Source organism: Ralstonia pickettii (genome assembly GCF_000607165.1).
Classification (GTDB): domain Bacteria; phylum Pseudomonadota; class Gammaproteobacteria; order Burkholderiales; family Burkholderiaceae; genus Ralstonia; species Ralstonia holmesii.
On record NZ_JFZG01000004.1, the window covers coordinates 456,931 to 511,239 of the forward strand.

Annotated in this window: 59 protein-coding genes and 1 pseudogene (2 of these 60 cut by a window edge); 25 read left to right on the forward strand and 35 right to left on the reverse strand. The window is 63.9% G+C overall.

Translation table 11 applies throughout. The annotated features are described in order from the left end of the window. The 6 genes from ldcA to BG83_RS0105225 all read right to left on the reverse strand — a co-directional run. Positions 1-508, reverse strand: the 5' portion of a protein-coding gene (gene ldcA / locus BG83_RS0105200; protein WP_024975725.1) for a muramoyltetrapeptide carboxypeptidase. The gene continues 419 nt to the left of window position 1, outside the view; only the first 508 of its 927 coding nucleotides appear in the window; its start codon is at positions 506-508; its stop codon lies off the left edge, out of view. Next, the gene (gene tadA, locus BG83_RS0105205; RefSeq protein ID WP_024975726.1) at positions 505-1,053 is read right to left on the reverse strand and encodes a tRNA adenosine(34) deaminase TadA; all 549 of its coding nucleotides are present in this window, start codon (positions 1,051-1,053) and stop codon (positions 505-507) included. Before tadA ends, ldcA begins: the two co-directional genes overlap by 4 nt. A 17-nt stretch (positions 1,054-1,070) precedes the next feature. After that, entirely contained in the window at positions 1,071-1,547 is a 477-nt protein-coding gene (queD, locus tag BG83_RS0105210; RefSeq protein ID WP_024975727.1) for a 6-carboxytetrahydropterin synthase QueD, read from the reverse strand. A gap of 78 nt (positions 1,548-1,625) precedes the next feature. Next, positions 1,626-2,264 carry a 7-carboxy-7-deazaguanine synthase gene (gene queE, locus BG83_RS0105215; RefSeq protein ID WP_024975728.1) on the reverse strand — a complete coding sequence of 213 codons (639 nt, stop codon included), beginning with the start codon at positions 2,262-2,264 and terminating at the stop codon, positions 1,626-1,628. Positions 2,265-2,385: 121 nt separating this feature from the next. Beyond that, the gene (locus BG83_RS30030) at positions 2,386-2,514 is read right to left on the reverse strand and encodes a hypothetical protein (RefSeq protein WP_268747331.1); all 129 of its coding nucleotides are present in this window, start codon (positions 2,512-2,514) and stop codon (positions 2,386-2,388) included. Then, entirely contained in the window at positions 2,511-3,728 is a 1,218-nt protein-coding gene (locus tag BG83_RS0105225; protein ID WP_024975729.1) for an MFS transporter, read from the reverse strand. The genes BG83_RS30030 and BG83_RS0105225 overlap by 4 nt, the downstream gene beginning before the upstream one ends. Before the next feature lie 149 nt (positions 3,729-3,877). Here BG83_RS0105225 and BG83_RS0105230 point away from each other — a divergent pair, with 149 nt between their 5' ends. The 4 genes and pseudogenes from BG83_RS0105230 (at position 3,878) to BG83_RS0105245 (ending at position 7,186) form a co-directional block, all read left to right on the forward strand. After that, the gene (locus BG83_RS0105230; RefSeq protein WP_024975730.1) at positions 3,878-4,822 is read left to right on the forward strand and encodes a LysR substrate-binding domain-containing protein; all 945 of its coding nucleotides are present in this window, start codon (positions 3,878-3,880) and stop codon (positions 4,820-4,822) included. A 7-nt stretch (positions 4,823-4,829) separates the two neighbouring features. Further along, positions 4,830-5,111, forward strand: a pseudogene (locus BG83_RS0105235) (DsbA family protein); the annotation flags it as partial. Between the two features lie 3 nt (positions 5,112-5,114). Continuing rightward, positions 5,115-5,942: an isocitrate lyase/PEP mutase family protein gene (locus BG83_RS0105240; protein WP_024975732.1), complete on the forward strand. Its 828-nt coding sequence runs from the start codon at positions 5,115-5,117 to the stop codon at positions 5,940-5,942. Between the two features lie 29 nt (positions 5,943-5,971). Next, positions 5,972-7,186, forward strand: a complete 1,215-nt coding sequence (locus BG83_RS0105245) for an MFS transporter (protein ID WP_024975733.1) — start codon at positions 5,972-5,974, stop codon at positions 7,184-7,186. On the opposite strand, the gene BG83_RS0105250 is transcribed toward BG83_RS0105245, so the two are convergent. Continuing rightward, positions 7,179-8,081, reverse strand: coding sequence for a LysR family transcriptional regulator (locus tag BG83_RS0105250; protein ID WP_024975734.1), 903 nt, complete (start codon positions 8,079-8,081; stop codon positions 7,179-7,181). The two genes, BG83_RS0105245 and BG83_RS0105250, sit on opposite strands and share 8 nt — an antisense overlap. 109 nt (positions 8,082-8,190) lie before the next feature. On the opposite strand from BG83_RS0105250, the gene BG83_RS0105255 reads away from it, so the two are divergent. Together BG83_RS0105255 and BG83_RS0105260 are read left to right on the forward strand one after the other, a co-directional pair. Continuing rightward, the gene (locus tag BG83_RS0105255) at positions 8,191-9,072 is read left to right on the forward strand and encodes an MBL fold metallo-hydrolase (RefSeq protein ID WP_024975735.1); all 882 of its coding nucleotides are present in this window, start codon (positions 8,191-8,193) and stop codon (positions 9,070-9,072) included. Between the two features lie 25 nt (positions 9,073-9,097). Further along, positions 9,098-9,793, forward strand: a complete 696-nt coding sequence (locus BG83_RS0105260; RefSeq protein WP_024975736.1) for a DsbA family protein — start codon at positions 9,098-9,100, stop codon at positions 9,791-9,793. 12 nt (positions 9,794-9,805) lie between these two features. Here BG83_RS0105260 and thpR read toward each other — a convergent pair whose 3' ends face one another. The 3 genes from thpR to pcaH all read right to left on the reverse strand — a co-directional run bounded on the left by thpR (position 9,806) and on the right by pcaH (position 11,980). After that, positions 9,806-10,390 carry an RNA 2',3'-cyclic phosphodiesterase gene (thpR, locus tag BG83_RS0105265; RefSeq protein WP_024975737.1) on the reverse strand — a complete coding sequence of 195 codons (585 nt, stop codon included), beginning with the start codon at positions 10,388-10,390 and terminating at the stop codon, positions 9,806-9,808. 145 nt (positions 10,391-10,535) lie between these two features. After that, a complete protein-coding gene (gene pcaG / locus BG83_RS0105270; RefSeq protein WP_024975738.1) occupies positions 10,536-11,231 on the reverse strand; it encodes a protocatechuate 3,4-dioxygenase subunit alpha in 696 nt (231 codons plus the stop codon). After that, positions 11,231-11,980: a protocatechuate 3,4-dioxygenase subunit beta gene (gene pcaH, locus BG83_RS0105275; RefSeq protein WP_024975739.1), complete on the reverse strand. Its 750-nt coding sequence runs from the start codon at positions 11,978-11,980 to the stop codon at positions 11,231-11,233. Before pcaH ends, pcaG begins: the two co-directional genes overlap by 1 nt. 102 nt (positions 11,981-12,082) lie before the next feature. Between pcaH and pcaQ the strand changes: the two genes are divergently transcribed. Next, positions 12,083-13,027 (forward strand): pca operon transcription factor PcaQ, encoded by a 945-nt coding sequence (pcaQ, locus tag BG83_RS0105280; protein WP_024975740.1) that lies wholly within the window; start codon positions 12,083-12,085, stop codon positions 13,025-13,027. Positions 13,028-13,090: 63 nt separating this feature from the next. Here the strand turns inward: pcaQ and BG83_RS0105285 are convergent, their stop codons facing one another. From BG83_RS0105285 to BG83_RS0105335, 11 genes are all read right to left on the reverse strand, one after another. After that, positions 13,091-14,479 (reverse strand): L-cystine transporter, encoded by a 1,389-nt coding sequence (locus BG83_RS0105285; RefSeq protein ID WP_024975741.1) that lies wholly within the window; start codon positions 14,477-14,479, stop codon positions 13,091-13,093. A gap of 289 nt (positions 14,480-14,768) precedes the next feature. Continuing rightward, positions 14,769-15,824, reverse strand: coding sequence for a porin (locus tag BG83_RS0105290; protein WP_024975742.1), 1,056 nt, complete (start codon positions 15,822-15,824; stop codon positions 14,769-14,771). Between the two features lie 48 nt (positions 15,825-15,872). After that, a complete protein-coding gene (locus tag BG83_RS0105295; protein WP_024975743.1) occupies positions 15,873-16,217 on the reverse strand; it encodes an L-rhamnose mutarotase in 345 nt (114 codons plus the stop codon). A gap of 7 nt (positions 16,218-16,224) precedes the next feature. Then, on the reverse strand, positions 16,225-17,001 hold the full coding sequence (locus tag BG83_RS29650; RefSeq protein WP_024975744.1) for an SDR family oxidoreductase: 777 nt from the start codon (positions 16,999-17,001) through the stop codon (positions 16,225-16,227). A 3-nt stretch (positions 17,002-17,004) separates the two neighbouring features. After that, positions 17,005-17,901 carry an amidohydrolase family protein gene (locus BG83_RS29655; protein WP_024975745.1) on the reverse strand — a complete coding sequence of 299 codons (897 nt, stop codon included), beginning with the start codon at positions 17,899-17,901 and terminating at the stop codon, positions 17,005-17,007. A 4-nt stretch (positions 17,902-17,905) separates the two neighbouring features. Then, positions 17,906-19,183 (reverse strand): L-fuconate dehydratase, encoded by a 1,278-nt coding sequence (locus BG83_RS0105310; protein WP_024975746.1) that lies wholly within the window; start codon positions 19,181-19,183, stop codon positions 17,906-17,908. Positions 19,184-19,218: 35 nt separating this feature from the next. Then, on the reverse strand, positions 19,219-20,079 hold the full coding sequence (locus BG83_RS0105315; protein WP_024975747.1) for a fumarylacetoacetate hydrolase family protein: 861 nt from the start codon (positions 20,077-20,079) through the stop codon (positions 19,219-19,221). Positions 20,080-20,115: 36 nt separating this feature from the next. Further along, a complete protein-coding gene (locus tag BG83_RS0105320) occupies positions 20,116-20,865 on the reverse strand; it encodes an SDR family oxidoreductase (protein WP_024975748.1) in 750 nt (249 codons plus the stop codon). Between the two features lie 140 nt (positions 20,866-21,005). Then, positions 21,006-21,953: an ABC transporter substrate-binding protein gene (locus tag BG83_RS0105325; protein ID WP_024975749.1), complete on the reverse strand. Its 948-nt coding sequence runs from the start codon at positions 21,951-21,953 to the stop codon at positions 21,006-21,008. Between the two features lie 35 nt (positions 21,954-21,988). Continuing rightward, entirely contained in the window at positions 21,989-23,020 is a 1,032-nt protein-coding gene (locus BG83_RS0105330; protein WP_024975750.1) for an ABC transporter permease, read from the reverse strand. Beyond that, positions 23,013-24,509: a sugar ABC transporter ATP-binding protein gene (locus tag BG83_RS0105335; protein ID WP_235193160.1), complete on the reverse strand. Its 1,497-nt coding sequence runs from the start codon at positions 24,507-24,509 to the stop codon at positions 23,013-23,015. Before BG83_RS0105335 ends, BG83_RS0105330 begins: the two co-directional genes overlap by 8 nt. 297 nt (positions 24,510-24,806) lie before the next feature. On the opposite strand from BG83_RS0105335, the gene BG83_RS0105340 reads away from it, so the two are divergent. The 4 genes from BG83_RS0105340 to BG83_RS0105355 all read left to right on the forward strand — a co-directional run bounded on the left by BG83_RS0105340 (position 24,807) and on the right by BG83_RS0105355 (position 29,586). Further along, the gene (locus tag BG83_RS0105340; protein ID WP_024975752.1) at positions 24,807-25,514 is read left to right on the forward strand and encodes a FadR/GntR family transcriptional regulator; all 708 of its coding nucleotides are present in this window, start codon (positions 24,807-24,809) and stop codon (positions 25,512-25,514) included. A gap of 406 nt (positions 25,515-25,920) precedes the next feature. Next, entirely contained in the window at positions 25,921-26,928 is a 1,008-nt protein-coding gene (locus BG83_RS0105345; RefSeq protein ID WP_024975753.1) for a zinc-binding alcohol dehydrogenase family protein, read from the forward strand. A 4-nt stretch (positions 26,929-26,932) separates the two neighbouring features. Continuing rightward, positions 26,933-28,060 (forward strand): D-mannonate oxidoreductase, encoded by a 1,128-nt coding sequence (locus BG83_RS0105350; protein WP_024975754.1) that lies wholly within the window; start codon positions 26,933-26,935, stop codon positions 28,058-28,060. A 14-nt stretch (positions 28,061-28,074) separates the two neighbouring features. Continuing rightward, positions 28,075-29,586, forward strand: coding sequence for a UxaA family hydrolase (locus BG83_RS0105355; protein ID WP_037031598.1), 1,512 nt, complete (start codon positions 28,075-28,077; stop codon positions 29,584-29,586). Positions 29,587-29,631: 45 nt separating this feature from the next. On the opposite strand, the gene BG83_RS0105360 is transcribed toward BG83_RS0105355, so the two are convergent. Further along, positions 29,632-30,405, reverse strand: a complete 774-nt coding sequence (locus tag BG83_RS0105360; RefSeq protein WP_024975756.1) for a DUF2182 domain-containing protein — start codon at positions 30,403-30,405, stop codon at positions 29,632-29,634. Then, positions 30,380-31,150, reverse strand: a complete 771-nt coding sequence (locus BG83_RS0105365) for a DUF899 domain-containing protein (RefSeq protein ID WP_024975757.1) — start codon at positions 31,148-31,150, stop codon at positions 30,380-30,382. Before BG83_RS0105365 ends, BG83_RS0105360 begins: the two co-directional genes overlap by 26 nt. Before the next feature lie 86 nt (positions 31,151-31,236). Between BG83_RS0105365 and BG83_RS0105370 the strand changes: the two genes are divergently transcribed. The 5 genes from BG83_RS0105370 (at position 31,237) to BG83_RS0105390 (ending at position 35,355) form a co-directional block, all read left to right on the forward strand. Continuing rightward, positions 31,237-32,457, forward strand: a complete 1,221-nt coding sequence (locus BG83_RS0105370) for a hypothetical protein (protein WP_024975758.1) — start codon at positions 31,237-31,239, stop codon at positions 32,455-32,457. 36 nt (positions 32,458-32,493) lie between these two features. Continuing rightward, entirely contained in the window at positions 32,494-33,138 is a 645-nt protein-coding gene (locus BG83_RS0105375) for a DUF5074 domain-containing protein (protein ID WP_024975759.1), read from the forward strand. A 123-nt stretch (positions 33,139-33,261) separates the two neighbouring features. After that, entirely contained in the window at positions 33,262-33,714 is a 453-nt protein-coding gene (locus BG83_RS0105380; protein ID WP_024975760.1) for a MarR family winged helix-turn-helix transcriptional regulator, read from the forward strand. A 34-nt stretch (positions 33,715-33,748) separates the two neighbouring features. Beyond that, the gene (locus BG83_RS0105385) at positions 33,749-34,090 is read left to right on the forward strand and encodes a hypothetical protein (RefSeq protein WP_024975761.1); all 342 of its coding nucleotides are present in this window, start codon (positions 33,749-33,751) and stop codon (positions 34,088-34,090) included. Further along, the gene (locus BG83_RS0105390) at positions 34,087-35,355 is read left to right on the forward strand and encodes an MFS transporter (RefSeq protein ID WP_024975762.1); all 1,269 of its coding nucleotides are present in this window, start codon (positions 34,087-34,089) and stop codon (positions 35,353-35,355) included. Before BG83_RS0105385 ends, BG83_RS0105390 begins: the two co-directional genes overlap by 4 nt. Positions 35,356-35,420: 65 nt before the next feature. Here the strand turns inward: BG83_RS0105390 and BG83_RS0105395 are convergent, their stop codons facing one another. After that, positions 35,421-35,624 carry a cold-shock protein gene (locus BG83_RS0105395; RefSeq protein WP_004626726.1) on the reverse strand — a complete coding sequence of 68 codons (204 nt, stop codon included), beginning with the start codon at positions 35,622-35,624 and terminating at the stop codon, positions 35,421-35,423. A gap of 267 nt (positions 35,625-35,891) precedes the next feature. Here BG83_RS0105395 and BG83_RS29805 point away from each other — a divergent pair, with 267 nt between their 5' ends. Beyond that, positions 35,892-36,104, forward strand: coding sequence for a hypothetical protein (locus BG83_RS29805; RefSeq protein ID WP_024975763.1), 213 nt, complete (start codon positions 35,892-35,894; stop codon positions 36,102-36,104). A gap of 32 nt (positions 36,105-36,136) precedes the next feature. Here BG83_RS29805 and BG83_RS0105405 read toward each other — a convergent pair whose 3' ends face one another. Both BG83_RS0105405 and BG83_RS29235 read right to left on the reverse strand, forming a co-directional pair. Continuing rightward, positions 36,137-37,099 (reverse strand): 2-hydroxyacid dehydrogenase, encoded by a 963-nt coding sequence (locus BG83_RS0105405; protein ID WP_024975764.1) that lies wholly within the window; start codon positions 37,097-37,099, stop codon positions 36,137-36,139. A 76-nt stretch (positions 37,100-37,175) separates the two neighbouring features. Beyond that, positions 37,176-37,382, reverse strand: a complete 207-nt coding sequence (locus BG83_RS29235; protein WP_152543668.1) for a hypothetical protein — start codon at positions 37,380-37,382, stop codon at positions 37,176-37,178. A gap of 33 nt (positions 37,383-37,415) precedes the next feature. Between BG83_RS29235 and BG83_RS0105410 the strand changes: the two genes are divergently transcribed. The 4 genes from BG83_RS0105410 to BG83_RS0105425 all read left to right on the forward strand — a co-directional run bounded on the left by BG83_RS0105410 (position 37,416) and on the right by BG83_RS0105425 (position 41,317). Next, the gene (locus BG83_RS0105410) at positions 37,416-38,174 is read left to right on the forward strand and encodes an SDR family oxidoreductase (RefSeq protein WP_024975765.1); all 759 of its coding nucleotides are present in this window, start codon (positions 37,416-37,418) and stop codon (positions 38,172-38,174) included. A 97-nt stretch (positions 38,175-38,271) separates the two neighbouring features. Then, positions 38,272-39,558, forward strand: a complete 1,287-nt coding sequence (locus tag BG83_RS0105415; RefSeq protein WP_037031599.1) for an MFS transporter — start codon at positions 38,272-38,274, stop codon at positions 39,556-39,558. A 58-nt stretch (positions 39,559-39,616) separates the two neighbouring features. Further along, the gene (locus BG83_RS0105420) at positions 39,617-40,009 is read left to right on the forward strand and encodes a VOC family protein (protein ID WP_024975767.1); all 393 of its coding nucleotides are present in this window, start codon (positions 39,617-39,619) and stop codon (positions 40,007-40,009) included. Positions 40,010-40,069: 60 nt separating this feature from the next. Next, positions 40,070-41,317 (forward strand): citrate/2-methylcitrate synthase, encoded by a 1,248-nt coding sequence (locus tag BG83_RS0105425; protein WP_024975768.1) that lies wholly within the window; start codon positions 40,070-40,072, stop codon positions 41,315-41,317. A 275-nt stretch (positions 41,318-41,592) separates the two neighbouring features. Here the strand turns inward: BG83_RS0105425 and guaA are convergent, their stop codons facing one another. The 3 genes from guaA to guaB form a co-directional block, all read right to left on the reverse strand. Further along, a complete protein-coding gene (gene guaA, locus BG83_RS0105430; RefSeq protein ID WP_024975769.1) occupies positions 41,593-43,212 on the reverse strand; it encodes a glutamine-hydrolyzing GMP synthase in 1,620 nt (539 codons plus the stop codon). Further along, entirely contained in the window at positions 43,187-43,765 is a 579-nt protein-coding gene (locus BG83_RS0105435; protein WP_024975770.1) for a hypothetical protein, read from the reverse strand. Before BG83_RS0105435 ends, guaA begins: the two co-directional genes overlap by 26 nt. 123 nt (positions 43,766-43,888) lie before the next feature. After that, complete coding sequence (guaB, locus tag BG83_RS0105440; RefSeq protein WP_024975771.1) at positions 43,889-45,352, reverse strand: IMP dehydrogenase; 1,464 nt, start codon at positions 45,350-45,352, stop codon at positions 43,889-43,891. Between the two features lie 154 nt (positions 45,353-45,506). Here guaB and BG83_RS0105445 point away from each other — a divergent pair, with 154 nt between their 5' ends. Further along, complete coding sequence (locus BG83_RS0105445) at positions 45,507-46,451, forward strand: DMT family transporter (protein WP_024975772.1); 945 nt, start codon at positions 45,507-45,509, stop codon at positions 46,449-46,451. A gap of 154 nt (positions 46,452-46,605) precedes the next feature. Further along, positions 46,606-47,145 carry a DUF4124 domain-containing protein gene (locus BG83_RS0105450; protein WP_024975773.1) on the forward strand — a complete coding sequence of 180 codons (540 nt, stop codon included), beginning with the start codon at positions 46,606-46,608 and terminating at the stop codon, positions 47,143-47,145. 7 nt (positions 47,146-47,152) lie between these two features. Here BG83_RS0105450 and BG83_RS0105455 read toward each other — a convergent pair whose 3' ends face one another. Then, the gene (locus BG83_RS0105455) at positions 47,153-47,518 is read right to left on the reverse strand and encodes an RnfH family protein (protein ID WP_024975774.1); all 366 of its coding nucleotides are present in this window, start codon (positions 47,516-47,518) and stop codon (positions 47,153-47,155) included. Then, the gene (locus BG83_RS0105460; protein WP_024975775.1) at positions 47,505-47,942 is read right to left on the reverse strand and encodes a type II toxin-antitoxin system RatA family toxin; all 438 of its coding nucleotides are present in this window, start codon (positions 47,940-47,942) and stop codon (positions 47,505-47,507) included. Before BG83_RS0105460 ends, BG83_RS0105455 begins: the two co-directional genes overlap by 14 nt. 125 nt (positions 47,943-48,067) lie before the next feature. On the opposite strand from BG83_RS0105460, the gene smpB reads away from it, so the two are divergent. After that, positions 48,068-48,514 carry an SsrA-binding protein SmpB gene (gene smpB, locus BG83_RS0105465; protein ID WP_004626709.1) on the forward strand — a complete coding sequence of 149 codons (447 nt, stop codon included), beginning with the start codon at positions 48,068-48,070 and terminating at the stop codon, positions 48,512-48,514. Between the two features lie 23 nt (positions 48,515-48,537). Here the strand turns inward: smpB and BG83_RS0105470 are convergent, their stop codons facing one another. The 3 genes from BG83_RS0105470 to ppsA form a co-directional block, all read right to left on the reverse strand. Further along, the gene (locus BG83_RS0105470) at positions 48,538-49,464 is read right to left on the reverse strand and encodes an SPFH domain-containing protein (protein ID WP_004626708.1); all 927 of its coding nucleotides are present in this window, start codon (positions 49,462-49,464) and stop codon (positions 48,538-48,540) included. Positions 49,465-49,503: 39 nt separating this feature from the next. Then, positions 49,504-49,929 carry an NfeD family protein gene (locus BG83_RS0105475; protein WP_024975776.1) on the reverse strand — a complete coding sequence of 142 codons (426 nt, stop codon included), beginning with the start codon at positions 49,927-49,929 and terminating at the stop codon, positions 49,504-49,506. Positions 49,930-50,094: 165 nt separating this feature from the next. After that, positions 50,095-52,482 (reverse strand): phosphoenolpyruvate synthase, encoded by a 2,388-nt coding sequence (ppsA, locus tag BG83_RS0105480; RefSeq protein ID WP_024975777.1) that lies wholly within the window; start codon positions 52,480-52,482, stop codon positions 50,095-50,097. Between the two features lie 230 nt (positions 52,483-52,712). Between ppsA and BG83_RS0105485 the strand changes: the two genes are divergently transcribed. After that, positions 52,713-53,564: a pyruvate, water dikinase regulatory protein gene (locus BG83_RS0105485; RefSeq protein ID WP_024975778.1), complete on the forward strand. Its 852-nt coding sequence runs from the start codon at positions 52,713-52,715 to the stop codon at positions 53,562-53,564. Positions 53,565-53,633: 69 nt separating this feature from the next. Here BG83_RS0105485 and BG83_RS0105490 read toward each other — a convergent pair whose 3' ends face one another. Next, on the reverse strand, positions 53,634-54,309 hold the 3' portion of the coding sequence (locus BG83_RS0105490; protein WP_024975779.1) for a metal-dependent hydrolase. The gene runs 221 nt beyond the window's last position; the window shows 676 of its 897 coding nt (coding positions 222-897); its start codon lies off the right edge, out of view — the gene reads right to left on this strand; the stop codon is at positions 53,634-53,636.

A 54,309-nucleotide genomic window follows, 5' to 3' on the forward strand; every position in this document is an offset into this window, starting at 1 on the left:
CGGGCCGCGCGCAGCCACTGGGTTGAGGCACATCCACGCGCAACGCATAGGTGGGGCTGCGCAAAATGCCCCAGAAGTGCTCGACCATGAACGGGTCGACCTTCTCCAGTCCGAAGTCCGAACACAGGTGCGGGCCGGCAAACGTCACGCCGCCCGTGGCCGCCAGGTACGCCAATGAGAACACGGTGAAATCGCTGTGGCCAACGATGATGGCGTCAGTGGCCTGCGCGCGACGACCGATGTCGATGAAGTCGATATGGTCCAGCAGGCGCGTGAGGCCGTAACCGCCGCGGATCGCCATGGCGATTTCCTGACCGCTGCCCGCGCCGATCTGGTTCAGGTCAGCCAACCGTGCGAGTTCACCACCGGCAAAACGCTGATGCTGCCGGCTCAGGCACTCTCGGTTGACGACCGTGCAGCCCTGCGCTTCCAGCGCCGCCACACCGCGCTCGGCGATGGCCGCATCGTTCGGATAACCGGAAGGCGCAATCAGGCGGACAGTGGTCATGTGGCGGATTCGTCAGGTTCGGTGGGAGCCAGGCGCGCCGCACGTTGACTGGCTCGGCGCTCGGCGAAGAAGGCGCGCAGCATATCGCCGCATTCCTGCGCGAGCACGCTGCCGGTGATGGCGGTCTGGTGGTTCAGCCGCGTTTCTGCAAACAGGTCGAGGATGCTGCCGGCGGCGCCCGTCTTGGGGTCCGGCGCGCCATACACGACGCGCGCCACGCGAGCATGCAGCATGGCGCCGGCGCACATCACGCAGGGCTCCAGCGTCACGAAGACTTCGCAGTCGGGCAGGCGGTAGTTGCCGAGATGTTCAGCGGCTTGGCGCAGGGCGCGCATCTCGGCATGCGCAGAGGGGTCATGCGTGCCGATCGGGGCGTTGTAACCGACCCCAACGATCTCATTGCCGCGCACGACCACAGCACCCACCGGTACTTCGCCCTGCCCCCACGCGAACTTGGCCTGCACGAGGGCCTGCTGCATCCAGTAGCCGTCACGCTCGTGGGCGGACATGTCGGCAGGCGGCGCGAGAACGTGGGACGTCGTCATGCGTGCGGGGAAGATCGTCAATCCTGCTCGTGCGGGCGCGCGAGTTTCACGTCGGCCCAGCAGTTCGGGGTTTCGTACAGCACGAGCTTGGACAGGCGCAGATGGTGCCCGAACGTGTTGCGGAACACGGGCTCTAGAATGTCGAACGCAACCTGTGCGAGGTTCTCGACGGTGGGCACGTCATTCAGCACGACGGTCTTGTGACCGCCTTCCATATCGTTCAGGAATTCGACCAGCTTGGTATCGCCGCGATAGACGAGGAAAGCGTGGTCCCACAGGTCGACGAGATGCTTGTTGGCGAGCTGTTTGACGTCGCCGAAGTCGAGGATCATGCCGTCGTCGGCAGCCTTGTCGTTGTGCAGGACTTCGCCGGTGAGCGTGAGTTCGAGCTGGTAGCGATGCCCGTGCAGGTTGCGGCACTGGCCGACATGGCCTGGGATGCGGTGGCCGGCGTCGAATTCGAGCCGGCGCGTGATGGAAACGGTCTTGGTCATGGAGCAAGGTGGCGGCAGCAGGCGCCGCGAAACGGCTGGAACCGGCAGAAAACCGGGGACAAAGTGCTGCGGCCCGCCTTAGCGGATGCCCAGCATCTTATGGGTTTGCAGCGACAGGCGCCAGCGCGGCCGGCGCTGGCACAGCTCAACGGCGAGCGCCGTATTCTGCCGGGCAAGCGGGCCGTCCATGGCCTGCAGGAAGAAATGCTGGAAATCCAGCCGTTCGTATGCGTCGAGGTCCTGTCCGTCTTGCGGAATCACCACTTTCAGCTCGTCGCCGCGCGTGACGACGAGTTCAGAGCCCATCTTGGGGCTCACGCACACCCAGTCGATGCCTTCCGGCACGGCGATGGTGCCGTTGGTCTCGATGGCGATTTCGAAGCCGCGTGCGTGCAGCGCGTCGATCAGAGGTTTGTCGAGTTGCAGCAGCGGCTCGCCGCCGGTGCAGATGACGAGCGGCTTGCCGCCCGCGGCGTTGGCTGGCCATTCGGCGGCAACGGTATCGGCAAGTGCATCGGCAGTGGTGTATTTGCCGCCTTGTGTGCCGTCCGTGCCGACGAAATCGGTGTCACAGAATTGGCAGACGGCAGTGGCGCGATCGGCTTCGCGCCCACTCCAGAGATTGCAGCCGGCAAAGCGGCAGAAGACAGCTGCACGGCCGGTGTTGGCACCTTCGCCTTGCAGCGTGTAGAAAATTTCCTTAACGGCGTAAGTCATGTCTGAACGGTGGCATTCACAGGAGAACGCCGCAAAATCGACGCCATTCCCGCGCAAACCGTACCAGTGCCCACTAGTGATTAACCCGATATTGTTTCACAAATCGGGCTGTTACGCCGCCCTACCCGCAGAAGGACGTCAGCGTCACAAAGGAAAAAGCGCCCTCTGGCGTGAGCCATGCCGCAAAAATGAAGGCGGCGCCGGCCGCCGCCAGTGCCCACGCCGTCCATCGTTTGAGCTGCGCGTTCATGCCGGTTGCGCCACCGGCGTGCGCGCGAGTTGGCGATCGTCGATCGGCCAGTGCAGCAGCGCGGCCACCACGCCGAGCGCCATCGCGCCAAACCAAATCGCGTCGTAGGAATGCAGGTGGTCGTACACCACGCCGCCCAACCATACGCCCAGGAACGCGCCGATCTGGTGGCCAAGGAACACGAAACCGAACAGCGTGCCGATATAGCGCACCCCGAACACCTGCGACAGCAGCCCGTTTGTCAGCGGCACCGTGCCCAACCATAGCAGGCCCATCACGATGGCAAACGCATACAGGGTTGCCGGCGACAGCGGCAGCAGGATGAACAGCGCAATCGCCGCCGTGCGAATCAGGTACAGGAGCGAGAGCAGATACTTGCGCCGGAACAGCCCGCCCAGCGCGCCGCAATAATACGTGCCGACGATGTTGGCGGCGGCAATCAGCGCCAGTGCGACCATGCCGTGTCGGCCGGTGAGCCCTTTGTCGAGCAGGTACGCCGGCATGTGCGCACCGATGAAGGCGAGCTGGAAGCCGCACGTCAGAAAACCGAGATTCAGCAGCCAGAAACCGCGGTGAGAAAAGGCCTCGCAAATGGCCGCGCCCATGCTCTGGTGCGCTTCCTGTGCGGCGGCAGTCGAGATTTTTTCGCGCAACGGCGTGGCCAGCGGCACGAACATCGCCATGACCACAGCCATGACCACCAGCGCCGTCACCCAGCCGACCGTGCTCAGCAAGCCCTGTGCGGTCGGCACCATCACGAACTGGCCGACACCGCCCACCGCACCGGCCACGCCCAGCGCCCAACTGCGCCGCTCAGGGGGCGTCAATCGGCTGATTGCGCCATACACAACGCCGAACGACGTGCCTGACAGCCCCAACCCGATCAGCCCGCCCGCCGACAGCGTGAAACCCAGCGGCGTGCCGGCATGTGCCATCAGCAGCAAACCGAGCGCATACGCCACGATGCCCGCAACGACCACTTTGGCTGCCCCGTAGCGGTCAGCCAGCATGCCCGCAAATGGCTGGGCTGCACCCCAGATGAGGTTCTGCAACGCGATCGCCAGGCCGAAGGTTTCGCGTGTCCAGCCGTGATCCATGGTGACCGGCACGAGGAAGAGGCCTTGCACGTGGCGAATGCCCAGCGCAAGGCCGATCACCGCCCCGCCGGCCAGTACCGGCAACCAGGGCGATTGGGTGAGAGATTTCGATGTCATGAGCGTTTTTTCTCCGATGTGACTGACATTCCCGCTTTGCAAGCGTGCTCAATGTGCATTTGGCTGGAATGTCGCCTGATGGCTTATTAAATTTCGCCATATCCTGCTTCTCAACTGACCTTTGAGAACGCCTTGCATGAGGAAAACGCATGTCGACTCCCCTGGTTAGGTTGGCCTCCCTGGACTTGCTGCGCGGTTTCGTGGCGGTGGGCCGGCGCATGAGCATCACGCTCGCGGCCGATGACCTGTGCCTGACGCAATCCGCCGTGAGCCGGCAGGTGTCGGCGCTGGAAGAGGCGTTGGGCGTGAAGCTGCTGGTGCGCGGGCACCGTTCGATCGCGTTCACGCCCGAGGGTGAACGCCTGTTCCGCAGCGCCGACAGCGCCGTGCAGCAGTTGCAGGACGCCATTGGCGCCCTCCGCGTGGCGGCCGAACGCCGGCCGGTCACGATCACGGCCAGCATCGGCGTCACAGGCTTGTGGCTGCTGCCGCGCTTGGCGCGCTTCCAACAGCAGTACCCCGACATCGACGTGCGCGTGGCCACCAACAACCGCCTCGTCGACCTGAAGAACGAAGGCATCGAGCTTGCCATCCGGTATTGCCCACCGGGCGATGCACCGCCCGGCGCAATCCGGCTGTTTGGGGAAACCGTTGCGCCGGTCGCGCATCCGTCGCTGGGGCTGCGCTCGCTGGATTCCGCCGAGGCGCTTGCCGGCCTGACGCTGCTCGATTTTGACGACCGAGACCTGCGCCGCCCGTGGCTCCAGTGGACCGACTGGCTGGCCGCCGCCGGCTGGAGTCACGCCAAACCGCGCACCGTGCTGCGCTTCAACCAGCACGACCAGATCATCCATGCGACGGTGGCCGGTCGGGGCATCGCCCTCGGGCGCCTGGAACTGATCGCCCCGCTGTTGGCCGACGGCCGTCTGGTCACCATACCGACTATCGCGCCTGGGGTGCGCAACACGCATGCGTACTGGCTGATCCAGTCCGAGCCGAACCCGCGCCGCGATGTGCGCGATGTGGCCGCCTGGATTTGCTCGGAGGCAGCCACCCAGGCTACACATGCGTCTGGCGCATCCGAACTTGCGTGACACGCCGCGCAACTTCGCCCAGGACCGCGACATTTACACGCCCGAGGCCGCGGCCAAAGAACTGACGGCGCTCGGCTTGCCTGCCGACGCCATCCTGACGCAGGCGCAGTCCGACACCAGCAAGCCCCGCCTGCGCGAACAAACGCACATCGCGCAGATTCGTGGCATCTTTGGCGCTCCCACGTTCTTTGTTGGCGACGCGATGTTCTGGCGCAATGACCGCCTGGACGATGCGCTCGCCTGTGCCGCAGCATTGCAGTCCAGCCCCCATCCACTTCACACCGGATAGACCATGGCAACCCAGATCGAAAAAGCTCACGCCTTCCGCGCGCTGCACGAGCGCAGCGGCACCTTCGTGATCCCCAACCCGTGGGACCGGGGCTCGGCCCGGCTGCTGGCGTCGCTCGGCTTCGAAGCATTGACCAGCACCAGCGCGGGCTTCGCGTTCTCGCGCGGGCAGCCGGACTATGGCGTCGGCCGCGACACCATCCTCGCGCATGTGGCCGACCTGGCTGCTGCCACGGATGTGCCCATGGCTGCCGATCTGGAAAACGGTTTTGCCGATGAGCCGGAAACGGTAGCAGAGACGATCCGCCTGGCAGGCGCCACCGGCATCGTCGGCGGCTCGATTGAGGACGCCACGGGCCGCGCAGATGCGCCGATCTATTCGCTAGAGGCATCGGTGGAACGCGTGCGCGCTGCGGTGGAGGCTGCGCGCTCGCTGCCGTTTCCGTTCACGCTCACTGCGCGCGCCGAAAACTTCCTGCACGGCCGCAACGACCTTGCCGACACGATCCGCCGCCTGCAAGCCTTCCAGGACGCCGGCGCCGACGTGCTCTACGCTCCGGGCCTGAAAACGCGCGACGAGATCGCCACGGTGCTGCGCGAGATCGATCGCCCACTCAATGTGCTGATGGGCTTTGCCGACGGCAACCTGAGCGTGGCCGAACTGGCCGAACTGGGCGTCAAGCGCATCAGTGTGGGCGCCACGCTGGCACGGGTGGCCATGGGTGCGTTCCAGCGTGCGGCGGAAGAACTGCGCACCGCCGGCACGTTCAACTTTGCGCACGATGCCGCCAGCGGGGCCAAGCTCAACGGCCTCTTTGCGCAGTTCGCCTGACGCTCGCCGCTAAACAAAAGCAATCAACCATGGTGCCCTCCCCAACCCACGCCAAACCGCCCGGCGGCCTGCGCCAGATTCCCGCCGGCATCTGGGTGCTCGGCTGCGTTAGCCTGCTGATGGACATCGCCTCCGAGATGATCCACAGCCTGCTGCCGCTGTTCATGGTGTCGGTGCTGGGGGCAAGTGCCTTGTCGGTCGGACTGATCGAGGGCTTGGGCGAATCGACCGCGCTCATCGTCAAGATATTCTCCGGCACGCTGAGCGACTACCTCGGCAAGCGCAAGGGCTTGGCGGTCTTCGGCTATGCGCTCGGCGCACTGTCCAAGCCGTTGTTCGCCATGGCGCCCACGGCGGGCATTGTATTGACAGCACGCCTGCTGGACCGTGTCGGCAAGGGTATCCGCGGTGCGCCGCGCGATGCGCTGGTCGCCGACATTGCTCCGCCTGCGCTGCGCGGCGCGGCCTTCGGGCTGCGGCAGGCGCTCGATACCGTGGGCGCGTTTCTGGGGCCGCTTCTGGCCGTCGGGCTGATGCTGCTGTGGGCCGATGATTTCCGCGCCGTGTTCTGGGTGGCCGTGGTGCCTGGGCTGTTATCCGTAGCGCTGCTGATGTTTGGCCTGCGCGAGCCAGAGACCCACAACGGCGCCCGCCGCACCAATCCGATCCGCCGTGCCAACCTCCAGCGGCTGAACAGCGCGTACTGGTGGGTGGTGATGATCGGCGCGGTCTTCACCCTGGCACGCTTTTCAGAGGCCTTCCTGGTCCTGCGTGCCCAGCAGGGCGGCATTCCGGTCGCACTGGTGCCGCTGGTCATGGTGGCGATGAACGTCGTCTATGCGCTGGCGGCGTATCCGTTCGGCAAGCTCTCAGACCGCATGAGCCATACAAAGCTCCTGGCGCTCGGGCTGGTGGTCTTGATTGCCGCCGATGTGGTGCTTGGTCTGTCCGCCCATTGGAGCGTGGTCGTCGTGGGCGTGGCGTTGTGGGGCGTGCACATGGGCATCACGCAGGGCTTGCTGGCAACCATGGTCGCCGATACTGCACCGGCCGATTTGCGCGGCACCGCATACGGCATGTTCAACCTGGTAAGCGGACTGGCCATGTTGGGCGCCAGCGTTCTGGCCGGGCTGCTGTGGGACAAGCTGGGCGCAGCCGCAACGTTCCACGCGGGGGCGTTATTCTGCGTGCTGGCGTTGGGGCTGCTGGCGATACGAGGGAAGTCTTCGGGGCCGATCACGTAACGTTCGGCTGCACCCTGAACCAGTCCACCAGAAAATCCAACATCGCCCGCAGCGCCGCCGGCATCTGCCTGCGCGAGCTGTACACGCCATGAATGCCCAGCGCCTGCGGCGCGTGCTCAGGCAACAAGCGCACGAGTTGCCCGCTGGCGATCAGCGGTGCGGCCGCAAACACCGGCTGTAACGCAATGCCCGCGCCCTCTCGTGCCGCTGTCAGTAACACCATCGACTCATTCGCACTCAGATTGCCGCCCACCGGCACATCCGACGGGGCACCCGTCTTCGCATCCGTGAACTTCCACAGGCTTTTGCCGAAGTACGAATACGTCAGGCAGTTGTGAACGGCCAAGTCCTCCACGCGCCGCGGTGTGCCATGCGCGGCCAGGTACGACGGTGCCGCTACCACGACCGATTCGCACACGCCCAGCGGGCGCGCAATCAGGTTCGGGTCAAGGTCATTGGTAATGCGCACGGCCAGGTCGATGCGCTCTTCCACAAGGTTGATGGTGCGATTGTCGACCACCAGATCGACCGCCGTTTGCGGATAGCGCCGCAGGTAACCTGTCACCGCTGCACTCAAGATCTGCTGCGCCAGGGATTGCGCACAGGCAATGCGCAGGAGCCCGCGCGGCGAATCGGCTTCGGGGCCATCCGCCACGGCCATCTGTGAAGCGATTTCCAGCATCTGGCGGCAGCGCGCGAGCGTGGCTTCACCGGCCGGCGTCAGGCCGATGCGGCGCGTGGTCCGATGCAGCAGCCGCGCGCCGGACCAGGCCTCCATCTGCGCCAGATAACGCGTGACCATCGCGCGAGACATGTCGAGCCCTTCGGCGGCGCCGCTCAGACTGCCGCGCTCGACGATCGCCACAAACACTTCGGCAGACGTAATGCGATCCATATTTGATCGATTGGCGAAACAAATATGCGCATCTTAGGTGGTTTTTTGATCGAATCAAGCAACCTACAGTAGCGGCATCGCACTCACCACATCCAACTGGAGAAACTCGATGCCCCTGCTCCGCACCCTGCTTGCCGCCGCCCTTGCCACAGCCGGCCTGATTGCCCACGCCGGCGCACCGGCGCCACTGCACCTTGATGTCTACAACCCTGGCGACAAGGGCATCTTCCCCGTGTCGTCGGAAATCATCGCCGGCGCACACGAGGCCATCCTGATCGACGCGCAATTCCAGCGCAGCGACGCGCAAGCGCTCGTGCAGAAACTCAAGGCCAGCGGCAAGACGCTTACCACCGTCTACATCAGCCATAGCGATCCGGATTATTACTTCGGGCTGGATGTCATCCGCGCGGCATTCCCGAAGGCGAAGATCGTGGCCACGCCGCAAACGGTGGCCGCCATCAAGGCATCGATGGACGGCAAGCTGGCCTACTGGGGCCCGATCCTGAAAGACAATGCGCCCAAGGCGCTCGTGCTGCCCGAAGTGCTGCACGCCAACCACCTGACGCTGGAAGGCCGCGCCATCGAGATCAAAGGCCTGAACGGCCCGAACCCGGCACGCACGTATCTGTGGATTCCCTCCATCGAGACCGTGGCCGGCGGCGTGGTGGTCTTCAACGGCGATCACGTATGGGTGGCCGACACGCAGACGCGCGAATCGCGCCTGGGCTGGCTGCAGACGCTCGACAGCATCGAGGCGCTCCACCCGACGACGGTGGTGCCCGGGCACTTCACCGGGGCAATGCCCAAGGGGCTGGAGGCAGTGCGCTTTACGGCGGATTACCTGAAGACCTTCGAGGTACAGGCCGCGAAGGCCGACAATTCGGCAGCGCTGGTCAAGGCGATGAAGGCTGCGTACCCGACGCTGGCCGGCGATGCATCGCTGGACTTGAGCGCCAAGGTCATCAAGGGCGAAATGAAGTGGCCGCAGTAAGCTGGCCCGTCACATGGAAAACAACATGACGACGTTGCATTACATCTACGACCCGTTGTGCGGCTGGTGCTACGGCGCCGCGCCGCTGGTGGAAGCCGCACGGACCGTGCCCGGCCTGACGATCGCATTCCACGGCGGTGGGATGCTCGCCGGCCCGAATCGCCGCGCAGTCACGCCGCAGTGGCGCGACTACGTGATGCCGCACGACCACCGCATCGCAGAATTGACCGGCCAACCCTTTGGCCAGCCCTACTTTGAAGGCCTGTTGCGCGACACGACGGCCGTGATGGATTCGGAGCCGCCCATTACCGCCGTGCTCGCGGCGCAAGCGCTTGGCGGCTGCGGGCTGGACATGATCCACCGCATCCAGCGCGCGCATTACGAAGAAGGCCGACGCATTGCCGACGTGCCTGTACTGCGCGAGCTGGCCGCGGAGATCGGCCTATCGCCCGAAGCATTCGATGCGGGATACGCGCAGCAAGCCGGCAGCCCGACGCAGAAGCACATCGCGCAAAGCCGGCAGTGGCTCGATCGTGTCGGTGGTCAGGGTTTTCCGACGTTTGCGCTGGAAGATGCGGAAGGCCAGCTCGGCATCATCGATATCGGCCCGTGGCTTGGCAACCCGGAGCACTGGGCACAAGCATTGACCCAGCACATCGGCGCGCCGGCCCCGGCCAGCGAAGCCGATGGCCCTGTCTGCGGCCCGGACGGTTGCGCTTGACGGTGTGGCAGCTCAGCCCTTGAGCTGCCAGCGGGCAAGTTCGTCGTAACGCGTCTTGCCCAGCCAGCTATGGATGAGAACGAACTCGCGCACCGTCCAGGTAATGGGCTCGACCGCCTTCGGCGCAAAGCCGCCGCGGTCATACAGCAGCGTGATGTGCGGCTTGAACGTCCCGCGCGGCACCGGCACGGCGGCATGCTGGAGCGTTTCGCCCAGCGCCGCCTGAAACGCCATCAAACCGGCCACACCTTCATCGCCCAAGAGAACAAATGGCCGGTGATCGCGCCGGCCATGAAAGCTCACCACCTGGTTGAGCGTGGCATCGAATGCCGGCAAGGCCAGGCTGTCCGCCGCTGCGCGCACGCGCGCCACGATATCGTCAGGCGGCAGATGAACGAAATCGCCCAGATGATGCAGCGTGACATGCAGACGCTCCGTACGCAGCGCCTTGCCTTTGAAACCCACCACGGGCCGCAATTGTTCGATCAGGCGCGCAATGCGCCCTGCAGTTTCGACGTCAGGTTTGACCGCCAGAAACAGGCGATGCGCAGGCAACTGCGGGGTGGCTTCGAATCCGGGAAGGGTCAGCTGGGTCACGGCAGGGTCGTCAAACGCCGGTTGGCGATCTATCCATTATCAACGCCCGCATGACGTCTCGCTGAAAGTCCTGCTGACCGCATCAAAAACAACGCCCGGCGGTGACAACCTGCCGGGCGTGGTCTTTGCAGATGTGATGCAGCGATCAGATATCGAAGAACACGGTCTCGGCGCCGCCATCGGGCGTGTCTTGCAGGCGCACGTCGAAGGTGTAGACCACCTCGCCGTTACGCTCGCTGCGCTGGGCAATCAGCGTCTTTCGGCGCACTTCCCACTCGATGCCGTTCAGTACCGGGTCCGTACCGTTGGCTGCAGCCTCATCGCTGAAGTACACGCGGGTATGCAGGCCGAGGTTGATGCCGCGTGCAAACAGGATCATGCAGATGTGCGGTGCCTGCGTCGACCCGCTGCGGCCGGCCACCGCGCCCGGCTTGATGGTGTCGAAACGATAGACGCCCGTATCGAAATCCGCGCCGGCTCGGCCCCAGCCACGGAATGCCGGGTCGACAGCCTTGTCCTGCCGGTCTGCGGGATGCGCGTATTTGCCGTCGGCGTTGGCTTGCCAGATCTCGATCAGCACATCACGCACGAGCGAGCCGGAGCCATCGTAGACGCGGCCTTCCAGCGCGATGCGTTCGCCGCGCGTGGCCGGCGTGGTGAGTACGCTGCCGAATTCCTTGTCGTAGATGTCGAAACCGGCCTGGCGTGGTGCAAGGCCGATGTGCACATACGGGCCGCCCGTCTGCGACGCGGTTTCGTTGAAATGCGCGAATGGCGGCGTTGCCGTCATGGCCGCTGCCTGGTCCCGTTCGAGCGATTCACGCAGTGTGGTCGTGGTCATCACTTGGCTCCTTGCAGGGCGGGCACGGCGTTCTCGAAATGCGTGGCACGGCGGCCGCGCAGCGTGATGTCGAAGCGGTAGCAGCGGCTGTCGAGCGGCACGTGGTTTGCCGTGTCATGCAGCGCAATCAGGCCTCGCACCTGCTCTTCGCTAGGGATGGTCTTGATGATGGGGCATTGCGCGATCATCGGGTCGCCCTCGAAGTACATCTGCGTGATCAGGCGCTGCGCCCAACCGTCGCCGGAGAGCGAGTAATGGATGTGCGACGGGCGCCAATCGTTGATGCGGTTGCGCCACGGATACGGGCCGGGCTTGATGGTGCGATAGACGTAGTAGCCGTTGGCATCCGTCAGCATGCGGCCGCAGCCGCCGAAGTTCGGGTCGATCGGCGCGATGTACTGGTCCTTCTTGTGGCGGTAGCGGCCGCCGGCGTTGGCCTGCCATACCTCCACCAGGGCGTTCGGCACGGGACGGCCGAACTCGTCGCGCACGTAGCCGTGGACGATGATGCGCTCGCCGATCGGCAGGCCTTCCTTGGCGTAGTTGAGGATGAGATCGTTGTCGAGCGCGCCCAGGTCGTCGGCATGGAACACCGGTGCGGTCGTTTCCGACAGCGTGTTGAGCGTGGAGATGAGCGCGTTGCGCGGCGAGCGCAGCACGCTAGTCTTGTAGCCGGGCGTCAGTGCGAGCGGATGCTGCGCGGTGTCGCGCTGGGCGAATTCGCCGGTGCCGGAAAGCGGCAGGGTCATGGGGCGTCTCCTTATGAAACTTATGAAATCGTGGGAAGACTGTATCGCCGCCAAAAAGTGAAGTAAATTGACTTCTTATCGGAAAATCGATAACCCCACGTTATGGAAAGAGTCTTTTCGGCCGACCTGCCGTCCCGCATCCGGTTTCGCCATCTGAGCTGCTTTGTCGCCATCGCGCAGGAGCGCAACCTGCGGCGCGCTGCCGAGCGGCTGCACCTGAGCCAGCCAGCGGTCTCGAAAACACTGGGTGAACTGGAAGCGCTGGCCGGTGTGCAACTCGTGGAGCGCGGCCGGCAAGGTGCACGGCTCACCGCTGCCGGCGAGCAATTCCTCCGGCATGCGGTGGGCGTGACGCAGGCGCTTGAATCGGCCACTGCCGCACTGATGGGGTCGACGGATGCTTCCGCGCCAGTCGTGCATGTGGGCGCCCTGCCGACGGTGGCGAGCAGCCTGCTGCCCCAGGCGATTGCGCATCTGCACGCGCAGCGCCCGCATGCCGGTGTGCGCTTGCGTACCGGCACCAATGTCGAGCTGCTGACCGCGCTCAAGGCCGGCGAACTCGACTTCATCGTCGGGCGCATGGCCGAGCCGGATCGCATGCAGGGGCTGTCGTTCGAACTGCTGTATGCCGAGCCGCTGGCGCTGGTCGTGCGGCCCGGGCATCCGCTGTTGATGCAGCCCGGGGCATCGGCTTCGTTGCAGGCGGTGCTGGACTACCCGCTGGTGATCGCCACGCCGGGAACAGTGCCGCGCCATCACACCGAGGCGCTGTTCCAGACGCACGGGCTGCGCTTGCCCGCGGGTGTGACGGAAACGCTTTCGGTGTCCGTTGCACGGTTGCTGGCGTGTCGATCCGACGCGGTGTGGATCACGCCCGAGCGCTCCGCCGCCGACGACCTGGCGCACGGGCAACTTGCCCGTCTGAACATCACCACGTCCAGCACCAAGGAACCCGTCGGCTTGCTGCGCAGAAGCGACGCCACACCAAGCGAATTGGCCGGCGCCTTCATGGAACTGTTGACCGAACTGGCGCAAGCGCCCCACTGAGCCGCTCCGCCTTCAAAAAAAATGCCGACCTCATGGCCGGCATTTTTGCGTTCGAGGCGCAGATCAGCGGTGCGCCATCTCCACGTCATCCGCAGCATCGAAGACACTGCGATCGGTCTGTCCGAGCAATTGGCTGGTGATCGTTCCAGCAGTCATCGAACCATTGACGTTGAGCGCGGTACGGCCCATGTCGATCAGGGGCTCGATGGAGATCAGCAACGCCACGAGCGTCACCGGCAAGCCCATGGCCGGTAACACGATCAATGCCGCGAAAGTGGCGCCGCCACCCACGCCTGCCACGCCAACCGAGCTGAGCGTGACGATCGCCACCAGCGTGGCAATCCACACCGGATCAAACGGGTTGATGCCGACGGTGGGCGCCACCATGACTGCCAGCATGGCGGGATACAGGCCCGCGCAACCGTTCTGGCCAATGGTGGTGCCAAACGAGGCGGCGAAGCTGGCAATCGACTCCGGCACGCCGATGCGCCGCGTCTGCGCCTCGATGCTAAGCGGAATGGTCGCGGCACTGGACCGGCTCGTGAACGCGAAAGACAGCGCCGGCCAGACCTTGCGGAAGAAGCGAAGCGGATTGATGCCGTTGAGCGTGAGCAGCACGGCATGTACGCCAAACATGATCGCCAGGCCCAGGTAAGACGCCACCACGAAGCCGCCGAGCTTGATGATGTCCTGCACGTTGGACACGGCCACCACGTTGGTCATCAGCGCAAGCACGCCGTAAGGCGTCAGGCGAATGACAAGCCGCACGAGCTTCATCACCCAGGCCTGCGCGGTATCGATGGCGGTCAGCACGCGCTCGCCCTTGACTGCATCGTCCTTAAGCAGGTTCAACGCCGCCACACCCAGGAACGCCGCGAAGATCACCACGCCGATGATGGACGTCGGCTTGGCGCCGGTCAGCTCGGCAAACGGGTTCTTCGGGATAAAGGACTGCACCAGTTGTGGCACCGACAGGTCCGCCACCCTGCCGACATAGCTGTCTTGGATGGCAGTCAGCCGGGCCGTTTCCTGCGCGCCTTGCACCAGCCCCTGCGCAGTCAGCCCAAACAGGTTGGTGACGAACACCCCGACCAGCGCGGAGATCAACGTCGTGAGCAGCAGCGTGCCGATCGTCAGCACGCTGATCTTGCCCAGCGACGCCGTGCTGTTGAGCTTGGCAACCGAGTTCAGCACAGAGACCAGCACGAGCGGCATGACGATCATCTGCAGCAGCTGGATATAGCCGCCGCCAACGATGCTGAACCAGGAGATCGACTGCTTGAGCGTCGCGCTGTCGTCACCATAGATGAGATGCAGCACCAGGCCGAAAACGATGCCCAGCACCATGCCAAGCAGCACACGTTTGGCCAGACTCCAGCTCGCGTTCACGCGCCCCAGAGCAAGCAGGATGACGACAAAAGTCGCGATATTCAGTAAGAGCGGAAGGTTCATGTTCCTTTGAGTCGCACGTTGCGATCGAAATCGAGCCGGAATCTTACGCCAGTTGCACAAAGGTTGCCCGAGCACGGATCGCATCAAAAATGCAGGCCAATCCGCCGTAGATCCAGCACAGGCTTGGCTTTACGGCTGACGCACTGCCGTGTGCGGTGACGAGGAATGCCCGTGCGCGAATGCTCGCAACGCCCAGTCCCCCCGCGCGCGAGTGGCTTTCCGAGAACGAAAAAAAACCCGCACAAGTGCGGGCTGACAAGGAGCCGAGCGATCAGGAGGTCACGCTCAGTCAGAACGAGTGAACGATACCGGTGTAGGCACCCAGTTGGTTCTTACCCGGCGCCGGGTTGTTGTTGGTTGCTTCGACCGAGAAGTTGGCGGTAGCGCTGTTCTGCACCGTGCCCACGCTCGCGTACAGCATCGTGCGCTTGGACAGGTTGTAGTTGGCACCCGCCATGAACAGGTTGGCGTTGCCGCCACCGTGGTTCACGTTGACGCGATAGGCCGCGCCGATCAGCGTCAGCGCCGGCGTGACTTCATAGTTGATGCCCAGCCAGTAATGATTGGCCTTGGTCGGGGCGCCCGCTGCCGCATCCGGTGCAGACAGGTTTTCATACGCGGCAAACAGCTTCGCCTTGCCGATGGTGTACGTGCCGCCGATCGTCGCTTCCTTCGAGAAATTGAAGATGTCGCTGAACTTGCCGTTGCCGTCGCGGATCACGTCGTAGATCGCGCGCACTTCCAGCGGGCCGGCGGTGTAGACGGCGGACACGCCATCGCGACGGCTGTTCGTGAACGAGCCGGGTTGTTCACCCAGGCCGGTCTGCAGGCCGATCTGGAAGCCGCCCCAGGTCGGGCTTTGGTATTCGACGACGTTGTTGGCGCCCGGCCAGTTACGCCCGCGCACCAGCGTGGCCGAGCCGATGAACTGCTGGCCGGTCGGGTCCAGGAACCAGACGTCGTTGCTGATGAAGAGGTTCTTGCCGGCCGTCAACGTGCCCCAGGTCGGGCTGGACAGGCCGACGTACGAACGGCGATTAAACAGCGCGTCACCGTTGGTTTTGCCTTGCGCCGCGCCAAAGCCGGACTCCAGCCGGAAGACCGCCTGCAGGCCACCGCCCAGATCCTCCTTGCCCATGAACCCGAACATGCTGGTCCCCCACTGGTTGTCGGCGGCGCGCCAGAGGCTGCCGCCCGGGGAGGTCGCGGTGGGGGCGACGTTGTTCTGATAGTCGATGCCGCTGGCGACGCGGCCGTACAGCGTGACGTTGGTTTGTGCATGCGCGGCGCCAGCGGCCGCGCACACGATTGCCGCGCACAGCGGCCAAGTTACCCGTTTCTTCATTGTCATCTCCTCTCTCTGGTGTCATGCCGGCCACGGCCGGAATTGCTGCTACTGCGGTTGCTGTTGCAAATCGAAAATGCGGCTCATCGGTATCCACTTCTGCCCCGCGGGCGTCCAGGGGGTGGGCGCCTGAAACTGCCACATCAGCGCTTCCCATTCGCGGATCTTCGGGTCCGTGTCGGTGGCAAGCGCCATGCGCTCGGCGTCGTAGATGGCGTCGTCGGTATCCATCCACATCACCATGCGGGTGCCCAGCCGATAGATCTCCATGCCGATCACGCCGTGCACGCGCAGGTGGCGGGCGACTTCCGGCCAGATGCGTTGATGGTGGGCTTCGTACGTGGCGATGAGCGCCGCGTCGTCTTTCAGATCCAGAGCGAGGCAGTAGCGCATGGCAACCTCACGTCAGGGCACGGTCGAGGTGCGTGTAGCCACCATCGACAAATACCCACTGCCCCGTCGTGTGGGAGGCCTGCGCAGAGAGCAGGAAGACCGTGGTGCTGGCAATCTCGTCGGCGGTGGTCATGCGATGACCGAGCGGGATCTTCGACGTAATTGCCGCGAGCTTGGCATCGGGGTTGTCGAACGTGGCAATCCAGCGTTCATACAGCGGCGTCAGTACCTCCGCCGGAATGACCGCGTTGACGCGCACGCCATCCGGCGCCAGCGATGCCGCCCATTCCCGAGTGAGCGACAGCTGTGCACCCTTCGCGGCGGTGTACCCGCTCGTATTGCCTTGCCCCGTCAACGCCGTTTTCGACGAGATATTGACGATGGCCCCTCGGCTCGCTTTCAGGTGCGGCAGGCACAGATGTGCCATGACGTAGTAATGGATCAGGTTCTTCTCAAGCGAGCGCACGAAGGCGTCCCGGCCCGCGTCCAGCCCAACGCTGTCGTTGATGCCGGCGTTGTTGACAAGGCCATCGATATGTCCGAACTCGCGCACGGTTTCGTCCACCATGCCGCGGCAATCGACCTCATCTTCCAGGTCGAACTGGAAGAAGCGCGCCTTCGGCTGCCGGCGCATCAGCTCGGCTTCAAACGCCGGCGCCATTGGGCTCTTGCCACAGATGACGGGGATGGCCCCTTCGGCCGCCAATTGCAGCGAAATGGCCGCGCCAATGCCGGCTGCGCCGCCCGTGACGATTACGACTTTGTCTTGCAGATGCAAATCCATGGTTCAAGCCTTGAGTTGCAGGTTGTAGCAGCGGGCGGCGGTGCCACCCCAGAGGTCGGCGCGTTCAGTGGCGCTCAGTCGCTCTTCGGCCCAGACATGCAGCACGTCGTACACCGTGCCGTATGACGCCGCCAATTGGCACACAGGCCAATCCGACCCAAACATCACGCGGTTGGGACCGAACACGTCGAGTGCCACGTCAAGGCATTGGCGCGCGTGCTGAACGTCGCGCACGGTCACGCCTTTTCGCCAGTCGGCTTCAGTCAGCAGGCCGGAAAGCTTGCAGGCGACGTGCGGCATGTCCTTAAGTGGCGCAAGCGCAGCCCGCCACCTTGCCAGCGCCTGCGCATCACGCTCGAACGCTTCAAGCGGCGGCTTGCCCAGGTGATCCAGCACCAGCAAGTGACGATCGTGCCGGCCGCAGAAATCCACGGCGGGCTCCAGTTGGTGGCCAAACACCAGCACGTCGTACGTGTAGCCCCAGAGCTGCAGCAACGCGACGCCTTGTTCGAACGTCGGGTCCAATAGAAATGCGGCAACGTCCGGTTCGTCCTGCACGGTGTGCCGGAAGCCGACCAGTTTGTGCTCACCGCTCCTGGCTTCGAGGCGAGCCTCAAGATCGGCGGCATGCAAGTCTTCCCAGCCGACCACGCCGACAATCCAGTCGTGCGCAGCGGCGAGGCCCAGCAGAAAATCCGTCTCCTCACGCACCCCGCGCGCCTGGACGGCAATCGCAGCGTCCAGGCGTTGCGCGCGCAGTTCGGGCAGCAAGTTGGCAGGCAGGCGGTCTTCGGCCAGAGCTTCCATGCCGGGGCCGATCCAGGAATACGCCTCGGGTTGATAGCGCCAGAAATGCTGGTGCGCGTCTATTCGTGGCACGGGCAGCGCAGGTACCGTCATCGCATCAGCCTCGGAAGCGGTACTGCTCGAGCGATGCCGGTTTCATCGTGATGGAGAAACCCGGTGCCTGCGGCGGCAGATAGGCGGCGTTGCGTACCACGCAGGGGTCGACAAAGTGCTCGTGCAGGTGGTCGACGTACTCGACCACGCGGCCTTCGCGCGTGCCCGACACGCAGATGTAGTCGATCATCGACAGGTGCTGCACGTACTCGCACAGGCCCACGCCGCCGGCATGCGGGCACACCGGCAAGCCGTACTTGGCGGCCAGCAGCAACACAGCCAGGATCTCGTTCACACCGCCCAGCCGGCACGCGTCGATCTGCACGACATCGATGGCGCCGCGCATGATGAACTGCTTGAAGAGAATGCGGTTCTGGCACATCTCGCCGGTCGCCACCTTGACGGGGGCAACGGCTTCGCGAACCTTGCGATGGCCTTCCACATCGTCCGGGCTGGTCGGCTCTTCAATGAACCACGGCTTGGCGAAACCGAGTTCGCGCACCCAGTCGATGGCCTCCTTGACCTCCCAGACCTGGTTGGCATCGATCATCAGCTCGCGGTCCGGCCCGAGCACTTCGCGCGCGATCGAGACGCGGCGAATGTCGTCCTTCAGATCGCGCCCGACCTTGAGCTTGATATGGCGGAAACCGCTGTCGACGGCCTCGCGGCAGAGGCGGCGCAGCTTGTCGTCGTCATAGCCAAGCCAGCCGGCGGACGTGGTGTAGCACGGGTAGCCTTCCTGCTCCAGCGTGCGAATGCGGTCGGCCTTGCCGGGCGCCTGCTTGCGCAGCAGGTCGAGCGCTTCTTCGGGCGTGATGCCGTCGGTGATATAGCGGAAGTCGATGCAGCGCACGAACGCTTCCGGTGTGAGATCGGCCACCAGGCGCCACAGCGGCTTGCCTTCGGCCTTGGCCCACAGATCCCACGCTGCATTGACGACGGCGCCCGTCGCCAGATGGATGGCGCCCTTGTCCGGGCCGATCCAGCGCAACTGGCTGTCGGACGTGACGTGGCGCCAGAAGCGGCCCATGTCTTCACGAATCCAGTCGAGATCCAGCCCTTCCACCAGATGACGCATCGCCTCGATGGCAGCGCAGCACACCTCGTTGCCGCGCCCGATGGTGAAGGTCAGGCCGTGGCCTTCCAGGCCCGGCTGGTCAGTCTCCAGGATCACGTAGGCCGCGGAGTAATCCGGGTCCGGATTCATCGCGTCGGAGCCATCGAGATGCTGGGAAGTCGGAAAGCGTACGTCCAGCACGCGCAGGGATCGGATGATGGTCATGAGTATCGTGTTCGGGATTGCGGAATGCGTGCCCTTCAGCCTTGCGCGTTCACCGTGCGCTGGCACTGCTCGCCCAAGCCCTGGATGCCCAGGCGCATGGTCTGGCCGGCGCGCAGATAGACCGGCGGCTTCTGCCCTAGCCCCACGCCCGGCGGGGTGCCGGTGGAAATCACATCGCCCGGTTGCAGGCTCATGAAGCGGCTCAGGTAGCTCACCAGATGCGCCACGCCAAACACCATGGTCGACGTCGATCCGTTCTGGTAGCGATGCCCGTCCACCTCCAGCCACAGATGCAGCGCTTGCGGGTTGGGCACCTCGTCTGCGGTGACCAGCCACGGGCCGATGGGGCCGAAGGTGTCGCAGCCCTTGCCCTTGTCCCACGTGCCGCCGCGCTCGAGCTGGTATTCGCGCTCCGACACATCGTTGATGACGCAGTAGCCCGCCACGTGCGCGAGCGCATCCGCCTCGCTGATGTACCGGCCGCCCTTGCCGATCACCACGCCAAGCTCGACTTCCCAATCGGTCTTCACCGAGCCACGCGGTATTTCAACGTCATCGTCCGGGCCGCAGATGGCGCTGGTCCATTTGCCGAAGACGACCGGCTCGGCCGGCACTTCGGCGCCGGTTTCAGCAGCATGGTCGGAGTAGTTCAGCCCGATGCAGATGAACTTGCCCACGTTGCCCACGCAGGCGCCCAGGCGCAGGCCCGCTTGCGGCGTGCCATCGACGATGGGCAGGCGGCTGATGTCCAGCGTGCGCAGGTGAGCCAGGCTCTCGGGCAGCAGCGCAGCGCCGCCGATGTCGTCAATCACGGCGGACAGGTCGCGCACTTGCCCTTGTGCATCGAGCAGGCCGGGCTTTTCCTGGCCCTTGGGGCCGTAGCGGAGGAGTTTCATCGTGTTGTCTTTGTGGACTGCAATCAAACAAACCAATCAGTTGGACCAGCCGCCGTCGATCACGCAGCAAGTGCCGGTCGTGAAGCGGGACTCATCCGAAGCCAGGTAGGTCGCCAGCGCGGCGATCTCGTCTGTCGTGCCGACGCGGCCCATCGGCTGGCGCGCAACGAAGGCTGCGCGGACGGTGTCGATCGGCACGTTCTGTTCCTGCGCTTGCGTGGCAATGCGCTGCTCGAGCGAGGGAGACTCCACCGTGCCCGGGCAGATGGCGTTGCAGCGAATGCCGCGCGCCACAAAGTCGGCGGCAATCGCCTTGGTCATCCCGATGACAGCGGCCTTGGTCGTGCCATACACGAAGCGGTTCGGTACGCCCTTCACGCTTGATGCGGCAGAGGCCATGTTGATGATCGACGCGCCGCCGTTGTCCAGCATCTTCGGCAACAGCGCACGCGTCAGGCGGTACATCGATGTCACGTTGAGCTGCCACGAGAACGCCCAGTCGTCCTCCGAACATTCGAGGATGCTGCCGGGGTGCACGAAGCCCGCGCAGTTGAACAGCGCATCGAAAGCAGCTTCTTCGCGTGCCAGGATGGCAACGGCATTGGCGTCCGTCACGTCCAGGCGCAAGGTGCGGACGCCGGCGGTCTCTGCCAGCGTGGCCAACGCCTCTGCATTGATATCGGTGGCGAGCACCTGCGCGCCCTCTCTTGCAAACATCATCGCGCTCGCCCGGCCAATACCCTGCCCAGCCGCCGTCACGAGGATGCGTTTTCCTTGGAGTCTCATTGCGTCTGCGTTCCGGCGCGGGCCACGTTGGCGGTGGCCCATTCCGGCAATGGAGTTAAAACACTGCGCCGTTCAGGAAAGGGATTCAGCCGGCATGGCGGCGAACGACGCTCCGCCATGCCCCTTGTTGCGATGAATCGTCAGTACAGGACGTTCTTGGCCTCAGGCGAATCGAGGTTCTGCTTGTTGACCATCATCACGCCCGTGTCGACCTGCTTCTGCACGGGCTTCTTCTCGATCACGCTGACGACCGTTTCGATGCCCTTGTAGCCCATCTGGTACGAGCTTTGGACGGCGATTGCGCGGATCGTGCCGTCGCGCACGAAGCCCTGCAGGTCCTGGTTGCCATCAAAGCCGATGGCCGCCACCTTGCCGCTCTTGCCCGACTGCTGCAGCGCGCGCCCCATCCCGACCGCCGTTGGTTCGTTCGCACCAAAGATGCCCTTCAGATCGGGATTGGCGGCCAGCACGTCCGTCGTCTGGTTCAGCGCCGTTGCCATTTGCGATTGCGAGTAGAACGGCCCAACGATCTGCAGCTTCGAATGCGTCTCGATGTATTTCTTGAAGCCGCCCACGCGGCCGATTTCGGACCCCGCGCCCGGCACATAAGACATGATCGCGATCTTGCCGGTCTGGCCGACGGCCTCGATCATCGCCTTCGCGCACAACTCACCCGCCTTCGCGTTATCGGTCGACAGGAACGACTGGTAATACTGCTTGCCTGAATCGGACACCATCGAGTCGATCAGCACCACCGGGATGTGCGCTTCCCATGCCTTCTTCATCGCCGGCACCAGCGCATCCGGGTCTGACGGCGCGAGGACAATGCCCGCGACATGCCGGTTGACCGCGTTCTCGACCATGTTCACTTCGTCGGCAATGGCCGATTCTGCTGCCGGCCCCTGGAAGGTCATCGTGTAGCCCTTCGCGTTGCCCATGGCGGCCGTCGCGCCCTTCTGAACGTTCTGCCAGTAGTTGGAATTTGCCGATTTCACGATCACGGCAATTTCACCGCCTGCCGCCTGCGCATAGGCAGAGAACAGTGCACACGTTGCTGCAACCACCGCCAGTACGGAAAACTTCTTCATGTCTCACTCCTTGGTTTTGGTTTGAACTTCTCGACTCACAACTTGCGGTTTCTGAGCTGATCGATCCAGACGGTGCCAAGGATGACCACGCCGATGATGATCTGCTGGATAAAACTCGATACGCCGTTCATGTTGAGCCCGTTGCGCAACACGCCGATCACGAACGCGCCAATGGCCGTGCCCGAGACCGTTCCGACACCGCCCATCAGCGACGTCCCGCCGATGACGGCGCTGGCAATCGCATCAAGTTCGTACATCACGCCCTCGTTCGGTTGTGCGGTCACGAGGCGAGACATCAGCACGCACCCGGCCATCCCTGCCAGCAAGCCCGATAGCACATACGTGAACAGCTTCACGCCTTGCACATTTACACCCGACAAGCGAGCTGCTTCGGCGTTCGAGCCGACTGCATAGATGTGGCGACCCAGTGAAGTCCGTGAGAGCAGCACGGAGACAGCGATGAACAGCGCAAGCATGATCACCACCGGGTAAGGAATGCCGGGGAAGACCGTGTCCGGAAAGCCGTCTGCCCCAATGTGCGAGATGCGGAACAGTGCGCCGTTGCCGAGTTCGCCGAAAGCATCTCCCAGGCCCGAGACAGGACGGGCGCCCGTGATCTGCAGGGCCACGCCGCGCGCCACCAGCATCATGCCCAGCGTGGCAATAAAGGGCGGCAGGCCCATCCTGGTGATACAGATACCGTTGACCCATCCGCACACGCCGCCAACCAGCACGCCGGCCAGCATGGCAATCGGAACAGGTACGCCCATCTTGACGAGCAAGGCCGCCACCACGCCAGAGAGCGCCAGCACCGAGCCCACCGACAAGTCAATGCCACCGGTGATGATCACGCACGTGGCGGCGACGCCCAGGTAGGCAATCGACGTGACCTGCAGTGCGACGGTCATGAAGTTGCCGACCGAAAAGAAGGCCGCGCTGGTTGCGGAAAACGCAATCACAAGCGCCACCAGGCTACCGAGCGCTGCAAACTTTTGGATCAGGTCCCGATGGTGTTGCTTGCTCTGCTTTTTCACGGCCTGCGGCTGATCTGATGTCATTTCAAGCATGTGTTCTTCCTGATGCGTAATGCAGAATTTCTTCCTGGTTTGTCTTCCGTGTTTCCAGGACTGCGGTAATGCGGCCTTCATGAAAGACGGCAATTCGATCTGTCATGCCCAGCAGTTCCGGCAGCTCCGAGCTGATCAGCACGACACCGACACCGTCGGCGGCGAGTTCGTCCATCAGCCCATAAATCGCGTACTTGGCGCCGACGTCGATGCCCCGCGTCGGCTCATCGAAAAACAGGATGCGCGAACCGCGATACAGCCATTTGCCGATCACGATCTTCTGTTGATTGCCGCCTGAGAGATTGCGCACCGTCTGCCCGACGGACGGCGTGCGGATGTTCAGCTCGCGCACGTAGCGCTGCGCCACGGCGGTCTCTTCGGAAAAGCGCAGAAAGCCATGCGATGAAATCGCCCGGACATTGGCCAGGGTGATATTCACGGCCACCGGCATCGACAACGCCAGACCGTCCTTCTTTCTGTCCTCTGACAGGTAGGCAATGCCTTGCCGGATGGCCTCGCGCGGGGAGCGGATCGTGACCGGCGTGTCGCCCAGCTTGATCGATCCGGAATCGAGCCGTTCCGCTCCGAAAATGGCACGCGCCACCTCCGTGCGCCCCGCGCCCATCAAGCCGGCAAAACCGAGAATCTCGCCCTTGCGCAGCTCGAACGACACCGGGCCGAAGACGCCTGCGCGGCTCAGTGCGTTCACGCGCAACAACACCTCGTCGGTCGGTACCGATTTGCGCGCGGGAAAGACATCGTCGAGTGAGCGGCCGACCATCCGCGCGACGATCTCGTTGACACTGGTGGAAGCGAAATCGCTCGTGGCGATATGGCGGCCGTCACGGAGCACCGTCACGCGATCGACGATCTCGGCCATCTCATCCAGTCGGTGCGAGATGTAGAGAATCGCCACGCCATCGGCGCGCAACTCCTTGATGATGCGAAACAGCTGAACAGTTTCGGATTCCGTGAGCGAAGACGTGGGCTCGTCCATGATCAGCACACGCGCGTTGAGCGAGAGCGCCTTGGCAATCTCCACCATCTGTTGCTGCGCGATCGACAGCGCGCTGACCAGCGTGGTCGGCTCGACGGCCAGACCGATCCGCTGCAGATAGCTCCGTGCGTTAGTGTTGAGCTTGCGGTAATCAATGAACGGGCCGCGCTTGGGCTCGCGCGCCAGGAAGATGTTCTCTGCCACCGACAGATGCGGCACGAGATTCAGCTCCTGATGGATGATCGCAATGCCGGCCGCCTGCGCCTCGGATGTCGACGCAAACCGCACCGCTTCACCCCGGTACGAGATGACGCCATCGTCTGCGGTGTACTGGCCGCTGATGATTTTCATCAGGGTGGATTTGCCGGCACCGTTCTCGCCGCAGACGGCATGGACTTCGCCCACGCGCAGATCCAGATCCACACCATCCAGCGCAACGACGCCGGGAAAGCGTTTGCCGATGCGCTGCAAGCAAAGAATCTCTTGCAACATCGACGATCTGGAGCTGCTTACGTGCGTGGGCACGGCATCAGCACTGCTCATCGTGGTCTCCGTTGTGTTGCGAGGCTCTGATCTTCCGCTCGACGCACTGGTAAGTCCAGTTTGGAGCGATTCGAGCAAGCCAAGCATTTTTTGGTCAAACCAATATCACTTATAACGTACCTGCCTGACCACTAGTGCAAACCCTGAAGTGTTGCTGACACCAGTCTAGACAACGGCTGGCGGTGCCCATGCTAGACTCGAAGCACATCCATGCGCGGCAACGCCCGCGCCAAAAAACACACCACAATGAAGCAGACAGAGCCAAAGCGGCTTTACCAATCTGTAGCCGCGCAGATTCTCGCGCTGATCCAACAGGAAAAGCTCGGACCGGGCACACGCTTGCCTCCCGAGCGCGAACTGGCGCAGACGCTGGGCGTATCGCGCCCGTCGCTGCGCGAGGCATTGATCGCCCTGGAGATTGGCGGCCAGGTTGAGATCCGCATGGGTTCCGGTGTGTATGTGCAAGACGCAAGCGCGGCGAGCGAGAATGCGGCCATTCCGTCGCTGGGCGAAAGCCCCTCCGAACTGATGCAAGCCCGGGCCGTTCTTGAAGGCGACGTGATCACGCTCGCCACGGGGCGCCTGACGGCGGCCACGCTCGACAAGCTCCAGCGCACCATCGACCGCATGAAGAAACTTGCATCGGGGGGGAAGTCGCCCACCGATGCCGACCGCCAGTTCCACATGCTGATTGCCGAGACCGCCGGCAATTCGGTCCTCAGCCGATTCGTGGCCGAGCTGTTCGATAGTCGCCATGACCCGCTGGCCATGGCCATCCGCGACCATGCAGAGGGCGAATCAAGCTGGCATGCGGCGGTGCACGAACACGAAGAGATTCTGAAGGCGTTGCAGGCGGGCGATCCCATCGCGGCGCAAACCGCCATGCGCGCGCACTTAAAGGCGTCGGAAGAACGCTGGATCGCGGGCGCCATTCAGCAAGACAGCGCACAGTAACCGCCCTCACCCCATGCGCGGCCCGCCCGCAGCCGCGCAATCCTTCCCTCCCCGCCCCATCGCTCCCGCCCAATGCGGTCTGACCAAATTTCAGACTACCTCGCCTTTCCCCCTTGAAAACAAGGGATTTTCAGCATCAGGGTTTCCCCCATCAAGGATTTTCCCGCAAGATGTTAAATTGGTCTGACCAATAGGTGAGGCCTGTTTGGCATGACCAGTTGCCCAAGATGTGCGAATTGATTCCTTCAACTTGGTGCAGTGCACGCGCGCAATCAAACCTCACCTCATCCACTCAAGGAGACCGGAAGGTGACCCACTGTTTGCCATCGCCACGCGCCCATACGCAACTTCTTCAACGGCTCCGTCAAGCGGAGACTGGCGACGCCACTTCGGGCGGAGCCACATCATGCTGACCGTCGTGTGCGAAACACCAGGCGCCCTGGTTGCACAGGACCGGCCGGTCCCCAGCCCCGCCGACGGTGAGGTACTGCTGCGCGTCAAACGCGTGGGGGTGTGCGGTACCGACCTGCACATCTTTACGGGCAACCAGCCTTACCTCAATTACCCGCGCGTGATGGGGCATGAACTGTCGGGCATCGTCGAACAGGCACCGCCCGGCAGCGCGCTTGCCAAGGGCGACGTGGTGTACGTGATGCCCTACCTGTCGTGCGGGCACTGCGTGGCGTGCCGCCAGGGCCGGACAAACTGCTGCGTCAACATCCAGGTACTGGGTGTGCATCGCGACGGGGCGTTCACTGAATACCTGAGCGTGCCGCAAGCCTTCGTGCACAAGGCGGACGGCGTGAGCCTGGATCAGGCCGCGATGGTGGAATTCCTGGCCATTGGGGCGCACGCGGTGCGTCGTGCGCAGGTGCGCGCTGGGCAGCGCGTGCTGGTGGTAGGCGCCGGCCCGATCGGCATGGCGGCCATGATCTTCGCCAAGCTGCGCGGCGCGACGGTCACGGCGCTGGACTCCCGTGCGGATCGCCTCGCCTTTGCGATGGAGCGACTTGGTATGGACGCCAGCGTTGCGCTGGGCGATACCGACGAAGCGCAACTCAGTGCGCTCACGGCCAATGAGTTTTATGACGTCGTCTTCGATGCCACGGGCAATCCGAAAGCCATGGAGCGCGGCTTGCGCTTTGTTGCGCATGCCGGCACGTATGTGCTGATCTCGGTGGTGGCGGCCAACATCTCGTTCTCCGATCCGGAATTCCACAAACGCGAGACCACGCTGCTCGCCAGCCGCAACGCCACCACCGAAGATTTTGAAACCGTGCTCGACGCCATGCGTGCGGGCAAGATTCCGACCGCGCTGAACACGCACCGCATGGCGCTGGCGGACGTGCCCGAGCACTTCAAGACGCTGCTCGACCCCGCCGCCGGCGTGGTGAAGGCCATCGTGGAGTGCTGAGCGCATGACCGAGCCGATCCTCCAGTTCGGCACCAGCCGCTTCCTGCAGGCGCACGTCGACTTGTTCGTGTCGGAAGCGCTCGATGCCGGACAAGCACTGGGCGGGATAACCGTCGTGCAGACCACATCCAACCCGGCCAGCGCAGCGCGTGTGGCGGCGCTTGCAGGCGGTGAGGGTTATCCGGTGCGCATTCGCGGCTTACGAGACGGTACACCCATCGACCAAACCGTCACCTGCCGCGCCGTGCAGCGCGCCCTTCGGGCCGAGTCCGACTGGGAACAGCTGCGCGAGGCCATGGCAACACACGTGCAGGTCGTGGTGTCGAACACGGCCGACCAGGGCTACCAGCTCGACCCGCGCGATGATGCCAGCTTGATGCAGCAGCCATCGCGCGTGCCACGCAGCTTCCCTGCCAAACTGGTGGCGCTGCTGCTCGGCCGCTGGCTGCGACAGCCGCAGGCACCGCTGTCGCTGTTTCCGTGCGAACTGATCGAGCGCAACGGCGACACGCTCTGCGCAACGGTCTGCGCGCTGGCACAGCAATGGGCGCTGCCCGCCGCGTTCATCGATTGGCTGCGCACGCATTGCGTGTGGGCCAACTCGCTCGTAGACCGCATCGTCTCCGAGGCATTGCACCCCGTGGGCGCCGTGGCTGAACCGTACGCGCTGTGGGCCATCGAGCGCCGCCCCGGGCTGGTGCTGCCATGCACGCATCCGGCCATCGTGCTGACGGATGAACTGGATCACCACGAGCGGCTCAAGCTCTTTCTGCTCAACGCGGGCCACACCTTTCTGGCCGAGCGTTGGCGCGAAGATGCGCATCCCGCCGATCTGACTGTCGCGCAGGCCATGGAAGACCCACGCCTGCGGCCGGAGCTGGAAGCGCTGTGGCGCGACGAGATCGTTCCTGTATTCGCCGCCCTGCACAAGCGCGAAGCCGCCGAGGCCTATCTCGTCTTGCTGCGCGAACGGCTGTTGAACCCCTATCTTGCCCACCGCCTCGCCGATATCGCGCAGAACCATGCGCAGAAGAAGCTGCGGCGCCTCGCGCCCATCGTCGCGCTGACGCGGCAGTTGGGCTTGCACCTCGCCCAGCCGCGCCTGAACGCCGCGCTGGCCAATCCGAATTGAACCTGCAAAGCACCATGTCCGACGCATCCCTCATCCTTCTTGCCCCCGACGACGACGTGGCCGTCGCGCGTGTTGCGCTGGCGCCCGGCGCGGCACTCGACGCGGGGTTGACCACCCGCGATGCCATTCCCGCTGGCCACAAGGTCGCGTTGCGCGACATCGCAGCGGGGCAACCGGTGCACAAGTATGGGCAAGTCATCGGCGTGGCCACGGCGCCCATCCGCATGGGGGAACACGTTCACGTACACAACGTCGGCATGGCCAACTCAGCCGCCGAGCACACTGTGGGCCACGCGTATCGCGCCACCGTGCCGGTCGACACGCCCGCCACGTTCGAAGGGTATGTGCGGGCAGATGGCCGCGTCGGCACGCGCAATTTCATCGGCGTCATCTCCAGCGTGAACTGCTCGGCCACGGTGTGCCGGCATATCGTGCAGGCGGCGCAGGCAGAGGTGGTCGCGTTTCCCAACGTGGATGGCATTGTCGCCATCACGCACGGCAGCGGCTGCGGGATGGCCGGCAACGGCGAAGGGCTGGAACTGCTGCAGCGCACGCTGCGCGGCTATGCCGACCACCCAAACTTTGCCGGCGTGCTGATCGTTGGCCTTGGTTGCGAAGTCAATCAGGTGGCACCGCTTGTGCAGATGCTGGGCGCCCGCACACCGGGGCTGTTCGCATCGCTGACGATTCAGGAAGAAGGCGGCACGCGTGAGGCGATTGCTGCCGGCTTGACCATGCTGCGCGACATGCTGCCGATCGCGAATCGGGCACAACGCAGCACCGTCTCGGCAAGCCACCTGACGGTGGGCCTGCAATGCGGCGGATCGGACGGCTACTCGGGCATCAGCGCCAACCCTGCGCTGGGCGCGGCGGTGGATTTGCTGGTGCGACACGGGGGCACCGCAGTGCTATCCGAAACGCCCGAGATCTATGGCGCAGAACACCTGTTGACTGCGCGCGCTGCGACGCCTGCCGTGGCCGACGCGTTGATGCAACGGCTGACCTGGTGGGAGCATTACACCAGCACGCTGGGCGCCGACATGAACAACAACCCTTCGCCCGGCAACAAGGCCGGTGGCGTCACGACCATCCTGGAAAAATCGCTCGGCGCGGTTGCCAAGGGCGGCAGCAGCGGACTGATGGCCGTGTATGAATACGCCCAGCCGGTGCAGGCGCACGGCCTCGTCTTCATGGACACGCCCGGCTACGACCCTGTCTCGGCCACCGGCCAAGTCGCCGGCGGCGCCAACCTGATCTGCTTCACAACGGGCCGAGGCTCCACCTATGGCTGCAAGCCGGTACCCTCCTTGAAGCTGGCCACCAACAGCACGCTCTTCCGGCACATGGAACTGGACATGGACTACGACTGCGGCGGCATCGTCGATGGCCGCCTCAGCATTGCACAAGCCGGCCAGGCGCTGTTCCAGCTGATACTGGCCACCGCCTCGGGCAACCACACCAAGAGCGAACTCAACGGCCTGGGCGACAACGAGTTCGTACCGTGGCAGCTTGGCGCGGTGATGTAAGGCAAGTGCCGAGCACACCTGACCGGCAATAAGCGATACGGCCGATCATGGCAACGCGGCGGAGGCCACTTGGAGCAACCCCGCCACGATGGCCACAGCACCAATGCAGCGGGCTACGCGGTCTCCGTCGGGTGCCAGGCGCTCCAGCGTAATCGCCGCTGACACCGCCGCCATTGCTCGCAGATCCATGACGCCGGCCACGAGCAGGATTGCCGTCAAGCCCGCGCAAGAGCTGGCGCAGCGCATGCCGAGCCGTAAGCCATGTCGCCACGCTGTACTGCCCGGCGCGGGCACCACTCGGCACTCTGCAAGCTGCCGCGCCTTCCATGCACTGAACTGCAGTGCGCCGGCCGCAAGAACGACTGCACCGGCGGCAGCCGGCAACGCGCGCGCTAGCACGGGCGATGTCATTTCAAGCTCGGCCACCGCCGCCTCCAGCGCAAAGACCATCGCGCCGATCAGCCCCCACACGGCAAAGTACGCCGTGCCTGCCAACGCGGTGTGCGCATCAACATTCGGCTTGCCCGCAAGGTGAAGCGCAACGCGATACCGCCGCAGCATCGGCAGCAATGTCGGCAGCATCATCGCCACCATCATCACCGTCCACATGCAAATGAAGGACGCGGCAAAGCTCCACCACGTCTGACCGCACATCGGCATCCAGGCCATTGGCATCTCGGCCATGCCGGGCATGGCGGTGCACCATGCCACCGTCGCTGCCGCGCTGCCGATGAACAGCAATGCCGAGACGGCCAGGAAGCCGCGCTCGGACACTGCTTGCTCGCGTGGCAGTTCAACGCTGCTGAGCGTACTCGTCATGGCGACGCCACCAGACACCGGTTTCATTGCGGCCCAGCGGCGCGCGATCGAGCCACTGGTATGCACCCCACAAGCCATCGAGGCCACGCGCGTAGGTCGAATACGTGTGGTACACGACGCCGTCTTCCAGCACGAACGCGCTCATGCCAGGCCGGTCGCGCACGTAGGTGGGCGCGTCGGTGCCGCACATGCTGGCGAACTGCTGCACAGGTTCGGGCAAGTCGGATGCATCCATCACGTGGCTGCCGCGCACGTAGTTGTAGTCGGAGTTGCCGGCGCGCTGCTGCTCTTCCGAGATCGAGACGTTGAAGTCGTAGTTGAAATCGCTGCCAACCGACGACACCCACGGAAAGGTCCAGCCCATCCGCTCGCGATACTCGATCAGCTTGGCCAGCGGCCCGCGCGACACTGCCAGCAGCGTCACGTCGTGATTCGCCAGATGCGTGACGAAACCGTCAAAGCCGTCGGCAATCATCGAGCACGATGGGCAGCCCGCCTTATAGTCCGGCCCGAACATGAAGTGATACACGAGCAGTTGCGAGCGCCCGCCAAACAGATCGGCCAGCGAGGCGCTGCCGTTCTCGGTTTCAAAGCGATAGGTTTTGTCGATGCGCACCCATGGCAGTGCCTGCCGGCGGCGTGCGAGCTCATCGCTGCGGCGGGTGAGTTCCTTCTCGGCCTTGAGCAGTTCAATGCGCTCTGCCAGCCAACTTGCGCGGGTTGCTGTGGGGTGTGTTGCACTCATGCTTACCTCCGTTTTGGGTGAGTGGTCGTGTGCTAGATTAGGCGCCGACCTCAAACGGCGGGAGTGACAAGTGTGGCGGGATTCGAATGGATTCATTGATCACGGCTGCAGCCCGCGCACTCGCTGCCGGTGACCCGTTCGGAGCACTGAACCGCGTCGCCCTGCGTGACGACGCGGCCGCACTGGCCTTGCGCGGCATCGCAATGGCGCAGCTCGGTGACCTAGCGCGCGCCAAGCTGTTGCTGCGTCGCGCGGCGCGCGCATTCGGCTCTCGGGAGGCGCTGGCACGCGCACGCTGCGTCGTCGCGGAAGCCGAAGTCGCCCTCGCCTCGCGCGATCTTGGCTGGCCCGCCAAAACCCTCGACGCGGCATGCGCCACGCTGGAGGCCCATGGCGATCACGTCAACGCTGCGCATGCGCGGTATCTCAGCATCCGCCGTCTTCTGCTAATCGGCCGCCTGGACGATGCAGAGGCCGCGCTGGCTGCGCTCAATCCGGCGCGTCTTCCGCCGGTATTGCGGGCGGCTCACGCGCTCGTCGTCGCGGGGATTGCCATCCGGCGCCTGCAGACGACTGCCGCGCGTGCCGCCTTGGCCGACGCTGATCTCGCCGCGCGTCAGGCCGGTATCCAGACCCTCACCGCCGAAGTCGAACGTGCCGCCCTTGCATTGAGCGCACCGGCCGCGCGGCTGATCTCACGCGGCGAGGAGCGCGTTCTGCGCCTTGAAGAGGTCGAAGCCCTCTTTGCTTCAGACGCGCTCGTGGTGGACGCATGCCGGCTCGCCGTGCGGCAGACCGATGCGTTCGTCCCGCTCGCCACGCGGCCCGTGCTGTTCACGCTGGCACGTGCATTGGCAGAGGCGTGGCCGGAAGACGTGCCCAGAGACGCCCTCATCGCCCGGGCATTCCGCACCCGACATCCCGACGAATCGCACCGCGTGCGCCTGCGCGTGGAGATCGGACGTTTGCGCACCGCGCTTGCTGCGTTAGGCACGGTCAAGGCGACCCGGCACGGATTCGCACTGCAAGCGCACGCGGCACAGAGCGTGGTCGTCCTCGCGCAACCCGTCGACGAGCCATATGCCGCCGTGTTGGCCTGTCTGGCCGATGGGGAATCGTGGTCCAGCTCCGCATTGGCGTTGGCGCTTGGTGCCAGCCAGCGCACCGTACAGCGCGCCCTCGACGCCCTGGCAGCCGCGGGCAAGGTGCAGTTCTTCGGACGTGGACGCGCGCGACGATGGGTGACGCCGCCGGTACCCGGATTCGCGACCACCTTGTTACTCCCCGCACCGCTGCCAAGTGACTAGGATGAAAACTCCACAACCGAATCCAGCGAGCCCAACATGAAACGATCCACCGCCGAAGTCGTGCGCGAATACGGCCCCTTCCCCGGTGTCGAAAACGTGGGCGGCGTCACCTACAACGGCGAGCGCATCTGGTTCGCTGCCGGCGGTCAGTTGAAGGAACTCGACCCCGACAGCGGCAAGACGCAGCGCTCCATCGACGTGCCGGCCCATGCAGGTACCGCGTTCGACGGACGGCACCTGTTCCAGATCGCCGAAGACCGCATCCAGAAGATCGACCCGCAAACCGGCAACGTGTTGGCCACGATTCCCGCGCCGGGAGCAGGTGGAGACTCAGGCCTCGCCTGGGCCGAAGGCACGCTGTGGGTCGGTCACTACCGCGAGCGCAAGATCCGCCAGATCGATCCGGACACCGGCAAGGTGCTGCGCACCATCGACTCCAACCGCTTCGTGACCGGCGTCACATGGGTCGACGGTGAACTCTGGCACGCCACATGGGAAGGCGATACGAGCGAGCTGCGGCATATCGATCCGCAAACCGGCGAAGTGCTGGAGCAGCTTGACATGCCAGCCGGCATCACTGTGTCAGGACTCGAGTCGGATGGCGCCGATCAGTTCTTCTGCGGCGGCGGCACCACCGGAAAGATTCGTGCGGTACGGCGGCCCCGCAAGCAGGCGGCATAGGCGCGATACCGCACACGGAAGGAACGAGGCCCGCTCAAATGCGGGCCTTTTTGCTTGCGTGGCCTGCGCATAACATTACAGCTTAACTGCACAGTTAAACTGTATTGATGCTATGCTCGCGGCATGGCTAAATCACCCTCCTCCACCGAGCCCGCGCCGCCCGCCGCGCTGGCCGGCGATCTGCGCATTGCGCTTGGCAAGCTGTCCCGGCGCCTGCGCGAACAAGTCCACCCGAACGATCTCACCCACGCGCAAAAGTCGGTTCTGCTGCGCCTGGACCGTGATGGCCCGGCCACCGTGTCTGCGCTTGCGCGGGCCGGCAGCGTGAAGCCGCAGTCGATGCGGGTCACCGTTGCAGCGCTGGAAGCAATGGGCGCAGTTGTCGGCAAGCCCGATCCGACAGATGGCCGGCAAACGCTCATCGAATTGACGCCGGGCTTTAGGAAAGCCCTCAAGGAAAGCCGCGCCGCGAAAGACGATTGGCTGTTCCGCGCACTGCAGGCGCAACTGTCCGCCGCCGAGCAAGCTGAACTGGCGAAGGCCGTGACGTTGCTGCAACGGCTCGCAGAGTTTTGAGCCTCTCTTACTGTTCTTGATCCGGAGCGTCGACATGGCATGGTCCCATCTCATCTCTTGGTTTTTCGGCGGCGCGTTCCTCGCCAACGCCGTGCCGCACTTCGTCTTCGGTATCGCGGGCAAACCATTTCAGAGCCCATTTGCAACGCCGCGCGGTGAAGGCCTTTCGTCTTCCACGGTGAATGTGCTGTGGGGCGCGTTCAATCTGGCCGTCGGTTACGTCCTCGTCCTGCGGGTTGGTGATTTCCACCTGCGAAACACAACCGATGCCGTTGCGATCGGGTTGGGCATCCTGGCACTCGGCGTGCCGATGGCCCGGCGCTTTGGCAGGTTCAATGGTGGCAATCTCGACAGCGGTCTGCCGCAACGCCAATGAACACATCGGCAAGTACGCCAGCAACAGGCGTCTTCCGCTCACTGCGCGTTTTCAACTACCGGTTGTGGGCCGTGGGGTCGCTGGTGTCCAACGTGGGCACGTGGATGCAGCGCACCGCGCAGGACTGGCTGGTGCTGACGCAGCTCACGAACCATAACGCTTCAGCAGTCGGCACGGTCATGGCGCTGCAGTTTGGCCCGCAGCTCCTGCTATTGCCGTGGACGGGCGTTGCCGCGGATCGCTACAACCAGCGCAAGCTGCTGATGGCCACCCAAGCGACATCGGGCGTGCTGGCGCTGATTCTCGGGCTGCTCACCGTGACGGGCATCGTTCAGCTCTGGCACGTCTACCTGCTGGCTTTTCTGTCCGGCTGTGCGTCGGCATTCGATGCCCCGGTACGCCAGACGTTTGCGGCGGAACTGGTGGGCGATGGCGATCTGCCCAATGCGGTTGCGCTCAACTCGACGTCGTTCAACGCGGGGCGCATGGTCGGGCCAGCGGCGGCGGGCATGGCCATCGCCACCATCGGTACAGGCTGGGCATTCCTGGCCAATGGGCTTTCGTTCATCGCGGTGCTGACTTCGCTCTTTTTCCTGCGCAAATCCGAACTGCGCCCGAATGCGCGTGCACGGCGCTCTCAAGGCGGCTTTGCCGAGGCCATCCGTTACGTGTGGGCTCGCCCTGATCTCAAGGCCATGCTGGTCATGCTGTTCCTGATCGGCACATTCGGGCTGAACTTCCCAATCTTCATCTCGACAATGGCAGCGAGCGTCTTCCACTCGGACGCGCGCGGCTACGGCGTGTTGTCGTCGATGATGGCGGTCGGCACGATGTCCGGCGCGTTATTCGCCGCGGGGCGTAAGCAGCCGGAGTTCAAGTCACTGCTGATAGGCGCTGCGATATTCGGGCTGGGGTGCACGTTGGCGGCCATCGCACCGGGCTATTGGCTGTTTGCGGCGGCGCTGGTCATCACCGGCATGGCGGCGCTGACATTCACCAACACGAGCAACAGCCTGATGCAACTCTCGACCGAGCCTGCCATGCGTGGGCGGGTAATGGCGTTGCGCGTGGCCATCGCGTTGGGCGGCACCCCGATTGGCGCACCGATTGTGGGCTGGGTGGCAGACCATCTCGGCCCGCGCTGGTCACTTGGTGTGGGTGCGCTCTCGGGCCTGCTTTCGGCAGCGGTGGCCGTCTATGTGATGCGGCAGCAGATTCATCTGCCGCGGCAAGAGCCACCGACGCTGGAGCAAAGTGGGTCTTGAATACCTTGATGTTGCCGCGAAAAAAAACCCCGCAGTGCGGGGTTTTTCTTGGCAGATGCGACCGATCAGATCGCCTCGATCTTCGTAGCAGCCGGGCCCTTTTGGCCCACGCCTGCAACGTAGCGAACCTTCTGGCCCTCTTGGAGGGACTTGAACCCGTTGCCCTGAACTTCAGAGAAGTGAGCGAAGAGATCGTTGCCGCCTGCGTCCGGGGTGATGAAGCCGAAGCCCTTGGAGTCGTTGAACCACTTTACTGTGCCGGTTTCCATGTTGGATATCCTAAAAAGTTCTGCATGAGCCTGTGCTCACCAGGCACGACAATCAAGGAAGAAACATGGAGCAAAGGAAGCACCGCTTGGCGTGACAACCCAGAACATCGGAGTAACTGCTTGAAGATCCTGCGAGGATGGTTTCTACAGACATTTCAGCCCCGCGTCAACAAATAATTAGATAAGCTGCACCTTTGACCCACCCCCGCACCCCACCGCTGAGCCAGCACGCCACAGTGGGCATGCGCCCTTGAGAGAACCATCAGCATGACACTCTGCTCGGCTTGCGCTGCAATCGAACTCCATAAACGCGGCGCGCCAGGCCATGCTTTGCTGAGAATCACCGACACGCAGCGCATCAAGTCGCCCTCCGCGCGCCCAATCACCGTCAGCACGTTCTCGTGTCCCACATGCGGCGCGCGGTGGGTCTATCGCGATGAAAAGAACGTGGACAACCAGGGCTGGTCGCTAGAGGCGTAGGCGCCCTGCTCGGCAGCTTTTCTCATGGCGGTTCACAGCGCGTTCGGCGCCGCCCTCCCATCAAGCACCGCAGCGATATTGTCGAGTGCGGTGAACCCCATCTGGTCGCGCGTCTCGATCGTCGCGCTCGCCATATGCGGCGACAGAAACACATTGTCGAGTGCTGCAAAGCGCGGATCGATGTTGGGCTCGTTCTGATAGACGTCAAGCCCCGCGCCGAATAACCGATGCGACGCCAACGCATCGTACAGCGCATCCTCGTTGACGAGACTCCCGCGCGCTGCGTTGACGAATACCGCGCCGTCGCGCAACAAGCCGAACTCGCGGTGCGTCATCAATGGCGTGCCGCCGCCAGGCACGTGCAGCGTGAGGATGTCGCACTGTGGCAGTAGCGTGTCGAGATCCGCGCAATAACGCGCGCCGGCCTCGATCTCGGGCGGCGCGGGCCGCCGGTCGGTATAGACGATCTGCATTCCGAAGCCGCGCGCACGCTGTGCGACCGCCCGCCCGATCCGGCCGAAACCGACGATCCCGAGCGTCTTTCCGTTCACGCGCATGCCAAGCATGTCCGTCATGCCGAACGACTTTCCCCATCCCGCGCGCACGATGCGCTCGTACTCCGACGCACGCCGGCACGCGGCGAGAATCAACAACATCGTGAAATCGGCAGTGCAGTCCGTCAGCGCGTCGGGCGCGTTGCTGACGACGATCCCGCGTGCGCGCGCGGCGGCCACGTCCATGTGGTCGTAACCGGCGCTCGCGTTCGCGATGATCTTCACGCTCGGCGCCAATGCTGCGATGTGCTCGGCCTGCAGCCCCGATTTCTTGCCGATCAGCACCGCCGGCGTCTCGTGGCGGTTGCAGAATTCGACGACGGACGGCGCGTCCATGTCGGCGTCGGTCACATACGCGTGGAATTCGGCTTCGGCACGTGCGGCCACCGCCGCGGGAACCCGTCGCGCTACCAGGAGGCGGGGGCGATTGTTGTCAGGCATGGTCTCGTCCTTGGGTCGGAAAACGGAGCACAGCCTACGAAGCACGGTCGGCGCGGGTCAATATTGATTGTTTCGATCAATGTATGTGCGCGGTGCGCCGCCGCGGGCTTTCGACGTCGCTTCGGCCGTGTCGCGCGCCGCCCATCCGGCCGCGCTGGTCCGCGAGCGACGTCTCGTCGAACTCAGGAAAACCCTGACGCCGCCCCGTCGCGACGGGGCTGTTGATATTGATTGAAAGAATCAAGATTGCTGGGGAATCGCCACCGCGCAATGCTTTTTGCATGTTCAACGCACCACTGAAGACGAGGTCGTGAAGATGCAGGCAGAAAAAAGAATCGCGGCGGTGACGGGCGCCGGCACCGGCATCGGCCAGGCGGCGGCCGTCGCGCTGGCGCGAGCCGGGTTCAGCGTCGCACTGCTCGGCAGGCGCATCGATCCGCTGCTCGAAACGAAAGAGATCATCGAGCGGGCCGGCGGCGCGGCGGCGGCCATTCCGACCGATGTTTCCGACGAAGCGTCAGTCGACGCCAGCTTCGCGCAGATCGCGCACGAGTTCGGGCGCCTTGATGTGCTGTTCAACAACGCGGGCCGCAACGCAGGAGCCGTGCCGCTCGACGACTACTCGCTGCAATTCTGGAACGACGTGGTCGCGACCAACCTGACGGGTGTGTTCCTGTGCGCGCGCGCCGCGTGGCGCCAGATGAAGCGGCAGACGCCGCAAGGCGGCCGCATCATCAACAACGGCTCGATCTCGGCGCACACGCCGCGTCCGAACACTATCGCGTACACCGCCACGAAGCACGCCGTTCTCGGCATCACGCGCTCGCTCGCGCTCGACGGCCGGCCATTCAACATCGCGTGCGGCCAGATCGACATCGGCAACGCTGCCACGTCGCTGACCGAACGCATGACGAGCGGCGTGGCGCAGGCCGACGGCCGCATCGCGCCCGAGCCGCGCGTCGACGTCGCGCACGTCGCGAATGCCATCGTGCAAATGGCGAGCCTGCCGCTCGAAGCCAACATTCTGAACATGACGATCATGGCCAGCGCGATGCCCTTCGTCGGACGCGGCTGAACCCGACGTGCGCCGGCACACACAACAACCATACGCCGGCCCATCCATCAGACAACAGGAGACAACATTGGAAACTGCAGAAGAGCAGGTTGCGGTCATGCGCGAGGTCAACGCGCACGCGGGCAGCGTAAGAAGATCGCGGGTGCGCTACGGCGTGCTGTCGATGCTGCTGGTGGCGACCGTCCTCAACTACGTCGACCGCTCGGCGCTCGGCATCGTCGCGCCCTCGCTATCGAAGGATCTCGCGCTCACCCGCGTGCAGATGGGCGAGCTGTTCGCCGTGTTCGGACTCGCCTACTCGATTGCGCTGCTGCCCGCAGGCGTGCTAGCCGACATGCTCGGCTCGCGCGTTGCGTATGCGCTGTCGCTCGTCGGCTGGTCGCTGGCGACGCTGACGCAAGGGCTCGCACACGGCTACCACATGCTGCTCGGCTCGCGGCTGGCGATGGGAGCGCTCGAGGCACCCGCGTTTCCGTCGAACGCGCGCGCGGTGACGATGTGGTTCCCGGTCCAGGAACGCGGCTTCGCAACGAGCGTGTACGTGATGGGCCAGTACATCGGCACACCGCTCTTCACCGGGCTGCTGCTGTGGATCTCGTCGGCGTTCGGCTGGCGGGCCGTATTCTTCTCGACGGGCGCGTTCGGCATCCTGTTCAGTGTCGTCTGGTATCGGTTCTATCGTGATCCGTCACGGCATCGCAGCGTCAATGCAGCCGAGCTGCAGTACATCACTGAAGGGCGCCCCGTGGTGACCGCGCGCGATCGCTTCGAGTGGCGCATGGCGCTGCGCCTGCTCAGCTACCGGCAGATCCTCGCGATCTGTCTGGGCAAGTTCTGCAACAACACGCTGCTGGTGTTCTTCACGACCTGGTTCATGACCTATCTGGTCGAGGAACGGCACATGTCGATGATCAAGGTCGGTTTCTTCCAGGCGATGCCGTTCATCGGCGCGACGTTGGGCATCCTGATCGCCGGCTATCTGTCCGATCTCTGCATCCGGCGCGGCGTGTCGATGTCGTCGTCGCGCAAGGCGCCGCTCGTGATCGGCACCTTCCTCGGCGCGTCGATCGTGCTCGTCAACTTCGTGCATTCGAACGCGCTGGTGATCGCGATCCTGACCGTCGCGTTCTTCGCCCAGGGGATCGGCTCGATGTCGTGGGCGGCCGTGTCCGAGATTGCGCCTAAACGCTATGTTGGACTCACCAGCAGCATCACGAGCCTCGCGGCCAACATCGCAGCCGTCACCACGCCGCTGATGATCGGCTACGTGACGCAGCACACCGGCAGCTTTTTCTGGGCGCTGAACTTGATGGGCGGGATCTGCCTCGTCGGCACGCTGTCGTACTCGGTGCTGCTCGGCAAACTGTCGCGTATCGAGCTCTGAGCCCGTAGATGCCCTTTGTCTGCCAACCCGCCGACTCCTTCACCCGCGGACCACGACCATGATCGAATTCAAATGGGACCACCTGCAACTCTGCTCGGCCGATGCGGAGGCCACCGCCGCATGGTTCGCGCGCTGCCTGAACGCCGAAATCGTGCGACGCCCCGGCCGCGTCGACCTGCGGATCGGCGCCGTCAACCTATTCATCACCGCCCAGCCGGACGCGCGTTCGGCGACCGTGACGGAGGGGCGCCGCGTGCAAGGGATCGACCACTTTGGCGTGCTGGTCGATGACTTGGATGCCGCCTACGCGCATCTGGTCGCGCACGACGCAGAGATCGTCCAGCCCATCACGCGGATCCGCGCCGGTGTGCGCGGCTGTTTCGTACGCGCGCCAGGCGACATCCTCGTCGAGGTGCTTGAGCGGCGCGCAGCAGAAATGACATTCAACTGAACCCGGTCTATAGTCGGCGCAAGCGGCCAGACACAGGCCGCATCGTCATCACGACTCCCCATGCAGAACTGGATCACCCTGACGGAAGCGGCGCGGCGGCTCGGCGTGCGGGCGCAGACCGTCTACGCGTATGCGAGCCGCGGCAGTATCGCCGTGATGCAGGACCCCAACGATCCACGCAAGAGTCTGTATCGCGCGGAGGACGTGGTCACGCTGTGCCGCAAGAAACAGGTCGGCCGCAAGCGTGCGGCGCTGGCAGCCAGCACGATCTTTGGCGCCGAGCCGTGCATCTACAGCGGCATCACCACGTTCTCCAAGGGCCGCGCCTGGTATCGGGGCCGCGACAGCATTCAGCTCGCGGATACCGCCACGCTCGAGGAAACGGCTACTCTGCTCTGGCAGGCCACCACGCCCGTGTCGTTCGACGCGCCCGCGATCGCGCTGCCATCCGGCGAGCGCGATCGGCAATGCGCGTTCTCGGTACTCGCGATGCTGGCCGCGCACGGCCATTCGACGCTCGGCCGGCTCGACAGCGCGCTGCACATCGAAGCGGGGCAACTCGTCGCGATCGTGTCGCGCGCGTTCGGCGCGCATGGCGATGTCGGCGCAAGTCCACTCCGGACCCATCAGCGGCTCGCAGCCGGCTGGGGCCTCGACAGCGATGGCGCGGATCTGCTGCGCCGGGCGATGGTGCTGGTTGCGGATCACGAGATCACGAGTTCGGCATTCGCCGCGCGCATCACCGCGTCGACCGGCGCATCGCTCGCGGGCTGCCTGCTGACGGGGCTCGCAACGTTGTCGGGCCCGCTGCACGGCGACGCGTCAGGGCGCGTGCGTGCGGTATTCGACGACGTGCAGAGATTGGGCGCCGAGCACGTGGTCGATCACTACCTGAAGTCAGCGATCCCGATTCCCGGCTTCGGCCATCATCTTTACCCCGATGGCGATCCGCGCGCGGCCGCGTTGCTCGCGCGGCTCCATCCGCCGGCGGAACTGGCGCATTTCGTCGACAAGGTTACGGAGCTCACCGGCCAGCGGCCAACCATCGATGTCGCGTTCGCGATGCTGTCGGTGCAGCTTCAGTTGCCGCGCGATGCGGCGTTCGGCTTGTTCTCGATCGCGCGCAGCGTCGGGCTGCTCGCGCACTGCATCGAGCAACTGCGCGTGGGCAAGGTGATTCGGCCGCGCAGCCGCTACACGGGGCCGGCGCTAGACGAGCGGCATCTGCGCCCCGACACTGAGGACGAAGGCAAATTGCCGAAAGCCGGTGTGATCGAGAAGAATCGGGTGTTCAAGATAGTGGAGTAAGGCTACCGGGCTCCGCTCGGTCGCCACGTGGTGCCCTCACGTCGCCTTGCGGCCCCATTTGAAGTAGGGCGTCGAACGCGAACGATGGACACAACCACATCTGTCGGAAACCTTGTACAAAGCCATGCGGGGCTTAAGGTTGCCAAGCGCAAATTCGCACATTGCGTGAGATTGGGTGAAAGCGGTTGAGGCATCATGAGATGCCTCATCCCTTGTCACACTTGAGTTTCTTGCGATTTTTGTCGCTGCATAAAACGGGGTGAGACGATGCTAGATCACTCCCACTCAATCGTCGCAGGCGGCTTGCCCGACACGTCATACACGACCCGGCTCAAACCACGCACCTCATTGATGATGCGGTTCGACACGCGGCCCAACAGCGTGTACGGCAGATGTGCCCAGTGGGCGGTCATGAAGTCGGTGGTCTGCACAGCACGCAGCGCCGTCACGTAGTCGTACGTGCGACCATCGCCCATCACGCCGACGGACTTGATCGGGAGGAACACCGCAAACGCCTGGCTCGTCAGGTCGTACCAGCTCTTGCCGACATCGCCTTCACCGCACACGCCGGCGGCCACGTCCTGCGCCGTGGCCTTGGTGCCGCGCAGCTCTTCGATGAAGATGGCATCGGCACGGCGCAGCAGCTCTGCGTATTCACGCTTGACCTCGCCCAGAATGCGCACGCCCAGACCCGGCCCCGGGAACGGATGGCGATACACCATCTCGTGCGGCAGGCCCAGCGCCACGCCCAGCTCGCGCACTTCGTCCTTGAACAGATCGCGCAGCGGCTCGAGCAGCTTCAGCCCCAGCGTTTCCGGCAGGCCACCCACGTTGTGGTGGCTCTTGATCGTCGTTGCCTTCTTGGTCTTGGTGCCGCCTGATTCCACCACGTCCGGGTAGATCGTGCCCTGCGCCAGCCACTTGGCGTTGCTGAGCTTCTTCGCTTCGGCCTGGAACACTTCCACAAACTCGCGGCCGATGATCTTGCGCTTGGCTTCCGGGTCCGTCACGCCGGCAAGGTGGCCGAGGAACTGCTCGGAGGCATCCACGTGCACGACCTTGGCATGCAGACGGCCAGCGAACATGTCCATCACCATCTTGCCTTCGTCCAGGCGCAGCAGGCCGTGGTCGACAAACACGCAGGTGAGTTGGTCGCCAATCGCACGGTGGATCAGCGCCGCTGCCACCGACGAATCAACACCGCCCGACAGGCCGAGGATCACCTCCTCATCGCCCACCTGCTCGCGGATGGCCTTGACGGCTTCGTCGATGTGGTCGCGCATGACCCAGTCGGGCTTGGCACCGGCAATTTCCAGAACAAAGCGCTCGAGCATCGCGCGGCCTTGCACGGTATGCGTAACTTCTGGGTGGAACTGCACGGCGTAATAGCCACGTGCCTCATCGGCCATGCCGGCGACCGGGCAGCTCGGCGTCGAGGCCAGCAGCTTGAAGCCGGGCGGCAGTTCCGTAACCTTGTCGCCATGGCTCATCCATACCTTGAGCATGCCGTGACCTTCCGGCGTGGCGAAGTCCTGGATGTCCTTGAGCAGACGGGTGTGACCATGCGCACGCACTTCGGCGTAACCGAATTCGCGGTGGTCACTCCACTCCACCTTGCCGCCCAGCTGCACGGCCATGGTCTGCATGCCGTAGCAGATGCCGAGCACCGGCACGCCCAGGTCCCACACGGCCTGCGGTGCGCGCAGCTGATGGTCTTCGTACGTGCTGGCGTGGCTGCCGGACAGGATGATCGCCTTGGGCGCGAACTCGCGCACGAAGGCGTCGGACACGTCGTTCGGGTGGATCTCGCAGTAGACGTGTGCTTCACGCACGCGCCGCGCAATCAGTTGCGTGACCTGCGAGCCGAAATCAAGGATGAGGACTTTGTCGTGCATGTTGTGAAGGAATGGAATCGGCAATCGTGTCGACTTCAGTGCCGGGGCCGTAGCCCGGAGGCGGCATGTAGCCAGGTTCTTTGCGCTGCGCCTTTTCTGCGCGTTCGCGTTCGCGCGCGGCCGCGGCGTCTTCGCGGGCTTTCTGGGCGCGCACGCGCTCATTGGTGCGTACGCGGCGCGAGGCGGGAATCTGCACGGCGGAAAACGCCGCCAGCACCGCGGCAAACGTCGGCAGCCAGATGCGGCCAGCGCCATCCACCGGCAGGTGGAAGAACAGCAGCCAGGCAATCACCAGCACGGCGACAGCCAGGTTCACATGACCGACCACCTGCGCAACGGCGGTGGTCAGCTGCCCGTTGACGGTGGCGTGCCACAGCAGCCAGGCCACACCAATCAGCGTGACGCCGAGCAACTGACCGTACATCGCCGGCTCAGGCTGCGGTAATTGCAGCGCGCCGAAGATGGACGTCAAGGGTGAAGCGAGCAGGACGAGACCGACGCACAGCGCGACAGCCGCATCCAGAAACAGAACGAGTCGCAAAAGCGCTTTCATCATCGTCTCCAGTTGCGGGCGGCCGCCCGTGCTTCGGCCACCGGTTGAATCGGCCGGAGCGCCCGCGCGCCCCGGCGGCAGTACTGCTTGCCTTCTATCTTGTTTGCGATGATCGACAAGCGATCAGTCGCGGTGATAGTTCGGCGCTTCCTTCGTGATCTGCACGTCGTGCACGTGCGATTCGTTCATGCCAGCGGCGGTGATCTCGACAAACTGGGCTTTCTCGTGCCATTCGGCAATCGAGGCGCAACCGCAGTAGCCCATCGACGAGCGAACGCCGCCCGTGAGTTGATGCACGATCGGCAGCGCGGAGCCCTTGTACGGCACGCGCCCCTCGATACCTTCGGGCACGAGCTTGTCGACGTTGGCGGTGTTGTCTTCCTGGAAGTAGCGGTCGGCAGCGCCGTCCTTCATCGCGCCCACCGAGCCCATGCCACGGTAGCTCTTGTACGAGCGGCCCTGGAACAGGAACACCTCGCCCGGCGATTCGTCCGTACCGGCGAACATGCCACCCATCATCACGGTGTGCGCGCCGGCAGCCAGGGCCTTGGCAACATCGCCCGAGTAGCGGATACCGCCGTCAGCGATCAGTGGAACGCCGGTGCCCTTCAGTGCCTCGGCCACATTCGACACGGCAAAGATTTGCGGCACGCCCACGCCAGCAACGATCCGCGTCGTGCAGATCGAGCCCGGGCCAATGCCGACCTTGACGCCATCCGCACCGTGGTCGACCAGCGCCTTGGCGGCGTCGCCCGTGGCGATGTTGCCGCCAATCACCTGCACTTGCGGGTAGTTGTCCTTGATCCAGCGCACGCGGTTCAGCACGCCCTGGCTGTGGCCGTGCGCGGTATCGACCACGATCACGTCCACGCCGGCCTTCACCAGAAAATCGATACGCAGATCGTTATCCGGACCCACGCCCACCGCCGCGCCCACGCGCAGCGAACCGCGTTCGTCCTTCGAGGCCAGCGGGTATTCGGTGGCCTTCTGGATATCCTTGACGGTGATCAGGCCGCGCAGCTCAAAGGCTTCGCCCACCACCAGCACGCGCTCCAGGCGGTGCTTGTTCAACAGGCGCTTGGCCTCTTCCAGCGTGGCGCCTTCCTTGACGGTGACGAGCTTCTCGCTCGGCGTCATCTTGGCGCGCACCGGGGCGTCCAGTTCCTCTTCGAAACGCAGATCGCGGTTGGTGATGATGCCCACCACCTTCTTGCCTTCCAGCACCGGGAAACCCGAAATACCGTGCTGTGCCGACAGCGCCATCACGTCGCGGACCTTCATGTCCGGACCGATGGTGATCGGGTCGCGCAGCACGCCCGATTCAAAGCGCTTGACCTTGGCGACTTCGCGCGCCTGTTCTTCCGGCTTCAGGTTCTTGTGGACGATACCGATACCACCTTGCTGCGCCATGGCGATGGCGAGCCGCGCTTCCGTAACCGTATCCATGGCGGCGGAGACAAGCGGAATGGCGAGTTCGATCGAACGGGTGAGCTTGGTGCGAAGGGACGTATCGCGGGGCAGGACGGCCGAATAGGCCGGGACGAGCAGCACATCATCGAACGTGAGTGCTTTCTGGACAAGACGCATAGCAATTTCCTCTAGGCGCAAAATCGGATTATACGGGAATTCGCCCCACGGTAGTAGAGACCCGTGCTATGCTCGATAAATTTTTCTTCGCGCCCGTGCCTATTGCGCCCTGCGCCGCCAGCGGCCGCGCAGAGTTAGCCTCGCGAGTGTTCGAATGGGAATTGGCGTACTGTGCGCCCTGCTGGCCGGGGCGATGTGGGGCATGGTCTTTATTGCACCCCGCGCGCTGCCCGCGTTTTCACCGTGGGAACTGACCCTTGGCCGCTACCTCGCCTACGGCGTCATCGCAGCCATCACCGCTGCCCCGATCCTTCCCCGCATTGCCCGCAAGATTACCCGCGCCGATTGCCTGGCGCTGTTCAGGCAGTCCTGCAGCGGCAACCTTGTTTACTTCGTTTTCGTGGCCTTTGGCGTGCAACTGGCTGGCGTTGCACCCACCTCGCTTATCGTCGGCATCCTGCCCATTACCGTGACCATGCTTGGCCGGCGCGATCATGGGGCCGTGCCGCTCTCCCGCCTGATCTGGCCGCTATTGGTTGTCGCTGCCGGCATCGTCTGCATCAACGTCGACCTGTTCGGCCATGAAGCGACGACGATGGCCGCCAACGCCCGGCCTGCCTGGCAACGCATTGCCGGCATCGCTTGTGCGGTGGGCGCGCTTTGCAGCTGGACCTGGTACGCCGTGGACAATGCCCGCTACCTGCAGCGCAATCCGCATTTCTCCAGCAACGAATGGTCTGCGTTGTACGGCATTTCCAGCGGCATTCTGTCGGCCGCTTTGACCTTGGCGGCCCTGCTCGCGGTCGGTACAAGCTGGATGAATGCCGGCGGACGTGCCTGGGGCACGTTCTGGGTGGTCAATGCTGCCGTGGCACTCGGCGCGTCGCTGATCGGCAACAACTTATGGAACATCGCCTCCCGACGACTGCCGCTCACACTGTCGGGCCAGATGATCGCGTTCGAGACCCTGTTCGCGCTGGCATATGGCTTCGTGTACGACGACCGCTGGCCGCGTCCGCTTGAGATGGCCGCAATCGCCTTGCTGATTGCGGGTGTCGGCTGGTCGGTGCGCTTGCACGCCAACAACAAGTCTGCATAAACTGGGCGCCTTGCCGGGGGGCGAGTCGACAGGCCAAGCCAGGCCGTCGGCCTAAATTGGCGAGTGGCGATCACGCCACCGGGCTCCCGTGCGCGTCCAGGGGCCGTCGTCGGGTCGGCCAGCGCGCCGTCGGCAGTCCACGAACGAGAACTCCATGAAACGACTGCACGTCCTGTTGCCTGCCACCGCTGCCCTGATCGCCCTCGCTTGTCCGGTTGCCCAGGCGCAATGGGCCTGGCAATGGCGCGATGACAAGGGCCACATGGTCTACAGCGATGCCGCACCGCCGCCGTCGGTGCCAACCAACCGCATCATCCGCAATCCGAACAGCCGCACGGCAACGGCCTATGAAGCGCTGTCCGCGCCGGCCTCGGGCGTCAAAGCGGCGGACCCTAACGCGGCAGCCAGACCCAGCCAGCCAGCCTCGGGCGTGGCCGCATCGAACCCCGACGAAGAACTGCGCAAGCGCCTGGCCGATCGCGCCAAAAAGGAACAGGACGAAGCCAGGCAGGCAGACGCTGCCCAGCGCAAGCAAGCCGAATGCGCACGCCTGCGCAACGAAACCACGTATATGCAAGACGGCCGCCGCGTCGGCTCGGTGCAGGCCGACGGCTCGATCGCCTATATGGATGACAACCAGCGCGCCGCAGCCGTCCAGCGCAACCAGGCTGCCCTGAGCGCCAACTGCAACTGATTTGTCGTTATTCGAGGACGTCGTCTTTGGGCGGCGCCTCGTTGCGCAGCCACTTCAGCCCTTCGCGCGTGCCGGTGGCCCGCACCTTCAGCACGCGCCGCCGGCGTGCAGTTTTTGGATCGGCGATCAGCGGACCCAGAATTTCCACCCGGTCTCGCGCGTGCAACGGTGCATCGGGCGTCTTGCGCTTGCCGTAAATGCCCAGGCGGCAGGTATCGATGGTCAATTCCAGGCCATTCAGCACGCCAGAGGCACGCACCGCGTCGGCCACCGTCGCTCGCTCCGGTACTTGGACGATGACAAGCCGCGGCGGCGTAACCGTCGCCAGGCAGACCATCACGTCGATCACGGTGCTGGAATCAGGATTCGCCATACACCGTCTCAGCGCGTTTGACGAACGAATCGACGAAGGTGTTGGCAATCATGCTGAACACCGGGCCGATCAGTTTTTCCAGAATCACGTTGGAAAACTCGTAATGCAGGTGGAAGTTGATCTTGCAGGCGTCCGCGCGCAGCGGCGTGAAGATCCAGAAACCGGTAAACGACTTGAAAGGCCCGTCAGCGAACGTCATATCAATGCGGGTGGGCCGCGTTTGCACGTTACGCGTGCGAAAGAACTGGTGAATGCCCTTGAAGGCGATGTCCACACGCGCGTCGAGTGACGTTTCCGTCTGCTCGTAGATTTCAACGCCCCCGCACCATGGCAGGAAGTTCGGATAGTCCTTGACGTCGGTGACCAGGTCGAACATCTGTTCGGCCGAGTAGCCAATTAACACGTTTTTTTCAACGTCTGCCATGCGTCATCCGAAAGCTTTGCGTGCCGCGTCCCGGCTAGGATTGCGGCGGATTTGTTAAACTCGCCATTTTATCGCAGCGCATGCAGGGATCGTCACCCCAAGGCGCGCACCGCATATTCCAAAATATGACCATCGCCGACAACAAAAAGGCCTTTTTCGATTACTTCATCGAAGAGCGCTACGAAGCAGGCATGGCTCTTGAGGGCTGGGAGGTGAAAGCCATCCGGGCCAACCGTGCGCAGATCAAGGAAGGCTACGTCGTCATTCGCAACGCCGAGCTGTTCCTGATCGGGGCCCATATCAGCCCGCTGCAATCGGCCTCCACGCATGTCAATCCAGACCCCGTGCGCACCCGCAAGCTGCTGCTGCACGCCGAAGAGATCAAGAAGCTCATCGGCAAAGTGGAACAGCGCGGCTACACGCTCGTGCCGCTCAACCTGCACTACACGCGCGGCCGCGTGAAGTGCGAGATCGGCCTTGCCAAAGGCAAGAAGCAGTTCGACAAGCGCGAAACCGAGAAAGACCGCGACTGGCAGCGCGAAAAAGCCCGCCTCATGCGCGAGAAGGCTTGAGCCCTCTCCCGCTCCGCCGAGCCTTACGCGCTCGGCCGCTGCTGCTTCACAATCGTCAACGCTGACGCAATCATCGTGCTCAGGTCACCCATGTTGCCCGGCACGATGAGCGTGTTGCCCTGCTTGGCCAGGTTACCGAATGCGCTCACATACTCTTCCGCCACCTTCAGGTTGACGGCATCGACACCGCCCTCGGTACGAATGGCCTGACCGATCTTCTGGATCGCCTGGGCGTTGGCTTCTGCCACCGCCAAAATCGCCGCTGCCTCGCCCTGCGCCTTGTTGATTGCGGCCTGCCTTTCCCCTTCTGATTTTTGGATGGCAGCCTCGCGCGCACCGGATGCCAGATTGATCTGCTCCTGGCGCTTGCCTTCGGATGCGGCGATCAGCGCACGCTTTTCACGCTCGGCCGTGATCTGCGCCTGCATGGCGTGCAGGATCTCCTTCGGCGGCGTCAGATCCTTGATCTCGTAGCGCAGCACCTTCACGCCCCAATTCGATGCGGCCTCATCCAGCGCATTGACCACGCTGTGGTTAATGAAGTCGCGCTCCTCAAACGTCTTGTCCAGTTCCAGCTTGCCGACGACCGAGCGCAGCGTCGTCTGCGCCAGCTGCGTGATGGCGATCACGAAATTGCTCGATCCATACGAAGCCCGCATCGGGTCGGTCACCTGGAAATACAGGATGCCGTCCACTTGCAGCTGCGTGTTGTCCTTGGTGATACAGATCTGGCTCGGTACGTCGAGCGGGATTTCCTTGAGCACGTGCTTGTAGGCCACGCGGTCAACAAAGGGCAGCACGATGTTGAGCCCCGGCGAGAGCGTTGCGTGATACTTGCCCAGTCGCTCCAGAATCCAGGCGTGCTGTTGCGGCACGATCTTGATGCCTTGTGCGATGAGCACGATGGCGGCAAACAGGACGATGATCGCGAGAGTCCCCAGCTCGAACATAGAACCTCCGTGGTTGGGCTTGTTGGTTGTTGTTGGTGGCTACCTGGGCGCGACGACAAGCACGTTGCCACGCACTTCGACGATCCGGAATTCGCCAGCGGCGGCCGATGCGTGCGGTGCAAGTTCGACATCCCATGCGGCGCCGCGATATTGCACGCGCGCGCGGCGCTCGGGTGACCAAGCATCGACGCGCAACGTCTCGCCGATGTCCAGATTGACGTTGCGATTGCGCGCGGCATTCTCACGCGTGGTCCGCCCGTAGCGCGTGCGCCGCAACCCGACGATGCCGAACACCGCCACGATGGCGGCCACGATGGCCTGCGCAGGAAACGTAAGGCCGATCAGCGCGGCAAGACCGCCAGCGACCAGGCCGATTGCCACCATCAGCAGATAGAAGGTCCCCGTCATCAGCTCGCCGATGACGAGCAGCACGGCCAGAGAAAACCAGACGGTCTGAGCCGACATACTCCCTCTCCCGGAATCCCATAAAAAAACCCCCGCGACGCTGCACGTCTGCGGGGGCATGTCGCTCGGCCCCCGTCAGCGTTGGACGCTCTCGGGCACTTCGCGTTCTTGTTGGCGCGTACCCGTCAGGATACGCGCCTTGTCTTACGACGCTCTAGGCCGGAATCAAGCCGAACCCAGCTTCTGCCACGTGTCGATCACCGAATCCGGGTTCAGCGAGATCGACGAGATACCTTCCTTGGCCAGCCACTCGGCAAAATCCGGATGGTCGGACGGGCCCTGACCGCAGATACCGACGTACTTGCCCATCGACAGCGCCGTAGAAATGGCACGCTGCAGCATGAACTTGACCGCCGGATCACGCTCGTCGAAGTCCTTGGCCAGCAGCTCCATGCCGGAGTCGCGATCCAGACCCAGCGTGAGCTGCGTCAGGTCGTTCGAGCCGATCGAGAAACCGTCGAAATGCTGCAGGAACTGCTCGGCCAGAATCGCGTTGGACGGCACTTCGCACATCATGATCAGGCGCAGGCCGTTCTCGCCGCGCTTCAGGCCGTACTTGGCCAGCAGCTCGACAACCTTCTCAGCCTGACCGAGCGTACGCACGAACGGCACCATCACTTCGACGTTGGACAGGCCCATCTCGTCGCGCACGCGCTTCATGGCACGGCACTCCATCTCGAAGGCTTCGGCAAAGTCTTCGGCGATGTAGCGCGAGGCGCCCCGGAAGCCCAGCATCGGGTTTTCTTCGTCCGGCTCGTAGCGCGAACCACCGATCAGCTTCTTGTACTCGTTGGACTTGAAGTCCGACAGACGCACGATCACGGGCTTCGGATAGAACGCCGCTGCGATCGTGGCAATGCCCTCGGCCAGCTTGTCAACGTAGAACGCACGCGGGCTTGCATGGCCGCGAGCCACGCTTTCCACGGCCTTCTTCAAGTCGCTGTCGACCTGCGGGTAGTCGAGGATCGCCTTCGGGTGAACGCCGATGTTGTTGTTGATGATGAATTCGAGGCGAGCCAGGCCCACACCGCCGTTCGGGATCTGGCAGAAATCGAACGCCAGTTGCGGGTTGCCGACGTTCATCATGATCTTGGTGCTGATCGACGGCATTTCGCCACGCTGGACTTCCGTGATTTCGGTTTCCAGCAGGCCGTCGTAGATCTTGCCTTCGTCGCCTTCGGCGCACGAGACTGTCACCAGCGTGCCGTCCTTCAGCAGGTCGGTCGCATCGCCGCAGCCGACCACAGCCGGCACGCCCAGCTCACGCGCGATGATGGCCGCGTGGCAAGTACGGCCGCCACGGTTGGTGACGATGGCCGAGGCGCGCTTCATCACCGGTTCCCAGTTCGGGTCGGTCATGTCGGCAACCAGCACGTCGCCGGGCTGCACGCGCTCCATTTCAGCCGGATCGTTGATCACGCGCACCGGGCCCGTGCCGATCTTCTGGCCGATAGCGCGGCCGGTGGTCAGCACCGGTGCCGAGCCCTTCAGGCGGAAGCGCTGCTCGACCTTGCCGTGCGACTGGCTCTTCACCGTCTCCGGGCGAGCCTGCAGGATGTAGATCTTGCCGTCCTTGCCGTCGCGGCCCCACTCGATATCCATCGGGCGACCGTAATGCTTCTCGATGATGACGGCGTACTTGGCCAGCTCCGTCACATCCGCATCGCTGATGGAGTAACGGTTGCGGAGTTCGCCCGGCACGTCGACGGTCTTCACGCGGCCTTCTTCGCCCGGCGCGGTGAATTCCATCTTGATCAGCTTGGAGCCGATCGAGCGGCGGATGATCGGGTACTTGCCGGCGGCCAGCGTCGGCTTGAAGACGTAGAACTCGTCCGGGTTCACCGCACCCTGCACCACCGTTTCGCCCAGGCCGTAGCTGGAGGTGATGAAGACGACCTCCTGGAAGCCCGATTCGGTGTCGATCGTGAACATCACGCCCGAGGCGCCGCAGTCCGAGCGCACCATGCGCTGGATGCCGGCCGACAGGGCCACCACGTCATGGGCGAAGCCCTTGTGCACGCGGTAGGAAATCGCACGGTCGTTGTACAGCGAAGCAAACACGTGCTTGATCTTGTCGAGCACGTCATCGATGCCGAGAACGTTAAGGTAGCTCTCTTGCTGGCCGGCGAACGAAGCGTCCGGCAGGTCTTCGGCGGTAGCCGACGAGCGCACCGCGAACGATGCCTCGGCGCCTTCGCGGGCCGACACGCGAGCGTACGACTCGCGAATCTCCTGCTCCAGACGCGGCTGGAACGGTGCGGTGGCGACCCACTCGCGGATCTCCTTGCCGGCGGCAGCCAGCGCCTTGACGTCGTCGACATCCAGGCTGGCCAGGCGCTGCGAGATGCGCTCGGTCAGGTTGTTGTGTGCAAGGAAATCGCGGAACGCCAGTGCCGTGGTGGCAAAACCGCCTGGAACGCGCACGCCGGCGCCATCCAGCTGGGAAATCATCTCGCCCAGCGAAGCGTTTTTACCGCCGACGACCTCGACATCGGTCATCCGCAATTGCTCGAACGGCAGCACATAGGCGCCGTCTTGCGACAGGTTAGTCATACAAGCCCCTAAACTAAGTGAAAAACCGGTCGGATGCGCACGGGGCTTTCTTCTTGTCGTCTGGCCGCGCGAATCGCTTGGCTAAACCATCCGGATGCCCTGCCAGCACTGCCGCTGTGGCATTGCCTGACAGGCGATCGGCCCGAATTGCTTAGCTAAACGATCGCCGCTATTCTACCGTGCCGCAGCACGATTTCCTGCCGGCGTGCTGGAAAAACCCCTCGTTTTCGATGACCGACCTCGCCCCCGCATCTCCCAACCGCACACCGTTCCGCACCGTTTTCATCGTGTCGGATGGCACCGGGATCACCGCAGAAACGTTTAGCCACTCGATCCTGGCGCAGTTTGAGATGAAATTCCGACAGGTGCGGATTCCGTTTGTCGACACGATCGACAAGGCTCACGTTGCGGTCGCAAAGATCAACGAAGCCTTTCACGCCGAGGGGGTGAGGCCGATCGTCTTCACCACATTGGTGGATGCCGAGGCAAACGAGATCGTCCATCGGGCCAAGGCCACCATCCTGGACATGTTCCAGACCTTCATCGAGCCGCTCGAGAGGGAACTGAACCTCAAGTCGACCCACGCCATCGGCCGGTTTCACCAGAACGCCGACACCGAGGCGTACAAGAACCGCATCGAAGCGATCAACTTTTCACTTGCGCACGATGACGGCCAGTCACACAAGAACCTGGCCGAGGCGGATGTGATTCTGGTGGGGGTATCGCGCAGCGGCAAAACGCCGACCAGCCTGTACCTGGCAATGCAATACGGCGTGAAATCTGCCAATTACCCGCTCATTCCGGACGATTTCGAGCGCGGCAAGCTGCCCACGGTGCTGTACAACTACAAGAACAAGATTTTCGGGCTGTCGATCGATCCTCAGCGCTTGTCGGAAATCCGCAATGAACGTCGCCCAGGCAGCAAATATGCCGCGCTGGAAAATTGCCGCTATGAGGTCAACGAAGCCGAATCGATGATGCGGCGCGAGGGCGTCAAGTGGCTGTCGTCAACGCACAAGTCGATCGAGGAAATTGCCACGACGATCCTGCAGGACATCAAGATGGATCACAACAACTACTGAGCGAGCGCTCTCAGACCTCAAACACAACGGCCGGCATTGCACCGGCCGTTTTGCTTTTCTGCGGCCCAGTCAGGCGCGATCGCGCACCCAGTTGCCGCCATGCGCCGCGGCTTGCGCTGCTGGCGATGTTTCCAGGTAGGCCAGCGCCTGCTCGGTCGATCCTTCGTGATGCGGCGTATAGCTGGGGCGGAAATAGCGCAACGCAGCCCCCAGCATTTTCCAGAACGATGGCAGGCAGTTGCGCCGCGAGCCGTGCCACCAGCCGCGGATAAAGCCAGGAAACTTGCCCGCGCCCGGATCGCGCTTGTACATGAAGCGGAAACCCGTCACCAGGAAGTACAGCAGCAACAGGATCGTGGTCAGCATGTGGAAGCAGCGTTCGAGATACGAGCCGCCCATGTGCCGAAAGATGTCGAACGCGACGGTGCGGTGCTCGACCTCCTCTGCGCCGTGCCAGCGCAGCAGGTCGAGCATGACGGGATCGGCATGGGCGGCATCCAGCCCCTTTGCGTTGAGCACCCAGTTGCCCAGATAGCCGAAAAAGTGCTCCAGCGCGGCGATGATGCCGAGCTGCTGCCGCAGCCAGAAGCGCGTGTGGCCGATCTTCAGGCCCAGCGGCTGTTCGCCGAGCACCTTGGAAAAAAGCCAATCGAGGCGCTTGGTGAAGGGCTGGGTGTCGATGCCGTGGTCTTTGTAGTAATGCGCCAGCACACCGCCGTGCGAGCGCGAGTGGACAGCCTCCTGG

Bases quoted from the DNA above. Each gene is read 5' to 3' on its own strand.
- tadA (WP_024975726.1), bottom strand. From the start codon at position 1,053: ATGACGACGTCCCACGTTCTCGCGCCGCCTGCCGACATGTCCGCCCAC.
- queD (WP_024975727.1), bottom strand. From the start codon at position 1,547: ATGACCAAGACCGTTTCCATCACGCGCCGGCTCGAATTCGACGCCGGC.
- queE (WP_024975728.1), bottom strand. From the start codon at position 2,264: ATGACTTACGCCGTTAAGGAAATTTTCTACACGCTGCAAGGCGAAGGT.
- BG83_RS30030 (WP_268747331.1), bottom strand. From the start codon at position 2,514: ATGAACGCGCAGCTCAAACGATGGACGGCGTGGGCACTGGCGGCGGCC.
- BG83_RS0105225 (WP_024975729.1), bottom strand. From the start codon at position 3,728: ATGACATCGAAATCTCTCACCCAATCGCCCTGGTTGCCGGTACTGGCC.
- BG83_RS0105230 (WP_024975730.1), top strand. From the start codon at position 3,878: ATGTCGACTCCCCTGGTTAGGTTGGCCTCCCTGGACTTGCTGCGCGGT.
- BG83_RS0105240 (WP_024975732.1), top strand. From the start codon at position 5,115: ATGGCAACCCAGATCGAAAAAGCTCACGCCTTCCGCGCGCTGCACGAG.
- BG83_RS0105245 (WP_024975733.1), top strand. From the start codon at position 5,972: ATGGTGCCCTCCCCAACCCACGCCAAACCGCCCGGCGGCCTGCGCCAG.
- BG83_RS0105250 (WP_024975734.1), bottom strand. From the start codon at position 8,081: ATGGATCGCATTACGTCTGCCGAAGTGTTTGTGGCGATCGTCGAGCGC.
- BG83_RS0105255 (WP_024975735.1), top strand. From the start codon at position 8,191: ATGCCCCTGCTCCGCACCCTGCTTGCCGCCGCCCTTGCCACAGCCGGC.
- BG83_RS0105260 (WP_024975736.1), top strand. From the start codon at position 9,098: ATGACGACGTTGCATTACATCTACGACCCGTTGTGCGGCTGGTGCTAC.
- pcaG (WP_024975738.1), bottom strand. From the start codon at position 11,231: ATGACCACGACCACACTGCGTGAATCGCTCGAACGGGACCAGGCAGCG.
- pcaH (WP_024975739.1), bottom strand. From the start codon at position 11,980: ATGACCCTGCCGCTTTCCGGCACCGGCGAATTCGCCCAGCGCGACACC.
- pcaQ (WP_024975740.1), top strand. From the start codon at position 12,083: ATGGAAAGAGTCTTTTCGGCCGACCTGCCGTCCCGCATCCGGTTTCGC.
- BG83_RS0105285 (WP_024975741.1), bottom strand. From the start codon at position 14,479: ATGAACCTTCCGCTCTTACTGAATATCGCGACTTTTGTCGTCATCCTG.
- BG83_RS0105290 (WP_024975742.1), bottom strand. From the start codon at position 15,824: ATGAAGAAACGGGTAACTTGGCCGCTGTGCGCGGCAATCGTGTGCGCG.
- BG83_RS0105295 (WP_024975743.1), bottom strand. From the start codon at position 16,217: ATGCGCTACTGCCTCGCTCTGGATCTGAAAGACGACGCGGCGCTCATC.
- BG83_RS29650 (WP_024975744.1), bottom strand. From the start codon at position 17,001: ATGGATTTGCATCTGCAAGACAAAGTCGTAATCGTCACGGGCGGCGCA.
- BG83_RS29655 (WP_024975745.1), bottom strand. From the start codon at position 17,901: ATGACGGTACCTGCGCTGCCCGTGCCACGAATAGACGCGCACCAGCAT.
- BG83_RS0105310 (WP_024975746.1), bottom strand. From the start codon at position 19,183: ATGACCATCATCCGATCCCTGCGCGTGCTGGACGTACGCTTTCCGACT.
- BG83_RS0105315 (WP_024975747.1), bottom strand. From the start codon at position 20,079: ATGAAACTCCTCCGCTACGGCCCCAAGGGCCAGGAAAAGCCCGGCCTG.
- BG83_RS0105320 (WP_024975748.1), bottom strand. From the start codon at position 20,865: ATGAGACTCCAAGGAAAACGCATCCTCGTGACGGCGGCTGGGCAGGGT.
- BG83_RS0105325 (WP_024975749.1), bottom strand. From the start codon at position 21,953: ATGAAGAAGTTTTCCGTACTGGCGGTGGTTGCAGCAACGTGTGCACTG.
- BG83_RS0105330 (WP_024975750.1), bottom strand. From the start codon at position 23,020: ATGCTTGAAATGACATCAGATCAGCCGCAGGCCGTGAAAAAGCAGAGC.
- BG83_RS0105335 (WP_235193160.1), bottom strand. From the start codon at position 24,509: ATGTTGCAAGAGATTCTTTGCTTGCAGCGCATCGGCAAACGCTTTCCC.
- BG83_RS0105340 (WP_024975752.1), top strand. From the start codon at position 24,807: ATGAAGCAGACAGAGCCAAAGCGGCTTTACCAATCTGTAGCCGCGCAG.
- BG83_RS0105345 (WP_024975753.1), top strand. From the start codon at position 25,921: ATGCTGACCGTCGTGTGCGAAACACCAGGCGCCCTGGTTGCACAGGAC.
- BG83_RS0105350 (WP_024975754.1), top strand. From the start codon at position 26,933: ATGACCGAGCCGATCCTCCAGTTCGGCACCAGCCGCTTCCTGCAGGCG.
- BG83_RS0105355 (WP_037031598.1), top strand. From the start codon at position 28,075: ATGTCCGACGCATCCCTCATCCTTCTTGCCCCCGACGACGACGTGGCC.
- BG83_RS0105360 (WP_024975756.1), bottom strand. From the start codon at position 30,405: ATGACGAGTACGCTCAGCAGCGTTGAACTGCCACGCGAGCAAGCAGTG.
- BG83_RS0105365 (WP_024975757.1), bottom strand. From the start codon at position 31,150: ATGAGTGCAACACACCCCACAGCAACCCGCGCAAGTTGGCTGGCAGAG.
- BG83_RS0105370 (WP_024975758.1), top strand. From the start codon at position 31,237: ATGGATTCATTGATCACGGCTGCAGCCCGCGCACTCGCTGCCGGTGAC.
- BG83_RS0105375 (WP_024975759.1), top strand. From the start codon at position 32,494: ATGAAACGATCCACCGCCGAAGTCGTGCGCGAATACGGCCCCTTCCCC.
- BG83_RS0105380 (WP_024975760.1), top strand. From the start codon at position 33,262: ATGGCTAAATCACCCTCCTCCACCGAGCCCGCGCCGCCCGCCGCGCTG.
- BG83_RS0105385 (WP_024975761.1), top strand. From the start codon at position 33,749: ATGGCATGGTCCCATCTCATCTCTTGGTTTTTCGGCGGCGCGTTCCTC.
- BG83_RS0105390 (WP_024975762.1), top strand. From the start codon at position 34,087: ATGAACACATCGGCAAGTACGCCAGCAACAGGCGTCTTCCGCTCACTG.
- BG83_RS0105395 (WP_004626726.1), bottom strand. From the start codon at position 35,624: ATGGAAACCGGCACAGTAAAGTGGTTCAACGACTCCAAGGGCTTCGGC.
- BG83_RS29805 (WP_024975763.1), top strand. From the start codon at position 35,892: ATGACACTCTGCTCGGCTTGCGCTGCAATCGAACTCCATAAACGCGGC.
- BG83_RS0105405 (WP_024975764.1), bottom strand. From the start codon at position 37,099: ATGCCTGACAACAATCGCCCCCGCCTCCTGGTAGCGCGACGGGTTCCC.
- BG83_RS29235 (WP_152543668.1), bottom strand. From the start codon at position 37,382: ATGCAAAAAGCATTGCGCGGTGGCGATTCCCCAGCAATCTTGATTCTT.
- BG83_RS0105410 (WP_024975765.1), top strand. From the start codon at position 37,416: ATGCAGGCAGAAAAAAGAATCGCGGCGGTGACGGGCGCCGGCACCGGC.
- BG83_RS0105415 (WP_037031599.1), top strand. From the start codon at position 38,272: ATGCGCGAGGTCAACGCGCACGCGGGCAGCGTAAGAAGATCGCGGGTG.
- BG83_RS0105420 (WP_024975767.1), top strand. From the start codon at position 39,617: ATGATCGAATTCAAATGGGACCACCTGCAACTCTGCTCGGCCGATGCG.
- BG83_RS0105425 (WP_024975768.1), top strand. From the start codon at position 40,070: ATGCAGAACTGGATCACCCTGACGGAAGCGGCGCGGCGGCTCGGCGTG.
- guaA (WP_024975769.1), bottom strand. From the start codon at position 43,212: ATGCACGACAAAGTCCTCATCCTTGATTTCGGCTCGCAGGTCACGCAA.
- BG83_RS0105435 (WP_024975770.1), bottom strand. From the start codon at position 43,765: ATGAAAGCGCTTTTGCGACTCGTTCTGTTTCTGGATGCGGCTGTCGCG.
- guaB (WP_024975771.1), bottom strand. From the start codon at position 45,352: ATGCGTCTTGTCCAGAAAGCACTCACGTTCGATGATGTGCTGCTCGTC.
- BG83_RS0105445 (WP_024975772.1), top strand. From the start codon at position 45,507: ATGGGAATTGGCGTACTGTGCGCCCTGCTGGCCGGGGCGATGTGGGGC.
- BG83_RS0105450 (WP_024975773.1), top strand. From the start codon at position 46,606: ATGAAACGACTGCACGTCCTGTTGCCTGCCACCGCTGCCCTGATCGCC.
- BG83_RS0105455 (WP_024975774.1), bottom strand. From the start codon at position 47,518: ATGGCGAATCCTGATTCCAGCACCGTGATCGACGTGATGGTCTGCCTG.
- BG83_RS0105460 (WP_024975775.1), bottom strand. From the start codon at position 47,942: ATGGCAGACGTTGAAAAAAACGTGTTAATTGGCTACTCGGCCGAACAG.
- smpB (WP_004626709.1), top strand. From the start codon at position 48,068: ATGACCATCGCCGACAACAAAAAGGCCTTTTTCGATTACTTCATCGAA.
- BG83_RS0105470 (WP_004626708.1), bottom strand. From the start codon at position 49,464: ATGTTCGAGCTGGGGACTCTCGCGATCATCGTCCTGTTTGCCGCCATC.
- BG83_RS0105475 (WP_024975776.1), bottom strand. From the start codon at position 49,929: ATGTCGGCTCAGACCGTCTGGTTTTCTCTGGCCGTGCTGCTCGTCATC.
- ppsA (WP_024975777.1), bottom strand. From the start codon at position 52,482: ATGACTAACCTGTCGCAAGACGGCGCCTATGTGCTGCCGTTCGAGCAA.
- BG83_RS0105485 (WP_024975778.1), top strand. From the start codon at position 52,713: ATGACCGACCTCGCCCCCGCATCTCCCAACCGCACACCGTTCCGCACC.